General features: G+C 29.2%; 58 protein-coding genes and 2 tRNA genes (2 of these 60 running past the window's edge). 39 read left to right on the forward strand and 21 right to left on the reverse strand.

What is annotated here, in order from left to right:
• Window positions 1-718 carry the 3' portion of a dimethylarginine dimethylaminohydrolase family protein gene (locus ACWYN7_RS02000; protein WP_462858164.1) on the forward strand. The gene continues 197 nt to the left of window position 1, outside the view, so 718 of the gene's 915 nt are visible here — the last part of the coding sequence; the start codon falls outside the window, past its left edge; its stop codon occupies window positions 716-718.
• Window position 719: 1 nt separating this feature from the next.
• On the opposite strand, the gene ACWYN7_RS02005 is transcribed toward ACWYN7_RS02000, so the two are convergent.
• Entirely contained in the window at window positions 720-1,178 is a 459-nt protein-coding gene (locus tag ACWYN7_RS02005; protein ID WP_462858165.1) for a nuclear transport factor 2 family protein, read from the reverse strand.
• Window positions 1,179-1,319: 141 nt separating this feature from the next.
• Here ACWYN7_RS02005 and ctlX point away from each other — a divergent pair, with 141 nt between their 5' ends.
• Window positions 1,320-2,255 (forward strand): citrulline utilization hydrolase CtlX, encoded by a 936-nt coding sequence (gene ctlX, locus ACWYN7_RS02010; protein ID WP_462858166.1) that lies wholly within the window; start codon window positions 1,320-1,322, stop codon window positions 2,253-2,255.
• An 11-nt stretch (window positions 2,256-2,266) separates the two neighbouring features.
• Window positions 2,267-2,938: a PrsW family intramembrane metalloprotease gene (locus ACWYN7_RS02015; protein WP_462858167.1), complete on the forward strand. Its 672-nt coding sequence runs from the start codon at window positions 2,267-2,269 to the stop codon at window positions 2,936-2,938.
• A gap of 38 nt (window positions 2,939-2,976) precedes the next feature.
• On the opposite strand, the gene pafA is transcribed toward ACWYN7_RS02015, so the two are convergent.
• Complete coding sequence (gene pafA / locus ACWYN7_RS02020; protein WP_462858168.1) at window positions 2,977-4,620, reverse strand: alkaline phosphatase PafA; 1,644 nt, start codon at window positions 4,618-4,620, stop codon at window positions 2,977-2,979.
• 109 nt (window positions 4,621-4,729) lie between these two features.
• Between pafA and ACWYN7_RS02025 the strand changes: the two genes are divergently transcribed.
• From ACWYN7_RS02025 to ACWYN7_RS02045, 5 genes are all read left to right on the forward strand, one after another.
• Window positions 4,730-5,470 carry an MlaE family ABC transporter permease gene (locus tag ACWYN7_RS02025; protein WP_462858169.1) on the forward strand — a complete coding sequence of 247 codons (741 nt, stop codon included), beginning with the start codon at window positions 4,730-4,732 and terminating at the stop codon, window positions 5,468-5,470.
• Complete coding sequence (locus tag ACWYN7_RS02030) at window positions 5,471-6,238, forward strand: ABC transporter ATP-binding protein (RefSeq protein WP_462858170.1); 768 nt, start codon at window positions 5,471-5,473, stop codon at window positions 6,236-6,238.
• Window positions 6,239-6,301: 63 nt separating this feature from the next.
• A tRNA-Lys gene (locus ACWYN7_RS02035) sits at window positions 6,302-6,374 on the forward strand.
• A gap of 145 nt (window positions 6,375-6,519) precedes the next feature.
• Window positions 6,520-7,017 (forward strand): CIA30 family protein, encoded by a 498-nt coding sequence (locus ACWYN7_RS02040; RefSeq protein ID WP_462858171.1) that lies wholly within the window; start codon window positions 6,520-6,522, stop codon window positions 7,015-7,017.
• 57 nt (window positions 7,018-7,074) lie between these two features.
• Entirely contained in the window at window positions 7,075-8,565 is a 1,491-nt protein-coding gene (locus ACWYN7_RS02045; RefSeq protein WP_462858172.1) for a DUF389 domain-containing protein, read from the forward strand.
• Between the two features lie 2 nt (window positions 8,566-8,567).
• Here ACWYN7_RS02045 and ACWYN7_RS02050 read toward each other — a convergent pair whose 3' ends face one another.
• The 6 genes from ACWYN7_RS02050 to ACWYN7_RS02075 all read right to left on the reverse strand — a co-directional run bounded on the left by ACWYN7_RS02050 (window position 8,568) and on the right by ACWYN7_RS02075 (window position 13,282).
• Window positions 8,568-9,158 carry a SprT-like domain-containing protein gene (locus ACWYN7_RS02050; protein ID WP_462858173.1) on the reverse strand — a complete coding sequence of 197 codons (591 nt, stop codon included), beginning with the start codon at window positions 9,156-9,158 and terminating at the stop codon, window positions 8,568-8,570.
• A gap of 19 nt (window positions 9,159-9,177) precedes the next feature.
• Window positions 9,178-9,858, reverse strand: coding sequence for an SDR family NAD(P)-dependent oxidoreductase (locus ACWYN7_RS02055; protein ID WP_462858174.1), 681 nt, complete (start codon window positions 9,856-9,858; stop codon window positions 9,178-9,180).
• Window positions 9,859-10,149: 291 nt separating this feature from the next.
• The gene (locus tag ACWYN7_RS02060) at window positions 10,150-11,769 is read right to left on the reverse strand and encodes a glycoside hydrolase family 30 protein (protein ID WP_462858175.1); all 1,620 of its coding nucleotides are present in this window, start codon (window positions 11,767-11,769) and stop codon (window positions 10,150-10,152) included.
• A 243-nt stretch (window positions 11,770-12,012) separates the two neighbouring features.
• Window positions 12,013-12,246, reverse strand: a complete 234-nt coding sequence (locus ACWYN7_RS02065; protein WP_462858176.1) for a hypothetical protein — start codon at window positions 12,244-12,246, stop codon at window positions 12,013-12,015.
• Window positions 12,243-12,863, reverse strand: a complete 621-nt coding sequence (locus ACWYN7_RS02070; protein WP_462858177.1) for a thiamine diphosphokinase — start codon at window positions 12,861-12,863, stop codon at window positions 12,243-12,245. Before ACWYN7_RS02070 ends, ACWYN7_RS02065 begins: the two co-directional genes overlap by 4 nt.
• 80 nt (window positions 12,864-12,943) lie before the next feature.
• Entirely contained in the window at window positions 12,944-13,282 is a 339-nt protein-coding gene (locus tag ACWYN7_RS02075) for a MotA/TolQ/ExbB proton channel family protein (RefSeq protein ID WP_462858178.1), read from the reverse strand.
• 205 nt (window positions 13,283-13,487) lie between these two features.
• On the opposite strand from ACWYN7_RS02075, the gene ACWYN7_RS02080 reads away from it, so the two are divergent.
• From ACWYN7_RS02080 to ACWYN7_RS02115, 8 genes are all read left to right on the forward strand, one after another.
• Entirely contained in the window at window positions 13,488-14,543 is a 1,056-nt protein-coding gene (locus tag ACWYN7_RS02080; protein ID WP_462858179.1) for a sensor histidine kinase, read from the forward strand.
• Window positions 14,533-15,219, forward strand: a complete 687-nt coding sequence (locus tag ACWYN7_RS02085; protein ID WP_462858180.1) for a LytR/AlgR family response regulator transcription factor — start codon at window positions 14,533-14,535, stop codon at window positions 15,217-15,219. The genes ACWYN7_RS02080 and ACWYN7_RS02085 overlap by 11 nt, the downstream gene beginning before the upstream one ends.
• Before the next feature lie 34 nt (window positions 15,220-15,253).
• Window positions 15,254-16,336 (forward strand): diphosphomevalonate decarboxylase, encoded by a 1,083-nt coding sequence (locus ACWYN7_RS02090; RefSeq protein WP_462858181.1) that lies wholly within the window; start codon window positions 15,254-15,256, stop codon window positions 16,334-16,336.
• 28 nt (window positions 16,337-16,364) lie between these two features.
• Window positions 16,365-16,760: a toxin-antitoxin system YwqK family antitoxin gene (locus ACWYN7_RS02095; protein ID WP_462858182.1), complete on the forward strand. Its 396-nt coding sequence runs from the start codon at window positions 16,365-16,367 to the stop codon at window positions 16,758-16,760.
• Window positions 16,761-16,813: 53 nt separating this feature from the next.
• Window positions 16,814-17,740 (forward strand): mevalonate kinase family protein, encoded by a 927-nt coding sequence (locus ACWYN7_RS02100; protein ID WP_462858183.1) that lies wholly within the window; start codon window positions 16,814-16,816, stop codon window positions 17,738-17,740.
• Window positions 17,741-17,750: 10 nt separating this feature from the next.
• Window positions 17,751-18,668 carry a geranylgeranylglycerol-phosphate geranylgeranyltransferase gene (locus tag ACWYN7_RS02105; RefSeq protein WP_462858184.1) on the forward strand — a complete coding sequence of 306 codons (918 nt, stop codon included), beginning with the start codon at window positions 17,751-17,753 and terminating at the stop codon, window positions 18,666-18,668.
• A 90-nt stretch (window positions 18,669-18,758) separates the two neighbouring features.
• Window positions 18,759-19,592: a pseudouridine synthase gene (locus ACWYN7_RS02110; RefSeq protein ID WP_462858185.1), complete on the forward strand. Its 834-nt coding sequence runs from the start codon at window positions 18,759-18,761 to the stop codon at window positions 19,590-19,592.
• A gap of 63 nt (window positions 19,593-19,655) precedes the next feature.
• Window positions 19,656-20,108 carry a DUF1569 domain-containing protein gene (locus ACWYN7_RS02115; protein WP_462858186.1) on the forward strand — a complete coding sequence of 151 codons (453 nt, stop codon included), beginning with the start codon at window positions 19,656-19,658 and terminating at the stop codon, window positions 20,106-20,108.
• A gap of 46 nt (window positions 20,109-20,154) precedes the next feature.
• Here the strand turns inward: ACWYN7_RS02115 and ACWYN7_RS02120 are convergent.
• Window positions 20,155-20,227: transfer RNA gene (locus ACWYN7_RS02120), tRNA-Phe, on the reverse strand.
• 99 nt (window positions 20,228-20,326) lie between these two features.
• Here ACWYN7_RS02120 and ACWYN7_RS02125 point away from each other — a divergent pair.
• From ACWYN7_RS02125 to ACWYN7_RS02155, 7 genes are all read left to right on the forward strand, one after another.
• Window positions 20,327-21,055, forward strand: a complete 729-nt coding sequence (locus ACWYN7_RS02125) for a type III pantothenate kinase (RefSeq protein WP_462858187.1) — start codon at window positions 20,327-20,329, stop codon at window positions 21,053-21,055.
• Window positions 21,052-22,356 (forward strand): hypothetical protein, encoded by a 1,305-nt coding sequence (locus ACWYN7_RS02130; protein WP_462858188.1) that lies wholly within the window; start codon window positions 21,052-21,054, stop codon window positions 22,354-22,356. The genes ACWYN7_RS02125 and ACWYN7_RS02130 overlap by 4 nt, the downstream gene beginning before the upstream one ends.
• A gap of 15 nt (window positions 22,357-22,371) precedes the next feature.
• Window positions 22,372-23,730, forward strand: coding sequence for a tetratricopeptide repeat protein (locus tag ACWYN7_RS02135; protein ID WP_462858189.1), 1,359 nt, complete (start codon window positions 22,372-22,374; stop codon window positions 23,728-23,730).
• On the forward strand, window positions 23,730-24,293 hold the full coding sequence (gene lptC / locus ACWYN7_RS02140) for an LPS export ABC transporter periplasmic protein LptC (protein WP_462858190.1): 564 nt from the start codon (window positions 23,730-23,732) through the stop codon (window positions 24,291-24,293). Before ACWYN7_RS02135 ends, lptC begins: the two co-directional genes overlap by 1 nt.
• Window positions 24,294-24,296: 3 nt before the next feature.
• On the forward strand, window positions 24,297-24,500 hold the full coding sequence (locus tag ACWYN7_RS02145) for a hypothetical protein (protein ID WP_462858191.1): 204 nt from the start codon (window positions 24,297-24,299) through the stop codon (window positions 24,498-24,500).
• Between the two features lie 12 nt (window positions 24,501-24,512).
• On the forward strand, window positions 24,513-25,778 hold the full coding sequence (locus ACWYN7_RS02150; RefSeq protein ID WP_462858192.1) for a hemolysin family protein: 1,266 nt from the start codon (window positions 24,513-24,515) through the stop codon (window positions 25,776-25,778).
• Between the two features lie 121 nt (window positions 25,779-25,899).
• Window positions 25,900-27,987, forward strand: a complete 2,088-nt coding sequence (locus ACWYN7_RS02155; protein WP_462858193.1) for a peptidylprolyl isomerase — start codon at window positions 25,900-25,902, stop codon at window positions 27,985-27,987.
• Window positions 27,988-28,142: 155 nt separating this feature from the next.
• Here the strand turns inward: ACWYN7_RS02155 and rho are convergent, their stop codons facing one another.
• Window positions 28,143-29,801 (reverse strand): transcription termination factor Rho, encoded by a 1,659-nt coding sequence (gene rho / locus ACWYN7_RS02160; RefSeq protein WP_462858194.1) that lies wholly within the window; start codon window positions 29,799-29,801, stop codon window positions 28,143-28,145.
• 203 nt (window positions 29,802-30,004) lie between these two features.
• Here rho and ACWYN7_RS02165 point away from each other — a divergent pair, with 203 nt between their 5' ends.
• The 4 genes from ACWYN7_RS02165 (at window position 30,005) to ACWYN7_RS02180 (ending at window position 34,099) form a co-directional block, all read left to right on the forward strand.
• Window positions 30,005-30,436, forward strand: a complete 432-nt coding sequence (locus ACWYN7_RS02165; protein ID WP_462858195.1) for a DUF4293 domain-containing protein — start codon at window positions 30,005-30,007, stop codon at window positions 30,434-30,436.
• A gap of 267 nt (window positions 30,437-30,703) precedes the next feature.
• Entirely contained in the window at window positions 30,704-31,369 is a 666-nt protein-coding gene (locus ACWYN7_RS02170; protein WP_462858196.1) for a response regulator, read from the forward strand.
• Between the two features lie 175 nt (window positions 31,370-31,544).
• Window positions 31,545-32,228 carry a hypothetical protein gene (locus tag ACWYN7_RS02175; RefSeq protein WP_462858197.1) on the forward strand — a complete coding sequence of 228 codons (684 nt, stop codon included), beginning with the start codon at window positions 31,545-31,547 and terminating at the stop codon, window positions 32,226-32,228.
• 14 nt (window positions 32,229-32,242) lie between these two features.
• Window positions 32,243-34,099, forward strand: coding sequence for a sensor histidine kinase (locus ACWYN7_RS02180; protein ID WP_462858198.1), 1,857 nt, complete (start codon window positions 32,243-32,245; stop codon window positions 34,097-34,099).
• On the opposite strand, the gene ACWYN7_RS02185 is transcribed toward ACWYN7_RS02180, so the two are convergent.
• Window positions 34,086-34,583, reverse strand: coding sequence for a metallophosphoesterase family protein (locus tag ACWYN7_RS02185; protein WP_462858199.1), 498 nt, complete (start codon window positions 34,581-34,583; stop codon window positions 34,086-34,088). The genes ACWYN7_RS02180 and ACWYN7_RS02185 overlap by 14 nt on opposite strands.
• A gap of 63 nt (window positions 34,584-34,646) precedes the next feature.
• Here ACWYN7_RS02185 and truA point away from each other — a divergent pair, with 63 nt between their 5' ends.
• The 3 genes from truA to ACWYN7_RS02200 all read left to right on the forward strand — a co-directional run bounded on the left by truA (window position 34,647) and on the right by ACWYN7_RS02200 (window position 37,723).
• Window positions 34,647-35,372, forward strand: a complete 726-nt coding sequence (gene truA, locus ACWYN7_RS02190; RefSeq protein ID WP_462858200.1) for a tRNA pseudouridine(38-40) synthase TruA — start codon at window positions 34,647-34,649, stop codon at window positions 35,370-35,372.
• A gap of 3 nt (window positions 35,373-35,375) precedes the next feature.
• Window positions 35,376-37,142 carry an ABC transporter ATP-binding protein gene (locus tag ACWYN7_RS02195; protein WP_462858201.1) on the forward strand — a complete coding sequence of 589 codons (1,767 nt, stop codon included), beginning with the start codon at window positions 35,376-35,378 and terminating at the stop codon, window positions 37,140-37,142.
• A 140-nt stretch (window positions 37,143-37,282) separates the two neighbouring features.
• Window positions 37,283-37,723, forward strand: coding sequence for a hypothetical protein (locus ACWYN7_RS02200; protein WP_462858202.1), 441 nt, complete (start codon window positions 37,283-37,285; stop codon window positions 37,721-37,723).
• Between the two features lie 62 nt (window positions 37,724-37,785).
• On the opposite strand, the gene cdaA is transcribed toward ACWYN7_RS02200, so the two are convergent.
• The 3 genes from cdaA to ACWYN7_RS02215 all read right to left on the reverse strand — a co-directional run bounded on the left by cdaA (window position 37,786) and on the right by ACWYN7_RS02215 (window position 40,098).
• Window positions 37,786-38,562 carry a diadenylate cyclase CdaA gene (cdaA, locus tag ACWYN7_RS02205; protein ID WP_459483911.1) on the reverse strand — a complete coding sequence of 259 codons (777 nt, stop codon included), beginning with the start codon at window positions 38,560-38,562 and terminating at the stop codon, window positions 37,786-37,788.
• A gap of 51 nt (window positions 38,563-38,613) precedes the next feature.
• Window positions 38,614-39,219, reverse strand: a complete 606-nt coding sequence (locus tag ACWYN7_RS02210; RefSeq protein ID WP_462858203.1) for an ExbD/TolR family protein — start codon at window positions 39,217-39,219, stop codon at window positions 38,614-38,616.
• A 132-nt stretch (window positions 39,220-39,351) separates the two neighbouring features.
• Window positions 39,352-40,098 carry a DJ-1/PfpI family protein gene (locus ACWYN7_RS02215; protein ID WP_462858204.1) on the reverse strand — a complete coding sequence of 249 codons (747 nt, stop codon included), beginning with the start codon at window positions 40,096-40,098 and terminating at the stop codon, window positions 39,352-39,354.
• A 108-nt stretch (window positions 40,099-40,206) separates the two neighbouring features.
• Here ACWYN7_RS02215 and ACWYN7_RS02220 point away from each other — a divergent pair, with 108 nt between their 5' ends.
• The 6 genes from ACWYN7_RS02220 to ACWYN7_RS02245 all read left to right on the forward strand — a co-directional run bounded on the left by ACWYN7_RS02220 (window position 40,207) and on the right by ACWYN7_RS02245 (window position 45,217).
• Window positions 40,207-42,117 carry a CocE/NonD family hydrolase gene (locus ACWYN7_RS02220; protein ID WP_462858205.1) on the forward strand — a complete coding sequence of 637 codons (1,911 nt, stop codon included), beginning with the start codon at window positions 40,207-40,209 and terminating at the stop codon, window positions 42,115-42,117.
• Between the two features lies 1 nt (window position 42,118).
• Window positions 42,119-42,364, forward strand: coding sequence for a DUF4174 domain-containing protein (locus ACWYN7_RS02225; protein ID WP_462858206.1), 246 nt, complete (start codon window positions 42,119-42,121; stop codon window positions 42,362-42,364).
• An 11-nt stretch (window positions 42,365-42,375) separates the two neighbouring features.
• Entirely contained in the window at window positions 42,376-42,540 is a 165-nt protein-coding gene (locus tag ACWYN7_RS02230) for a DUF4174 domain-containing protein (RefSeq protein ID WP_462858299.1), read from the forward strand.
• A 38-nt stretch (window positions 42,541-42,578) separates the two neighbouring features.
• Complete coding sequence (locus ACWYN7_RS02235) at window positions 42,579-42,743, forward strand: DUF5522 domain-containing protein (RefSeq protein ID WP_462858207.1); 165 nt, start codon at window positions 42,579-42,581, stop codon at window positions 42,741-42,743.
• 57 nt (window positions 42,744-42,800) lie between these two features.
• Window positions 42,801-43,514, forward strand: a complete 714-nt coding sequence (locus tag ACWYN7_RS02240) for a DUF4197 domain-containing protein (protein WP_462858208.1) — start codon at window positions 42,801-42,803, stop codon at window positions 43,512-43,514.
• Between the two features lie 98 nt (window positions 43,515-43,612).
• On the forward strand, window positions 43,613-45,217 hold the full coding sequence (locus tag ACWYN7_RS02245; RefSeq protein WP_462858209.1) for a family 16 glycosylhydrolase: 1,605 nt from the start codon (window positions 43,613-43,615) through the stop codon (window positions 45,215-45,217).
• Between the two features lie 392 nt (window positions 45,218-45,609).
• On the opposite strand, the gene ACWYN7_RS02250 is transcribed toward ACWYN7_RS02245, so the two are convergent.
• Together ACWYN7_RS02250 and ACWYN7_RS02255 are read right to left on the reverse strand one after the other, a co-directional pair.
• The gene (locus tag ACWYN7_RS02250) at window positions 45,610-47,115 is read right to left on the reverse strand and encodes an FMN-binding glutamate synthase family protein (protein WP_462858210.1); all 1,506 of its coding nucleotides are present in this window, start codon (window positions 47,113-47,115) and stop codon (window positions 45,610-45,612) included.
• A 252-nt stretch (window positions 47,116-47,367) separates the two neighbouring features.
• A complete protein-coding gene (locus tag ACWYN7_RS02255; protein ID WP_068363688.1) occupies window positions 47,368-47,619 on the reverse strand; it encodes a type B 50S ribosomal protein L31 in 252 nt (83 codons plus the stop codon).
• A 241-nt stretch (window positions 47,620-47,860) separates the two neighbouring features.
• Between ACWYN7_RS02255 and ACWYN7_RS02260 the strand changes: the two genes are divergently transcribed.
• Window positions 47,861-48,898 carry a glutaminyl-peptide cyclotransferase gene (locus tag ACWYN7_RS02260; RefSeq protein WP_462858211.1) on the forward strand — a complete coding sequence of 346 codons (1,038 nt, stop codon included), beginning with the start codon at window positions 47,861-47,863 and terminating at the stop codon, window positions 48,896-48,898.
• A gap of 43 nt (window positions 48,899-48,941) precedes the next feature.
• Window positions 48,942-50,450: a hypothetical protein gene (locus ACWYN7_RS02265; protein ID WP_462858212.1), complete on the forward strand. Its 1,509-nt coding sequence runs from the start codon at window positions 48,942-48,944 to the stop codon at window positions 50,448-50,450.
• Between the two features lie 18 nt (window positions 50,451-50,468).
• Here the strand turns inward: ACWYN7_RS02265 and ACWYN7_RS02270 are convergent, their stop codons facing one another.
• From ACWYN7_RS02270 to ACWYN7_RS02280, 3 genes are all read right to left on the reverse strand, one after another.
• Entirely contained in the window at window positions 50,469-51,035 is a 567-nt protein-coding gene (locus tag ACWYN7_RS02270) for a thioredoxin family protein (protein WP_462858213.1), read from the reverse strand.
• A gap of 115 nt (window positions 51,036-51,150) precedes the next feature.
• Window positions 51,151-52,362 (reverse strand): BaiN/RdsA family NAD(P)/FAD-dependent oxidoreductase, encoded by a 1,212-nt coding sequence (locus tag ACWYN7_RS02275; RefSeq protein ID WP_462858214.1) that lies wholly within the window; start codon window positions 52,360-52,362, stop codon window positions 51,151-51,153.
• Complete coding sequence (locus ACWYN7_RS02280; protein WP_462858215.1) at window positions 52,359-53,288, reverse strand: GYDIA family GHMP kinase; 930 nt, start codon at window positions 53,286-53,288, stop codon at window positions 52,359-52,361. The genes ACWYN7_RS02275 and ACWYN7_RS02280 overlap by 4 nt, the downstream gene beginning before the upstream one ends.
• Window positions 53,289-53,461: 173 nt before the next feature.
• On the opposite strand from ACWYN7_RS02280, the gene ACWYN7_RS02285 reads away from it, so the two are divergent.
• Window positions 53,462-54,079, forward strand: a complete 618-nt coding sequence (locus ACWYN7_RS02285; protein ID WP_462858216.1) for a class I SAM-dependent methyltransferase — start codon at window positions 53,462-53,464, stop codon at window positions 54,077-54,079.
• A gap of 142 nt (window positions 54,080-54,221) precedes the next feature.
• Here the strand turns inward: ACWYN7_RS02285 and ACWYN7_RS02290 are convergent, their stop codons facing one another.
• On the reverse strand, window positions 54,222-54,926 hold the full coding sequence (locus ACWYN7_RS02290; protein WP_462858217.1) for a FadR/GntR family transcriptional regulator: 705 nt from the start codon (window positions 54,924-54,926) through the stop codon (window positions 54,222-54,224).
• 132 nt (window positions 54,927-55,058) lie between these two features.
• Window positions 55,059-57,671, reverse strand: partial view of an aminomethyl-transferring glycine dehydrogenase gene (gene gcvP, locus ACWYN7_RS02295; RefSeq protein WP_462858218.1) — the 3' portion only. Its footprint extends 273 nt past the window's final position; the window shows 2,613 of its 2,886 coding nt (coding positions 274-2,886); its start codon lies off the right edge, out of view — the gene reads right to left on this strand; the stop codon is at window positions 55,059-55,061.

The following is a 57,671-nucleotide window of genomic DNA, read 5'->3' on the forward strand; positions in this document are numbered from 1 at the left end:
ATACGATGTAAAAGTATTTAGACCAGAAGTTATAGAGAATTACAATCAAATATTTTCTAGAGATATCGCTTTTGTAATTGAAGATAAATTTATTGAGGCTAATATTTTACCAGATAGAGAAAGAGAATACAAAGCTATCGAAAACGTTATATCGCAAATAAATCCAGAAAATATAATTGTTTTACCAAAAGAATGCCATGTAGAAGGTGGTGATGTTATGCCTTGGAATGATTATATATTTGTTGGTACTTATACAGGTGATGATTATCCAGATTTTATTACTGCTCGTACCAACAAAGCAGCTGTTTTAGAACTTCAAAAATTATTTCCTCATAAAACTGTCAAATCATTTGAATTAAGAAAATCGAATACAATTGCTAAAGACAATGCACTTCATTTAGATTGCTGTTTTCAACCCATAGGAAAAAACAAAGCCATCATCCATAAAAATGGATTTTTAATAGAAGAAGAATACAACTGGTTAGTAAATTTTTTCGGAAAAGAAAATGTTTTTGAAATTACTAAAGACGAAATGTATAACATGAATAGTAATGTGTTTTCTATTTCTGAAGAAGTAATTATTTCTGAGAAAAATTTTACAAGATTAAATACCTGGTTAAGAGCACAAGGTTTTATTGTAGAAGAAGTACACTATGCTGAAATAGCCAAACAAGAAGGTTTATTGCGTTGTTCTACAATGCCTTTAATTAGAGATTAATTTACCATTTTGTTTTATCAACAGCCATGGTATGGTTTGCAACTAGAATACATTTTCCATCCTTTTCTGCATAGGTTCGCATAAAATGATAAATTACTGGTTTTGCATCTATGGTTTTTTGTACTACAGTAAACCCGGTAACAACACCAGTTTTATGATACACAATTGTAGAAACATCCTCAGTAGTTCTAGAATAAGAGTATTTTACTTTATTTTTTAAATACCTTTTTGCTCTATTAATTACAGCCTGTTTATCATCTATCGTTTTTGCGTTATTATGTATCCAAACAAAATCTTTAGCTAGGGTTGTTTTAAAAAAATCGACATTAGAATTCATCTGTGCTTTTTCCCAAGCCAAATCAATTTTTTTAAGTTGATTTGTTGATAAACAGTGTTCTTGAGCAATTATAGTATTCATAGAAATGCAAACAAACAAGACAAAAAGATTAAAAATTTTCATATCAATTTTTTTCAGATTAGATTGTTAAAATAAGATGATGTACAAGTTAATTTTTTATAAGTTTACACACAAATAAAATTTATTTTAAGCAATGAATTTGTATTGTAAAAAAGCCTAATTTTACTTTTTTAATTTCATAATATGCAACAAACTACAAATACCATTTTAATGGTTCGTCCTGTTAATTTTAGGATGAATGAGCAAACTGCTGTAAACAATTATTATCAAGAAGAACTCGATTTAAAGAATTCTGAAATCAATAAAAAAGCACAAAAAGAGTTTGATGATTATGTAAATACGTTAAAAAGTTATGGTGTAAATGTAGTTGTAGTTTCTGATACCAAAGATTTTGATACACCAGATTCTATTTTTCCAAACAATTGGATTTCTTTTCATGCAGATGGTACAGTTGCCATTTACCCAATGTTTGCAGAAAATAGACGTTTAGAAAGAAGAGAAGATGTTCTAGAAGAATTAGAAAATCAGGGTTTTTTAATAGATAATATTGTTGACTATACAAGTGCTGAAGAAGATAATATCTTTCTAGAAGGCACAGGAAGTATGATTTTAGATCGAGAAAATAAAAAAGCATATTGTGCTTTATCACCAAGAGCAGACGAAGAATTATTCATAGAATTTTGTGAAGATTTTGAATATACACCTATTATTTTTACAGCAAATCAAACTGTTAACAATAAAAGAGAAGCCATTTATCATACCAATGTTATGATGTGTGTAGCAGAAACTTTTGCAGTAGTTTGTTTGGCTTCTATAGATGATAAAAAAGAACGTAAAAATCTTTTAAAACACCTAAAAGAAGATAAAAAACAAGTCATAGATATTACTGAAGAACAAGTAACTCATTTTGCTGGCAATATGTTACAAGTAAGAGGTAAAAACAATGAACGCTTTTTAGTAATGAGTCAAGCTGCAAATGATTGCTTAACTGACAGCCAAAGAGCTAAAATTAACAATCATTGTAAAATTATATCGAGTTCTTTGCAAACTATAGAAACTTGTGGAGGAGGAAGTGCACGTTGTATGATGGCTGAAGTTTTTTTACCTAAAGCACAGTAAAATAGTATAAAATGAATTTGTTAATACTTGCTATTGCACCAGTAATGATTGTAATTGTTTTTATCTATATAAAAGATAAATTCGAAAAAGAACCCATTCTTTTTTTACTGAAAAACTTTTTATTAGGGGCAATTGTAAGTGTATTTGTAACGCTACTTTTAGGCGCAGTTGCCAATTCAATTTTTCCTGTCACAGACCCAACAAATCTAATACAACAATTTGTAAAAGCATTTTTTGTTGTAGCGTTAGTAGAAGAATTTTCTAAATATATAATTGTAAAATTTTATGCTCAAAAAAATGCTGAGTTTAACGAGCCTTTTGATGGTATTGTTTATGCTGTAATGGTTTCTATGGGTTTTGCAGCTTTAGAAAATGTTTTATACGTATATCAATATGGTTTTAATACAGGTTTATTAAGGGCTTTTACAGCTGTACCAGCGCATGCAACTTTTGGTATTTTGATGGGATATTTTATGGGAAAATCAAAATTTTCGAATCAAAAGATAAAGTACAATTTATTAGGTTTAGCAATTGCTACAATATTTCATGGAGCTTATGATTTCTTTCTGTTTATCAACTTTATACCAGGCATGATTGTTGGTGCAATAGCATCGTTAATTATAGGAATTATTTTGGCAAATAAGGCCATAAAAAAACATCAATTAAGTTCTCATTTTAGATAAACTTAATTGATGTTTAAGAGTTAAGTTTTACGGTATTTTTATTTTAAAGCTTCATCTACAATTTTACCAGAAGCAGAATTTGGTGCTTCAATTTTAAGCAAGTTGGCAATTGTTGGTGCAATATCTGTAATATGATAACGCTTTTTAGATACACCTTGTTTAATTCCATTTCCATAAAATAAAATAGGAACGTGCGTGTCATAAGAATAACCAGAACCATGAGAGGTTCCTGTTCTACCACTAGTTAAAGTTGCAGGAAAAGGAACCATCAGTACATCTCCAGAAAACTTTTGATTATAACCATTTTGTAGAGAATTCATAATACCTTCAGTAAATTGTGTTGTCTGTAAAGTTTTTGCAGTTACCGCTTTATAAATACCTTTAAAGCTTACAATTTCTTCGGCAATTTTATCAGCAACTTTATTTTTGTCTAAACCTAAAGATTCAATTTTCTTTTTATCTAAAAAGATTTGATAATTAGATACATTTTCTATCAATTCTTTAGAGTTAAAATACTTTTGAGTAATTGATAAAATATCATCTCTAAATTGCTTTGTGTCTAAATAATGCGCAGGAATTTTTAATGATTGCAAATAGGCAGGTACATTAACTACAGCATGATCTGCTGTAAGAAAAACAGTGTATTTGTCTGTTCCAATTTGTTGATCTAAAAAAGAAAATAAATCTGCCAAATCTTTGTCTAAACGTAAATAAGTATCTTCAATTTCTTTTGATGCTGGCCCAAATTGATGACCAACATAATCTGTAGATGAATAACTAACAGCTAAAAAGTCGGTATAATTACTTTTACCTAAATTTTCGCCAATAATTGCAGCTTTGGCAAAATCTGTTGTAAAAGAATTACCAGCTGGTATACCTTTTAAAATATCTAAATTTCCGTTTTTATCTTTAATGTTTGGTATGTCATGAGGAAAAGCTGTGGTTGTTTCGCCATTAAACTTTTTTTCATAAATATTATCATCAACAATACTATTTGTATATGTATTAATGTCATAAAGTGTGGTCCATGGAGTTTTTAAATACTCTTCTGCTTTATTCGTATTGTTAAAATCTACAACCCATTTTGGTAATGCATCCATATAGAAAGAAGACGAAATAAAATTACCTTTATCTTTACCATAATACCAATAAGCTGCATTTGCAGTATGGCCTGCAGGTAAAACAGCAGATCTGTCTTTTATGGCAATTCCAATGGTTTTACCGTTCATGTTTTGTGCAAGCTTCAATTGATCTGTAACAGTAGTAGTTTGCATTCTGTAAGGAGATTTTCTACCATCATTACTGTCATTGCCAATGGTTTTGTAATTGGCATCATCTACACAATAAATAGATTTTTTTAAAAACTTGTCGTACCAATTATTACCTATAATTCCATGGTTAGTTGGCGTTGTTCCTGTATAAATAGAAGTATGACCTACTGCTGTATATGTAGGTATTAAATTGTAATGTGCGTTCTCTAAAGAGAATCCTTGGTTTAAAAGTCTTTTAAAACCATTTTCTGAGTACCTGTCATAAAAACGGGTTAAATAGTCATAACGCATTTGGTCTACTACAATTCCTACAACTAGTTTTGGTTTTGCTTGCGTTTGTTCTGTTTTTCTTTGATTACATCCGATGATAAAAACAATCGAAAATAATAAAGGGATAATATTTTTTTTCATAAAAAAAGTTTACTTAATTAATTTTTCAAAATTAATTAATTTTTATTTTGAAAGACGTAATTTTATATTGTCTAAATGTTATTTGTTAATTTAGCATAAAATTTATTCTGTGAATTATATAGAGCATATTGGTAAATATTTTATAATGCTGAAGCAGGTATTTAAAAGACCGCAAAAAGCAAGGATTTTTTATGAATCTTTGTTAAAAGAAATAGAAGAGTTGGGTCTTAAATCTCTGGGTATTATTATGTTTATTTCTTTTTTTATTGGAGGGGTAATTGCATTACAAACAGCTTTAAATATAGACAGCGCTTTTATACCTAAATCTTTAATTGGTTTTGCCACTAAAAGATCTATTATTTTAGAATTTGCACCCACTTTTTGTTCTATAATTTTGGCAGGGAAAGTAGGGTCTTATATTACCTCTAGCATTGGTACAATGAGAGTTACAGAACAAATTGATGCCTTAGATGTTATGGGTATTAATTCTTTAAATCATTTAGTTTTACCAAAAGTAATTGCCACTGTTTTCTTTTACCCATTTTTAATTTTATTAGGAATGATGTTAGGCCTTTTTGGAGGGTGGATTGCAGGTGTATTATCAGATTTATTTAGTGGTGTAGATTATATAGAAGGCTTGCAAACAGAATTTAAACCTTTTTTAATTGCCTATGCAATTATTAAAACCTTAGTTTTTGCTTTTTTAATAGCTACAGTACCTTCTTATCATGGTTATTATGTAAAAGGAGGATCGATTGCAGTAGGTAAAGCAAGTACTCAATCTGTGGTTTGGACAACAATTTTAATCGTAATTGCAAATTATTTTTTAACTCAAATGTTACTTACATAAATGATAGAAGTTAAAAATTTACATAAAGGTTTTGGAGATGTAAAAGTTTTAAAGGGGATTTCTACCACTTTTGAAGCCGGAAAAACGAGTTTAATTATTGGCCAAAGTGGTTCAGGAAAAACGGTTTTTTTAAAATCTTTAATTGGGCTACACCAACCAGAACAAGGTACAATTGCTTTTGATGGTAGAATAAATACAGAATTTACCATTGAAGGGAAAAGACAATGGAGGCAAGAAATTGGAATGGTTTTTCAAGGAAGTGCTCTTTTCGATTCTCAAACAGTAGAAGAAAATGTAATGTTTCCTTTAAAAATGTTTACTCAACAGCCACTTTCAGAAATGTTAGACCGAGTAAATTTTGTTTTAAAAAGAGTAAACTTAGACAATTCTAATACTAAATTCCCTGGTGAATTATCTGGAGGTATGCAAAAAAGAGTTGCTATAGCAAGAGCAATTGTAATGAAGCCTAAATATTTATTTTGCGATGAACCAAATTCAGGTTTAGATCCACAAACGGCTATTGTAATTGATAATTTAATTCAAGAAATTACAGACGAATATAAAATTACAACCGTAATTAACACACATGATATGAATTCTGTAATGGAAATTGGAGAAAAAATTCTTTTTCTTAAAAATGGTACAAAAGCTTGGGAAGGCAGTAGTGAAGAGATTTTTAAAACTGATAATGAGGCTGTTGTAAACTTTGTGTATTCTTCTAATTTATTTAAGAAAGTTAGAGAAGCATATTTAAATGAAATAAATTAAAAATAGATTTGTTTTATTAAAAATAACTTATATATTTGCACCCGCTAAAAAGGAAAAATAATTGACCTGGTAGCTCAGTTGGTAGAGCATCTCCCTTTTAAGGAGAGGGTCCTGGGTTCGAGCCCCAGCCCGGTCACAACAAACAAGTAAAACTCTGCAAATTATTGCAGAGTTTTTTGTTTTTTAAAATGTGTTACTTTTTAAATAAATCATTTATTTTTAAATGTCTTAAAAAAGAATAAATGATGAAACCGATTTTCTATTTTCTTATACTTTTATTTATGCAAAACAACAATCATACAATTTTTAATTTTTCTAAAGATGCTGATATTTCTCTATGGAGGATTGTAGATGATGTTGTTATGGGAGGCATTTCTCAAGGAAATATTAAAATCGATTCCAATGGAAATGGAATTTATTTCGGAAAAGTTTCTTTAGAAAACAATGGCGGTTTTTCTTCATTGAGATATCGTTTTAATGAGATAAATGTTTCTAAATTTTCTAAAGTGATATTAAGAATAAAAGGTGATAGAAAAAATTATCAATTTAGAATAAAAGACAAGCTTGCAAATTTTTATTCTTACATCAAAGTTTTTGGAACTTCAGGAGAATGGGAGCTAATTGAAGTAAATTTAGCAGCAATGTATCCTGCATTTAGAGGAAGAAAATTAGATATCCCAAATTTTTCTTCAGATGTTATCGAAGAAATAGCTCTGCTAATTGGGAATAAAAAAGAGCAAAATTTTCAGTTAGAAATTGATAAGATTTATCTTGAATAATTTCATATCAACAAAACTACCTTTTTTTGTATCTTTCCAACATTGTTAATATTATATATGGAAGAAGACATTCACAAAAACAATATTCAGCCAACTGAAAAACCTGAAAACGATTCAGAAAGCTCAAAGCAAAATGTTCAGAAAGATGCTTTAGGTCTTTTTGAAAGTATTAAAAAGTTTTTAATCGAACTTTTTGATTTTAGACACGATACAGATCACGAAGCTACTATAGAAGCCATAAAAGCAGATATTCCTTTTAAAGGGGCAACAGCATGGATTCTTATTTTTGCAGTCTTTGTGGCTTCTATAGGTTTAAATGCAGATTCTACAGCAGTTGTAATTGGAGCCATGTTGATATCACCATTAATGGGGCCAATTTTAGGTATTGGAATGTCGTTTGCCTTAAATGATATCATCACCTTTAAAAAGTCGTTAATTAATTTAGGAACGATGATTGGGCTGAGTTTATTTGCCTCTTTCTTATTCTTTTATTTTTTTCCATTAAGTGAAGATAATTCTGAACTTTTAGGTAGAGTAAGTCCAGATATTCGCGATGTTTTAATTGCTTTTTTTGGTGGATTAGCGTTAATGGTAGCCAGAACAAAAAAAGGTACAATTGCCTCAGTAATTTTTGGTGTTGCCATTGCAACAGCCTTAATGCCTCCTTTATGTACAGCTGGTTATGGTTTGGCAAAAGGTAATTTTGCTTACTTTTTTGGTGCGATGTATTTGTTTACGATCAACACTATTTTTATTGCTTTAGCTACTTTTTTAGTGTTAAAGTTATTGCGTTTTCCAATGCACAAATACGCAAACGCAGCAAAAAGAAAACGTTATGCAACTATTGCAACTGTAGTTGGTTTTGCAGTAATGATTCCTGCAATTTTTACTTTTATTAAAGTTTTTAACGAAAGTCAGATAGATTTACAGGTTACTAATTTTATCAATAGCGAAATAAAAGAAATCGAAAGTTTTCAATTAATTGGAGATCCTGAAGTTGATATAGCAAAAAAAGAAATAAAATTGAGTTTCTTTAACGAGGTTACTGATGGAGAACGCAACTTATTAAGCAATCAATTAAAAAATCAACAATACCATAAAATAAAAGATTTTCAGCTAAAAATTAAAGGTAGCGATACCAAAAGTTTTGAGTTAATTACAACCGCTTATAAAGAGAAAAGAGAAGAGTTGCAGCAAAGTAAAAATATTATTGCTGGTTTACAAAAGCAAATTGCAGAATTACAACAGACAATTTCTACATTAAATAATAGAATTGAACAAGACGCTTTAAATAAAAATCAAAATGTAATTACTTTTAGCACTATTGCCAAAGATGCAAAAATTAGGTATTCTGATATTGAATCTATTGGTTTTGCAAATGTTTTGTCTTCTAAAGATTTTATAAAAGTAGATACCATTCCTGTTGCTACAATTAAATGGAATGTAAGTTTAACAGACAGTATCATATCACCTAAAGAAAGAGAGTTAAGAGATTGGTTGCAAAAAGAAATGAATCTAGATACGTTGTTTATTAAAAGAGAAAAATAAACTTATTTGTAGCGTTCTATTTCTACATTCTGATTGAATAAATATACCTTTTTGTTGTGCATATTTAAGCATTCTATTCTTGTTCTTCGTTTATTTCCGCGTTTATAAACTGTGTTTTTAAATGAAAATAAACTGCCAACAGGAATTTCGAAAATAAAATGTTTACCAGTTTCAGCTTGATGCTCTCTTAAGGCTAGCGATAAATTTACATCAGAATCTGTGCTTGCTTTGGGGTTTTTTAAATAGTTTGCCAAATGCGATAACATGGTTGCAGGATAAATTTCTGGTCGTAAAAAAGGCAACATTAAATGCTGAAAAACAGTTTTCCATTCTTTTCCATGAGGCTGAACTCTCCCAAATTTTTGATGCGTAACATGATGTGCAATTTCATGCACGAGCGTTAATAAAAATTGATATTTGTTTAAATTATTATTAACCGTAATTTGAAATTTACCATTAGGTAATTTTCTAAAATCTCCATGTTTTGTTTGACGTTGTTCTACGATTTTTAAATCAAAAGAATGTTTGTCAATTAAAAATTGTACAAAAGGAATTGCTTTTTGCGGTATGTAATTTTGATAGCTGTTCTTCAATGTGATATCAAAAAAAAAATTAAGGTGTAGAATTAGACACTTGTAACACTTTACCATTATAAAATTGATTTCCGGTTAAAGAAAAATCAAAAATATAATTCGCCATTTCTTTTGCAGAAAGTGGTGCTTTATAATCTGGAAAAGCTTCTGCCAACATTTCTGTTTGTACAGCGCCTAAGGCCAAAACATTAAACGCAATTTGTTGTTCTTTGTATTCTTCTGCTAACAATTCAGATAAGGTAATTACAGCGCCTTTTGCAGAAGAATAAGCTGCTAAACCTGCAAATTTCATACTGCCTTGTATGCCACCCATAGAACTTATGGTAACTACATGACTTCCTTTTTGTAAAAAAGGAATTAAATTTTTGGTTAAGGCTGCTACTCCAAAAACATTTACTTTGTAAACTTCTAAAAAATCATCAGAAGTTAATTCTGTAAAAGGTTTGTTGATTAATTTCCCTGCATTATTGATTAAAATATCTACTTTTTTCCAATTGTTTTTAATAAAATCTGATACTTTCTCTACATCATTATCATCAGAAATATCCACAGAAAGTATTTTTATGTTTTTATGATTTACTTCTTCTAATGGTTTGCTATTTCTAGAAAGCGCCAAAACATTGTGATTGTTATTGGCAAATAATTGTGCAAGCTCAAAACCAATTCCTCTACTTGTACCAGTAATTACTACGTTTTTCATATAAAATTGAAATATTTAAAGGAGCAATCTACTTAAATTTCCATATATTTAAGAATTAATATCAAACAAATTAAGAAAACCATTTTGTTTTTGACTGCATTTATTTGCAAAATATAATCGGATGATCTACTTATATTTAACTTGATATATATTATTGATATGAAGTCTGGTAAGTTTATTGATAAAAAAAAGTAGTAATCGAAAATAAATTGTTGATTTTAAACAAGTTTGCAAAATACTAAAAATCTGAAATTTAATAGATTTTCATTTATATATAGAACAAGAATGTATTTATTTTGTATTTGGTTTCTTTTTTAATTCAATAGTTTGCATCGCTTTTTTTGCTATTGTAAAAGTGTATGTTTCATCCTTAATTTTAAAAGATAATTCAGTTTCTTCATCATTATTATTGAAAACTACAATTGCAATAGAACCATCTGTATTTTTTGCAGCCGTATAAATTAATCCCTCTATGGGATCTCCATTTAAGTCAATTCTTACGGCATCAGGACGAATAAATTTACTAAAGTGACTTAATAAATAATACAAAGGCGTATATGTTACTTCATCTGTTTCTGGGTTTATTAAAATTGGAGCACTATTAAAATTATCATAAGGATTTGGTTGTCCTTTATGGCTTAAAATACTACACCATTCTACATATCCTTGTGTACCATGATTTAAATCGCTAATAATATCATACGCATACGTTTCAAAAGGAACAAAAGTACCTGCATAATCTGTACTTTCTCTAAAATATTGACCAATTGGGTTTTTGCTATCAATGTCTATGCTAGATTCAGAATGAATCATAGCTTTGTTTGGCCATTTCTTTTGTAATTCTTCTAATTCTTCTGCGTAGTAATTATTGTCTTTTAATTCAGAATTTGCATACCAATGGAAAGCAGTTCCCCAAGCATATTTTGCTGCTTCAGGATCATTGAAGGTTGTATTTACATAATTATTCATGGTAGATTTGTTATGATCGTAAATAAGTATTTTAATTCCTGCATCTAAATCATCAATATTAAGAAGACCATCTTTAACAAGTTGAGGTCCTAAATGGTCTCTTAAAAAATCACGACCTTGGTCTGGTGTAAACCCATTACTATCCCATCTTGCGTCATGATAATGTAAAGGTTCATTTTGAGGTGTTATTGCCCAAATATCAATTCCTTTTTCTGCATAGGCACTAATATATTTTGATAAATATTTTGCCCAAACAGGATAGTATTTAGGTAATAAACTACCATTTGTCATTAGGTTTGTTTCACCAGATTTCATCCAAGAAGGAGGGCTCCATGGAGATGCAATTATTTTAAAATCTGCTCCAGGAATTTTAGAAGCTTCTAAAATCATAGGAATAAGATCGTAAGTAGCATCAACTAACTCAATGTTTTTAACTTGTTCGTTTTCATCTCCCGAAAACCCTTTTAAATCTTCGTTTAAACTAAACGTAGATAAATCTTCATCACCTTGTTCTATGTAAGTGTAATGAGTGTTAGAATAATCGCTACTGTTTATATGCGTTCTGGTTAAAGAAAAACCGGCGCCTTCTGTTGGACTAAACATTTTGGTAAGTACCTCTTTACGCAAATTAACAGGGATTACAGCTAAATTCCAAGCAGAAGATTCTGTAAATGAAGCTCCGAAACCATAATATTTTTGAAATTCTTTATTTGGAAATAATTCTAAGGTTACTTTTTTTATTTCTTTATCAGTTGTCTTAAGTTTGTTAGTGTTTATTAATTTTAGATTATCACCAGCATAAGAGGTTTGATATACTTGTGAGGTGTACTTATATTCTTGATTGTTTTGTTTAGAAAAACATCCAACCAAAACAAGAATCAATATTAAAAATGATAAACTTACAATTTTAGAAAAATTAGTTTTACTAAGTTTTGATTGCATTTTAATTGTTTTAGGATAGTAGTTTAAATTTTTAGGATTACCCTTTTTTGTTTTGTGTAATTTGCTAGTATTTAAAGCTTAGTTTTTTGCTAAATTTACCTAGCTAAAATAGCTCTTTAAATTTTAATTTTAAACAAAATAGGTTTTGTGATTGCTGTAAATTTCAATTAAAACCGAAATGATAAGACTTAATTTTTTATTTTAAGTTGTGTTGTTTTAACGAAATTTTAAAATAGTTTTATTTTATCCAATTTCTCCTCTATGAGGTTTTAAGGCGTCTCTGTAAATTTTCATGTCTTTTTCATGAACAGTAATAAACGCAGAAAACAACATCGGATTTTTTTCTAGAATATCAATTTCATGAAAATCTAAATTTTCTAAAGTTGCAAATTCTTTTAAATGAATGGTATGATGTTTAGCAGTTTCCTGGGCATCTGGTCCTCTAAAATCCCACAATAATTTTATTTTTCTACTCAATTTTCTTGATTTTTATGGTTGATAAAAATAAACAGATTACCACTGTTAAAAGTAATGGTTACATTATTAGTAATGGCTTTATTTCTTGTGCCTATTCTTTTTCCGAATTCTAAATTTTCGTTATTTAATGGATATTGCAAACCTTTAGTGGTAATATTTTTTGCAATGGGTAATGGAAGTAAAGAAATAATTTTCTGATGACAATCTGTAATTTCTGTAACTGTATCAGCTAAAAAATAGTAACCATACTCATCAAAAAAAGTAAGATTTAACTCATTTTTCCATTGAATGGCCGTGTGTAAATTTCCTAAAAAATGATCTTGTTCTTTGCCACTTGCACCATAAACATCAATCTGAGTATAACCTTTATCAAACAAAATATTTAAAATTTTATCAAAATCTGTAAAATCTTGATTGGGTGTATGAATTATTTCTACATCAGTAGGTAAATGGTCTAAAGAATCAAAATCGCCACTAATAAAATTAGGTTGAATCTTTTTTTCTTTTAAATATTGATAAGCGCCATCTGTGGCACAAATAAGATCGTATTTTGTTAAATCAGGAATTTTTTTTGGAGCTTCTCCATTTAACAATAAAAAGGCTTTTTTAGTGTACATAAGTTGCAAAAATACAAACAAAAAAGCATCAACTCTAATGAAGAGAGAAGATGCTTTCAACAAATTTACAAGAAAAATTTTTAAGCTTTTTTCCAAGTCAGTATAATTGAAAATAGTTTTCCAATTAAAAATATAACCATTCCAAATGCTGGAGATATTAAACTAACTTTTAAACCACCTGCTAAAATTTGAGGAGAAATAGGTACTGTATTTGCTGAAATTGCTTCCAACGCTCCTAAAAGTCCAACAACAAAACCTAAAACACCAAAAACAAAAGTAAATAGGGCTAAAGCGTTTAATAGTTTTAAGTTTTTTTCAGAATTATCTTTTAAACCTTTAAAAAATAAGACGATTATAACGATCAAGAGCAGTAATAAAGGAACCATAAAAATTGGTCCACCTTCAAAAATAAAATTCATAATAAAGTTTTTTAAATTATGCTGCTAAAGTATTTGTTAAAGCTAAGCAATATTTTATAATGCGACCAGTAACGGATTTTTAAAAGGATTTAGCAGAAATTCTATAGAAATACAAAAACAGCTTTAATTTGGTAGAATAGGGGTTTAAATCTAAAATTCATCTATATTTAAAGTGTATAGAAATTAATAATAGTTACTTTGTAAGATGAAGCACCACTTAAAACGATTATTAAAAAAGATTCCTTTACACCTGTTGTTTTGGTTGGTGGTTTGGTTTTTTTTCTTTGTGTTTTTTAGTGTGGGTTCAGAGAATAAAAATTTTATTTTTTGGTTTTCTACAATTTTAAGCGTCATTACCATAGTTGCATCTTATGTGGTAGTGTATTACTTAATTCCCGATTTTTTACTTACAAAAAAATACAAATCATTTGTGTTATATGTTTTTTATGCACTTGTATTTATAGTCTGTGCAGTGTTAATGACAGTGGTTTTTGGCTTTGTGTTTTTCTACAATTTAGAGTTTCAGAAAATGCCAGGTTTAACTAAAAATTCAGGAGTAATTATAGTTTGTAGCTTGCTCAATATTGCGCTTGCAGGCGGATTTAAAATTCTAAAACACAATTATCAATCTATTGAAGAAAAAAAAGCATTAGAAAACAGATTTCTTCAAACACAACTCGAACTAAAAGAACAAGAGTTGAGGTTTTTAAAGATGCAAATTCACCCGCATTTTTTATTCAACACCTTAAATACTTTGTATGGTTTTGCTTTAAAAAAATCGGATCAAGCTCCAGAAATGATTTTAAAATTATCGAGTCTGTTAGATTATATTTTATATCAAGTAGAAAAGCCTTTTGTATTTTTAAAGGATGAAATCAGCCATATAGAAGATTACATCATGCTAGAAAAAAGTAGATTTCAAGATAGTGTAGAGGTTGCTATTATTAAAGATAATTTTGATGATGCTTTGCAGGTTCCACCTATGTTATTATTACCATTTGTAGAAAATGCGTTTAAACACGGATGGCAAATTGATGGCACATTAAAAGTGAATATTAGTTTACAGGTTGATAATAAATTTATAAGTTTTAATGTCGAAAATACAGCCAAGCAAAAAGTCCGTTCAAAAAAAGGAATTGGTTTGCAAAACATTAAAAAAAGATTAGACATGTTGTATGGTAAAGATGGTTTTTTAAAGATTACTGAAGATGAAAACTTGTTTACCATCGATTTAAAAATACCCATAAAAAATGAAGCATAAAATGCGATGTGTTATTGTTGATGATGAACCAATGGCAAGAGAAATCTTAGCTTCTTACATAGATAAAACTGCTAATTTACAATTAATAAAAAGTTGTAAAAATGCTTCAGAAGCCTTGGTTTTTATGCAAGAAAACGAAGTTGATGTCTATTTTTTAGACATTAATATGCCAGAAATATCTGGGTTAAGCTTGGCAAAAATCATCAATAAAAAAGCACAAATTATTTTTACAACAGCTTACAGAGATTATGCTGTAGATGGTTTCGATTTAATGGCGGCAGATTATTTGTTAAAACCCATTTCTTATGATCGTTTTTTGGCAGCTGTAGAGAAAGTAAATCCTATAAAAGATTCAAAAAACAACAACCATTTTATGTTTGTAAGAGCAGACAGAAAAATGGTAAAGATTGATTTTGAATCCATTTTATACATCGAAAGTTTAAGCGATTATGTAAAAATATTTACATCAAAAAAGAGTATTATAACCAGAGAAACCATTTCTAATTTAGAGCAAAAATTAGAGGGGAAATCGTTTATTAGAATTCATAGATCTTTTATTGTTTCTTTTGATAAAATTACTTCTTACACCAACGAATTTATTGAAATTGATAAAAAAGCCCTGCCCATAAGTAGGAGTTATAAAGAAAGCGTTTTGCAAAAATTAGCAGAAGTGTAGTTGAAACTTTATCTTTGTCATAAATTTTCAGACCTTGAATACAGATCAATTTTTAGTAAAATCCGATTTAAAATTTATTGACAAAACTAGTTTTACTTGGCAAACCCCAAGCAACATTGCTTTGGTAAAATATTGGGGAAAAAGCAACCCACAAATCCCAAAAAATGCATCCATTAGTTTTACGCTAAACAATTGCCATACCATAACAACCATAGCATTTGAACGTAAACTAACCAAAGACAAACGTGTTATTTTTGATTTGTTTTTCGAGGGCAAAGAAAAAGAAGAATTTAAACCTAAAATTGCAGCATTTTTTAAAAGAATTCAAACTTATTGTCCTTATATTTTTGATTATAAAATGACAATTAATTCAGAGAATTCTTTTCCGCATTCAAGTGGAATTGCTTCTTCTGCAAGCGGTTTATCTGCTATTGCAAGATGTTTATTAAGTTTAGAAAATGAAATTATTTCTGGATTGTCTGAGGAATATATCAACAAAAAAGCATCTTTTTTAGCAAGATTAGGTTCTGGATCTGCAAGCAGAAGTATAGAAGGGCCTTTAGTGGTTTGGGGAAAACATCCAGAAATTGAAGGAAGTTCAGATTTATTTGGAGTGCAATTTCCATATCAAGTGCATTCAATTTTTGAGAATTATCAAGATGCCATTTTATTGGTTGATAAAGGTGAAAAACAAGTATCTAGTACTGTTGGTCATAACTTAATGCACAATCATCCTTATGCAGAAAGTCGTTTTGTACAAGCCAATGAAAATTTGGGTAAGATGTCTAAAATCCTTCAAGAAGGAAACCTAAAAGAGTTTATCAATTTAGTAGAAAGTGAAGCTCTAACATTGCATGCAATGATGTTAACCAGCAATCCGTATTTTATTTTAATGAAACCTAATACTTTAGAAATTATCAATAAAATTTGGGAATATCGAAAAGAACAAAACAGTAATATTTGTTTTACCTTAGATGCAGGAGCTAATGTGCATGTTTTATATCCTTTTAAAGAAAAAGAAAGCGTGAATCAATTTATTGAAAATGAGCTTTCTAAATTCTGTCAGAAAAATCATTATATTTGTGATGCTGTTGGTTTTGGAGCAAAAATGATCTAAAATTGAAGTAGTAAAAACATAGCATATTATGAGAGGTTCAGCTTTAATTTTAGGGTTTATAGTTATTTTTTTAACATCATCTTTTACGGTTCAAGAAACAGTTTGGCTAGATCAAAACTTAAAAGAAACAAGCAAAGCAAAAGCAGTTTATTACAAAATAGGTAAAAAGCTAAATGGCGATGTTACTTATTTTTATAAAAACAAAACTGTTTACAGAAAAACGTATGTTGTTGATGGAAAATTGGATGGCAAATTCAATGAATATTATGCTTCTGGAAACTTAAAAGTTGACGGAAAGTACAAAAACGGAACAAAAGACGGCAATTGGAAAACGTACTATAAAAATGGAAAAATAAAATCTAAAGGAAGATATAAAGATGGAGAAAAAGTGGGGATTTGGAAATTTTTCTACAAAAATGATTGATAATCTTACTTTTAGATATTAATTCGTATTTTTGTACTTTAATCGAAAAAGAAATGAAAGGACCCTTATTTTATGCTAAAATTCTACTTTTTGGAGAATATGGAATTATAAAAGATTCTAAAGGTTTGGCAATTCCTTACAATACCTACAGAGGTGCTTTAAAAACTTCAGAAAATTTAGAAGGTATTTCTAAAACATCGAATCAAAATTTATACAAATTTTACAATTACATTTCTAATTTAAAATCAGAATTGGTATCATTTAATGTCAATGAATTTAAAGCGGATTTAGAAAATGGTATGTATTTCGATTCTTCAATTCCACAAGGTTATGGAGTTGGTAGTTCTGGTGCTTTAGTAGCTTCTATTTACGATAAATACGCACAAGATAAAATTACGGTTTTAGAGAATTTAACCCGAGAAAAACTATTAAAATTAAAAGCAATTTTTTCTTTAATGGAATCTTTTTTTCACGGAAACAGTTCTGGTTTAGATCCTTTAAACTCTTATTTAAGTTTACCAATTTTAATCAATTCTAAAGAAAATATAGAGCCAGCAGGTATTCCGTCTCAAAAAGAAGGTAAAGGTGCTGTTTTTCTATTAGATTCTGAACAAGCAGGAGAAACTGAGCCAATGGTTAACATTTTTATGAATAAGATGAAAAACGAAGGGTTTAGAAAAATGTTAAGCGAAGAATTTGCCATTCATACAGATGCATGTATAGAAGATTTTTTACAAGGCAATGTAAAATCTTTATTTAGCAATGTTAAAAGTTTATCTAAAGTAGTACTTAAGAACTTTAAACCAATGATTCCTGATGCTTTTCATAAAGTATGGGCCAAAGGAATTAGCACAAATGACTATTATTTAAAACTTTGTGGTTCTGGTGGTGGAGGTTATATTTTAGGATTTACTCAAGATTATGAAAAAGCACAAAAAAGTTTAGAAAACTACAAATTAGAATTGGTATATAGATTCTAAAAAAGCATTTATGAGTGCTTCAAAAACGAAGACTTTTTTTAAAAAAATATTCAGCTTATTATCTGTTGTAAGAGGTTACAATATTTTAGTACTGATTTTTGCCCAATATTTAGCTTCTATATTTATTTTTTCTTCGCAAAATTCGGCGGCTTCCGTTGTTTTTGATGTACACCTTTTTTATATTGTAATTGCCACTGTTTGTGTTGTAGCTTCTGGCTATATTATCAATAATTTTTACGACAGTCAAGTAGATAGAATTAACAGACCATTTAAATCGGGGTTGGATAATTACATAAAACAAGAAACCAAATTATCGCTTTATTTTACGTTAAATTTTATAGGGTTTATCTTCGGATTTTTAGTTTCTTGGAAAGCTGCGTTATTTTTTGCTATTTATATTTTTGCCATTTGGTTTTATTCTCACAATTTAAAAAAGCACCCTTTTAGGGGCCTATTGTCTGCAACAATATTAACAATTTTACCATTTTTTGCCATTTTTGTGTATTACAAAAACTTCTCGAAAATTATTTTTGTTCACGCTGTTTTTCTGTTTTTGGTGATTATGCTTAGAGAATTAGTAAAAGAATTAGAAAATTTAACAGGTGCAATTGCCAATAATTACAAGACGTTTACAGTATCTTATGGAGAAAAAAACACTAAAAAATTATGTTTTGCACTCCTTTTTCTAACTATTTTTCCAGTCGTAATTTTATTTAGCTATCCTGAATTAAGCTACATGAAATACTATTTTTATCTGGCTTTAATCACGTTAATTTTTGTAGGATTCTACTTGTCAAAATCCACAAAAAGAAGTCAGTATCGATTTTTACACAACATTTTAAAGCTATTACTTCTAGTTGGTGTTTTTAGTTTGGTTTTTATTGATACCTCTTTAATTATTGATAAAGTTATCGATAAATTAAATTAATAATCAAAGTGTAAAAATTGGTTTTCGCTTTATTATTAGGATTTTAGGTTTCGAGAAATTCTTTATCTACCTTTGCAAAAATTTTAAAAAATGAATTCAAATAAAAACTCGTCGCGAAGACGACAAGAAGGTAAAAAAAGCACACCTCTAAACAGAAAAAGTGTTAAAAAGGAGTTTAAAAAAATGAAACCAGCTCAAAAATCTGATGAAACATCTGGAGTTCGTTTAAACAAATACATTGCAAACTCAGGTATTTGTTCACGTAGAGAAGCAGATACTTATATAGAGCATGGAAGTGTAGAGGTAAATGGAAAATTAGTAACAGAAATGGGCTATAAAGTACAGCTTAATGATGTTGTTCGTTTTGATGGAACTGCAATTTCTCCTGAGCAAAAAAGATATGTTTTGCTTAATAAACCTAAGAATTATATTACTACTATGGATGATGATCGTGGTCGTAAAACTGTAATGGAATTGATAGCAAATGCATCTAAAGAAAGAATTTATCCTGTAGGTAGATTAGATAGAAATACAACTGGTTTATTGTTGTTTACTAATGATGGTGATTTGGCAAAAAAATTAACGCATCCAAAACACAATGTACGTAAGTTATACCATGCTTCTTTAGATAGAAAATTAGAGTTAAAAGACTTAGAAAAACTAAGAGGAGAAGTAATTATTGAAGGTAGAAAAGTGTTTATTGATGCAGTTTCTTATGTAAATGGAGAGCCAAAAACAGAAATTGGTATCGAAATTCACTCAGGTAGAAATAGAATTGTGCGTAAAATATTTGAGCATGTTGGTTATAAAGTAAATAAATTAGATCGAGTAATTTTTGCTGAATTAACAAAGAAAAATTTACCAAGAGGTAGATGGAGAGAGCTTACAAATTTAGAGATTAATAATCTTAAAATGATGAAATAACAATAAGAATCCAGCTGTTTAGCTGGATTTTTTTTGTAAATTAGAAACTATAAATCAATGTATATGTTATTATCTAAAGAATTCAATTTTATTAAAGAACATTTAAATGCCATAGATGTTTCTAATAAAAAAGTTTCTAAATCAAATGTTGGTTGGCATTTTGATCATTCTTTAAAAGTAATTCTTGGGGTTACAAATTTTTTAATAAAATCAGATCCAAAAGAATATCAAAAATCATTTCATTTAATAAGAACAATAACATTTGCTGTAGGAGCTTTTCCTAGAGGTAAAGTACAAGCACCTAAAAGGGTTTTGCCTCCAGAAACTGTTTTAAAGCAAGATTTAGAAGCGCAATTAAATTTGGCAAACGAAAATTTAAAATTGATAAAAGATTTGGATGATAATAGTTATTTTGAGCATCCAATATTTAAACATCTAAATAAAAAACAGACGGTTAAATTTTTAAAACTGCATACCAATCATCATATAAAAATTGTAAAAGATATTTTAAAATAAATTATAAGTACAAAAAAAGCCCAAACAAATTGTTTGGGCTTTTAAGTGGTACCTCCAGGAATCGAACCAGGGACACAAGGATTTTCAGTCCTTTGCTCTACCAACTGAGCTAAGGTACCATTGCCTTAGCGGATGCAAATATAATATGTTTTTTTATATCTCCTATAAAAAAATTAAAAAAAATCTATTGTATTTTTGAAATCCTATAAAAAACAAGAATGAACCTAATAATTGATGTTGGTAATACAAGAGTAAAAGTAGCTGTTTTTGAGCAAGGTATAATTGTTGATTTGCAAATTTTTGATAAAAACAGAATTTTATCCGAAGTAAAAAAAATATTAAAAAAATATCAAATAACTGGTGCAATTATGTCTTCTGTTGCTTCAATCTCATTAAATAAGATTAAAAAAATAGAAGAAATTGTTCCGTTAATACTTGTTTCATCAAAAATAAAAACTCCTTTTCAGAATTTATATAGTTCCCCAAAAACCTTAGGTGTAGATAGAATTGCTTTGGTTTTTGGTGCTGTAATTAAATATCCAAACCAAAATACTTTAATTATTGACGCTGGTACATGCATAACTTTCGATTTTGTAAATAAAGAAAAAGAATATTTAGGAGGTGCAATTTCTCCAGGAATAGAAATGAGATATAAATCGCTACATCAACTTACAGCAAAATTACCTTTATTAGAAAAAAATGTACCGAAAAATTTTATTGGAAACAGCACAAAAGAGAGTATTAATTCTGGGGTTGTAAATGGTGTAATTCAAGAAATTGAAGGTGTAATTAATCAATATAAAAAGAAATATTTAGATTTAACAGTGGTTTTAACAGGTGGCGACACAAATTTCTTGTCAAAACAATTAAAAAGTAGCATATTTGCCAATCAAAATTTTCTCCTAGAAGGATTAAATGAAATATTGATATTTAACAAAAACAAATGATTAGAAACATTGTAATAATTGTTTTACTTTTTACTTCATTAACTTTTATGGGGCAAAGAACAAGTTCTTCCCCTTATTCATATTTTGGTATTGGAGACGAATTTAGTGCTAATACAGTAGAGCAAAGTTCAATGGGAGGCATTGGTGTTGCTTTTAGCCATTACAAGTATTTAAACTTTACAAATCCTGCAGCTTACGCAAATTTAAGATATACCACTTATGGTGTTGGTCTGCTAAATAACGATTTAACTATTAAAACTGTAGATGACAAACAAAGCAGTACATCAACAAGTTTGTCTTACATAGCTTTGGCTTTTCCAATTGGTAAAAATGCAGGTTTTTCTTTTGGTTTGCAACCAGTATCTTCTGTAGGATATTCATTATCTAATTTTACGACAGATGCTGATGGGAATACTACTGAAATTTCTTTGTTTGAAGGAAATGGAGGAGTAAATAGTTTTCATGGAGCATTTGGTATAAAAATATACAAAGGTTTATCTTTAGGTATCGAAGGAGCTTATAATTTTGGGAATGTAGAAAATAGCATTACTAAACAAATTGCAAATGTTTCTTTGGCTACAAAATATAGAGAAGAGTCAGAAATTAAAGGAGCTTCAGTAAAGCTTGGCGCTCAATATGAACACAAATTAAAAAATAATTTAATTGTAAGTGCGGGGGCTAGCGTAAGCTTAGGAAATGATATTGATGTAACTGGAGAAAGCTTAACATATAGTTTAACGCTTACAAATACTGGTGGTGAGTTTGTTAGAGATACGCTTGCAGATCAAAATGGCGATAAAATAATTCCTATTGATGGTAGTTTTAACTTGCCCGTAAAATCTATAGTTGGTGTAGGTGTTGGAGAGTTGGATAAATGGTATGCTGGTATAGAGTATGAAAATCAAGATGCAATTTCTACTACTGGCTTACTAGCAAATGTAACAGGAGCTTACAGGTATGGAAAATCGAACAGAATTGCTTTAGGTGGTTTTTATTTACCAAAAATAAATTCGATTTCTAGTTATTGGAATCGTGTTACTTATAGAGCAGGTGTAAGTTATAAAAATACAGGTTTATTGGTTGATGGTTCTGGTAATAATTCAAATTTTACAGAAATTAAAGACTTTGGCATATCTTTTGGTTTAGGTATACCACTGAAACAATTATCAACTGTAAACTTAGGTTTTGAGTATGGTAAAAGAGGAACAACTGAAAATAATTTAATACAAGAAAATTATTTTAATTTTAGATTAAGTTTATCTTTGACAGACAATTGGTTCGTAAAAAGGAAAATAGATTAATAAAAATTAACAAAAATGAAGAAAATTACGTTTTTAATAGCTGTTACAGTACTTCTAGTTACAGCAAAAACAAATGGACAAGAAGACACAAGCAGAGAGTGCCAAATTAAGTACAACCTTTTTAAAGGTGATTTTAAATCTAAAAAATACGATGAAGCCTTTGCAAATTGGAATTATTTAATGGACAATTGCCAAGATTTATCTGTAAATATTTATAAATATGGTTCTACTTTGGCAGAGGATGTTAAAAAAGATCCTGCACTTGCTAAAAAAGTATATGAGCAAAGACTTAAATATTTTCCTGAGCACCATGATACTAAAAATAATCTTGCAAAAGCACATAGTGATTATGCAACGTATTTAGCTAAAAACAAATTAGCTTCAGATTCTGAGATTTTTAATATTTTAGAAACTGCCTACAAAATATCTCCTAAAGATATGAGTGTAACAAACATTTACAAATATTTTCAAGGAGTAACAGATAAATATAAAGATGTAGAGCCACAAAAGGTTTTCGATACTTATGATGATGTAATTGAATCTGTAGGTGTAAAACTAGATGATTACACTAAGAAAATTATCAAACTTACAGCAGATTCAACAAAAGTTTTAAGCGCAAAAGAAAAAAGATATTTAAGAGCTTATACTATTAACTCTAAAGCATTAGGTCAAATAGAAAGTGGTTTAGATAATATTATTTCAGAGATTGCAACTTGCGAAAGATTAATCCCTATTTATCAGAGAGATTTTGAAGCAAACAAAACAAATGCAGTTTGGTTAAGAAGAGCGGTATCTAGAATGTTTAACAAAGGTTGTCAAGAAGATCCTTTATTCGAAACTTTAGCAAAAGCTTATGCAGAGGCAACTCCATCTCCAGATTCATATTCTTTTTATGCTGGTATTTTAGAGAAAAATGGAGACACAAGTGGAGCTGCTGAAATGAGACAAAAAGCATTTGATTTAGAAACAGACCCTTTAAAGAAAGCGAAAACTAAATTAAAATTTGCTCAAGCAGCTTTAGCTAGAGGTCAAAAATCTAAAGCAAGAAGTTTAGCAAGAGAAGCTTTAAAGTTTAACCCTAATTACGGTAAAGCATATTTATTAATTGGTAGAGCATATCAATCTAGTGTTAATGGGTGTGGTTCTGATGAGTTCGAAAAAAGAATGGTATATGCTGCTGCATTAAGACAAGCTCTAAGAGCTTCTGCAGTAGATCCAAGTATCTCTTCTACAGCAAGAAAATACATTGCAACTTATAGAGCTAACTTACCAAGTAAAAAAGTAATCTTTACAAAAGGGGCTACAGTTGGTGAGTCTTATACGATTAAATGTTGGATTGGAGAAACTGTTAAGGTTGCTTCTAGTGGCAAATAATGAGAATTAAAAATAAAATATTATTACAAAGCACTGCTGTTATTTTAACAGTAGTGTTTTTTTCTTGCTCTAAAGATACCCAAAAAGCAAGAGATTTCTTAGCGGATAAAAATTTGCCTATTGGTACATCTAAAGATGCTTATCATGTTTATAAAGATTCTGGTAGAGTAACATCTAAATTGATTACACCTTTAATGCTCGATTATAGCAATAGACAAGATCATCCTTATAGAGAATTTCCTTCTGGAATTAAAATTATAAATTTCGAAAACAAAGGTTTAGACTCTGTAACAATAATTGGCGATTATGCTCTTTCTTATGCAACAACATCTATTTCAGAAATTAAAGGGAATGTTGTGGTTGTAAATCATACAGATAAATCTAGATTAGAAACTGAACAACTCTTTTGGGACCAAAAAACAAAATATTTTGTTTCGGAAAAAGCATTTAAACTCACCAAAGAAAGTGATACTATTTTTGGAGTTGGTTTTGAGTCTAGAGACGACTTAACAAAACATCTCGCAAAAAAAACAACAGGAAAATTAGAAACTTCAGAAGAATAAATTATGAATAAAATTTGGAAATTTTTTCAATACGGATATTTAATGGTAGCTTTTATTTGTTTGATAGAAGGTATAGTTCGCTGGAATTCAGAGAGAACAAGAGCTTATTTTTTTCTTGGTTTTGCAATTTTTATTACATTAGTGTTTTTCTTTAAAAGACATTTTAGAAAAAAAGTTCAAGAAAGAAACAATCAAAACAAGCAATAATTTAAGTTCTTAATGGAGGTTGAACTCATAATTATCATTATATCAATCTTGCTATCTGCATTCTTTTCAGGTATGGAAATTGCATTTGTATCCGCCAACAAAATGCATATCGAATTAGAAAAGAAAAGAGAAGGTTTTATACCTAAAATACTTACTAAAATAACTCAAAAATCATCAAAGTTTATTACTACAATGTTAGTGGGTAATAACATTTCTTTGGTAATTTACAGTTATTATATGGGCGAATTTCTTATCAGATTTATCTCAACAGAATCGTTTAACGAGTTTTCTTTGTTATTAATTCAAACTGTAATTTCTACCATTATAATTCTAATTACAGCAGAGTTTTTACCCAAGGCTATTTTTAGAATTTATGCTAACGAAGTTTTAAAAATCTTTGCTTTTCCTGCCTATATTTTTTATAATTTATTCCATTTCTTTTCAGAGTTTATTACAATGATTTCAGACTTTTTTCTGCGCGTTTTTTTTAAAACTAATGCAGATGAGCAACAGACTGAATTTAGTAAAGAAGAGCTTGGTATTTACATTAATGAACAACTAGAAACTGGTAATGATGATGATGAAATGGATTCCGAAATCCAAATTTTTCAAAATGCATTGGTTTTTCAAAATGTAAAAGCAAGAGAAGTTATGGTGCCAAGAACAGAAATTATTTCTGTAGAAATGCACGAAACCGTAACCAATTTAAAAAACCTTTTTATAGAAACAGGTTTGTCTAAAATTTTGGTTTACAAAACTTCTTTAGATGATGTTGTTGGCTATGTAAATGCTTTCGAGTTATTTAAAAAACCAAAAACAATTAAATCTATCTTATTGCCTTTAGAAATTGTACCAGAATCTATGATGATTAACGATATTCTAAATACTTTAATGAAAAAGCGCAAAAGTGTTGCAGTAGTTGTAGATGAATATGGAGGTACTTCTGGAATAATTACAGTAGAAGATATTGTAGAAGAGTTGTTTGGAGAAATTGAAGATGAACACGATTCTCAAGAGTTTTTAGAAGAAAAAATAAACGAAAACACTTTTAAGTTTTCTGCAAGATTAGAGGTTGATTATTTAAATGAAGAATACGATTTAAATATACCAAAATCTGAAGCTTACGAAACTTTAGGAGGTTTTATAATAGAGCACACAGAAAACATTCCTGAAGAAAATGAACTAATTGATATTGAAGGTTTTAGTTTGAAAATATTAAAAATGAGTGGAGCAAAAATAAATGAAGTTTCTATCAAAATCTCTAACACCGAAGATTAAAATCTACAGTTCAATTCGAGTTAAAAAAAACAACACTTTTTAAGCTACTGATTTAGTACAAAATGGTTTGCGAAATTAAAACCAAAAATCGTATATTCGCCCACTGAAAATAAATAAAAGTATGGCAATTTTATCAAAAATTAGAGAACGTTCAATGTTCTTACTTATCATTATTGGATTAGCACTTTTTGCTTTTGTATTAGATCCATCAACACTTGGTGATTTTTTCAACTCAAGCAAAGTAAATGAAATTGGAGAAGTAGATGGAGAAGCAATTTCTAGACAAGAATTTGCAAATGAATTAGAAGCTTACAAACAACAAACTGGTAATAGAGTTTCAGAAATGCAAGCTGCAAAAACAGTTTGGGATAATATTGTAAGAAAAAAAATATATGCCAATCAATTAGATGAAGCAGGAATTACAATAGGAGAAGCTGATGTTTGGAACCAAGTTATAAGTGCTCAATTTGTACAAAGTAATCCTCAATATCAAAACGAAGCTGGTTTATTTGATGAAAATAAATTCAAACAATTTCTAGCAGATACTAAAGAGAATAATAAGGAATTATGGGGTCAATGGTCTGCATATATGGGGCAGATTAAAGACAACTCACAAAGAGATACTTATAATAATTTAGTTACTGCAGGTTTAGGAGCTTCTTTAAAAGAAGGCGAGCAAGAGTATATGATAGAAAACACTAAACTAAATGCACAATTTGTTTATGTACCTTACTCTTCAGTAGCAGATAGTTTAGTAAAAATTAAAAAATCTGAGGTAGAAGCTTATATTAAAAGTCATGCAGACGAATTTAAGGTAGAAGCCTCTAGAGATCTTTCTTATGTTAAGTTTGATATTGTTGCTACACCAGAAGATGAGCAGGTTATAAAAAATGAAGTGGCTTCTTTAATCGAAGATTTTAAAGCAGCAGAAAATGATGCAGTATTTTTAACAGAAAATGATTCTGATGATAGTATCAATCCTAATTATCAGTTTAAAAGTTCTGTAAATCAAGAAGTAGCAAATCTTATTTTTGAAGGTAATAAAGGTGATGTTGTTGGTCCTTATAAAGACAAAGGATATTTTAAAATTTCTAAAGTAACTGAAGTTGCACAAATGCCAGATTCAGTTAAAGCAAGTCATATTTTAATTCCTTATGTAGGTTCTCAAAGAGTAGCTCCAGATGTTACAAGAACAGAAGAAGAAGCTAAAGAATTAGCAGATAGTATTTACAATGTTGTAAAAAGAAGAAAAAGTAAATTTGGTAGTTTGGCAAAAGAATTTTCTTCTGATTTAGGATCTGCTGCAAAAGAAGGAGATTTAGATTGGTTTAACTACACAAGAATGACTCCTCAGTTTAGAGATTATACTTTTGAAGGTAAAAAAGGAGATATTGGTGTTGTGAAATCGCCATTTGGTTTTCATATTATTAAAATTGATGATCAAAAGAACAAACAAAAAGTTTTAAAATTAGCTACTTTTAGTAGAAGAATAGAAGCTTCTGAAGCAACAGAAAATGAAGTTTTTAGAAGCGCAAAAGAATTTGAATTAGAACTTTCTAAAGGAAACGATTTTTCTGAATTAGCTAAAGAAAAAAACTATGTAGCTAAGCCAGCTGTTGGTTTAAAGTCTTTAGATGAAAATGTTCCTGGAATTGGTAACCAAAGACAAATTGTAAGTTGGGCGTTTAATAGCGATTCAGAAATTGGTAGTTTTAAAAGCTTCGATTTAGAAGGTAGTCACGTTGTAGCTGTAATAACTGCATCAGAATCTAAAGGATTAATGTCTGTAACTAAAGCTGCAGGTAGAGTAAAACCAATTTTAATCAATCAAAAGAAGGCAGCATTATTAAAAGAAAAATTAGAAGGTTCAGATTTATCAGAAATAGCTAAAGCGAATAATGTAAGTGTTAGAACTGCAAGTAATGTAACATTAAAAAGTCCTACACTTTCTGGAGTAGGAGTAGAGCCTAAAATTGTAGGTGCAATGTACAATGCCGAGCCAAATAAGATTTACAATTCTATAGAAGGTGCAAGAGGTGTGTATACTTTTAAATTAACAAGTAAAGAATTGCCAACTGCTTTGCCAAATTACGATGCAAATAGAAAAAGAATTGCTGAATCTAGAAAAAGGTTAACTTATAAAATTTACGAAGCAATTAAAGAAGCTTCAGATGTAGTAGACAATAGAGAGAGTATGTATACAAATTAATACACTCTTAATTTATCATATAAAAAATCCGTTCTAATTTAGAACGGATTTTTTTTGCTTTATAAAGTTTCTAAGCATCAGAAATTATTAGATATAAAAACACCTTTTAGAATAATGCTAAAAGGTGCTTTTAATTAGTGTAAAGAATTATATTCCTATCCGTTCATAGAAATTAAAAACTCATCGTTGTTTTTAGAAAATTTAATTCTATCATTAATAAATTCCATTGCTTCTATAGGGTTCATATCTGCCAAATATTTACGTAAAACCCACATTCTTTGTACGGTTTTATCATCTAACAATAAGTCATCACGTCTTGTAGAAGATTTAATTAAATCGATAGCAGGATAAATACGTCTATTAGAAATATTACGATCTAACTGTAGTTCCATATTACCAGTTCCTTTAAACTCCTCAAAAATAACTTCATCCATTTTAGAACCAGTTTCTGTAAGTGCAGTGGCAATAATTGTTAAAGAGCCACCACCTTCTATATTTCTTGCAGCACCAAAGAAACGTTTTGGTTTGTGTAATGCATTAGCATCTATACCCCCAGAAAGTATTTTTCCAGAAGCAGGAGCAACAGTATTGTAAGCTCTTGCTAAACGTGTAATAGAATCTAAAAGAATTACCACATCATGCCCACATTCTACCAAACGTTTTGCTTTTTCTAAAACAATATTTGCTACACGAACGTGTTTGTCTGCTGGTTCATCAAAAGTAGAAGCAACTACTTCTCCACGCACACTTCTTTGCATATCTGTAACCTCTTCAGGTCTTTCATCAATCAACAAAACAATTTGATAAACTTCTGGATGATTCTTAGCAATTGCATTTGCAACATCCTTTAAAAGCATTGTTTTACCCGTTTTTGGTTGGGCAACAATCATACCTCTTTGTCCTTTTCCTATTGGCGAAAATAAATCGATAATTCTTGTAGATAAAGAACTACCTCTTTCTGCTAAATTGAATTTTTCTTGTGGAAATAAAGGCGTTAAATGCTCAAAAGAAACACGATCTCTAACAATGTTAGGGTTTAATCCGTTAATTTTTGAAACTCTAATTAAAGGGAAATATTTTTCGCCTTCTTTTGGCGGACGAACATTACCTCTAACAGTATCTCCAGTTTTTAAACCAAATAATTTAATTTGAGATTGAGACACGTAAATATCATCTGGTGATGATAAATAATTATAATCAGAAGAACGTAAAAAACCATAACCATCAGGCATCATTTCTAAAACACCTTCACTTTCTATAATGCCATCAAACTCAAAATCTGGGTCTCTGTATCTATTTCCAGATTTATGTCTGTTAGAATTATTTTTAGCATTGTTTTGGTTGTTATTTTTGTTTTTGTTATTCTGTTGATTGTTGTTTCTTGGCTGGTTTTTAGGAGCTCTTGGTGGGTTGTTTTGCGCAGGTTTTTGTTCTTTTGTTTCTTTAACTTCTGGCTTTTTTACAACTTCGGTTTTATTTTCTTTAGAAGCCTCTTTTTTAACAGTTCGCTTAACTGGTGCTTTCTTTTCTTGAACAGGAGCTTTTACTTCAGCTTTTTCTTCTACAACAGCTTCTTTAGTTGCAGTAGCAGGTGCTTTTTTAGCAACTCTCTTTCTTTTTGGTTTTTCAGTTTTTGGCTTTTCTATTTCAGCAGGAGTGGTTTGTGCTGAAGCAGGATTAGAAGCTTGAGTATCTAATATTTGATAAACTAGATCTAATTTTTTTAATTGACTCGTTTTTTTAAGTCCAATTGATTTAGCAATTACCTGCAAATCAGCAATCGTTTTTGCTTTTAGTTCAGAAATTTCGAACATTTATGTATATATTAAGTTATGATAAATCTTAAGCTGTTAAGATATTTAAAAATTGTTTATTTGATTTTTTTTAAATTATTGTATATAGTACTATACAATACTTTTTGTGCGGCTTTTATAAAGCAAATATATACTTTTTTTTTTACTTCCAAGTTTTCTTTTTTTAAAAAAGAAATTCTACTTTTGTATTGCAATAATTTATTATGATACAAAGAATACAATCTATTTACTTATTACTAGCCTCGATAGTTTCTGGAGGCTTAATTTTTGTATTTAATTTATGGAATACAATTAAAGAAAAAATTTTTGTTGTAGATTTGTTTTCTAGAGAAACTATTACACTTAAAATAGTTCCTTTAATGTTCATTTTGTCTGCTGTATTATCTTTAGTAACCATTTTTTTGTTTAAAAACAGAAAGTTACAGTTTGTAGTAGGCCGAATTATAATTTTGATAAATCTTTTTTTATTAGGTTTATTGATTTATTTGTCTCTAAATTTATCTGGAGAAACAAATGTTTCAGAGAAAGGTATTGGGATGTTCTTACCAATTTTAGCTATTTTGCTTGTTGTTTTGGCAAATAAAGCGATTAAAAAGGATGAAGATCTTGTAAAATCTGTAGACAGATTGCGATAAAACTAACAAATAGTATATTTAGTGCGAAAAAAACCGAGAAAATTTCTCGGTTTTTTGCATTTTAAAGAATATTAAATAGTTTATTTTTATAAAATTATTAAAAATCATATAAATCCACCTTAATTATAAGTATTTGGTTATTAGTTTTTTAAAAACATTTTCTCCCCATTTATAGGGAGAAGACTCCCTATAAATGGGGAGTGTGAAATTTCACCATTTATGGGGATTGTATAATGCCAATAACTAGTTTAAATTTGTAGAGTAACAATGAAAAATAAGATATACGTTCATGTAGCTGACGACCATAAAATTGTAATCGATGGTATAATAGCTGTATTAAATACTGATAAAGATATAGAAATAAGAGGATATTCTCTTACAGGAAAAGAAGTAACAACCTGGTTCGAAAATGATCAAAACCAAGCAGATGTTTTAATTCTCGATATTACAATGCCAATTTTAGATGGTATAGGAGTTTTAAGATATTTCAGAAAAAATAGAATCAGACAAAAAGTTATTATTTTATCTAGCTATGATGATATTAAAATTGTTCAAGAAATGTTAAGCCTTGGTTGTAAAGGTTACATTACAAAAAACAATGCAGGAGAACACATTATAGAAGCTATTAAAACTGTAGCAAATGGAGAGCAATATTTTAGTCCTAACATTCAAAGGCAATTATTAAAAACTTTAGCAGGGCAACAAGTAGAAGAAGGCGCATTACCAGAAGATTATCTAATAGAAACCTTAACTGATAGAGAATTAGATGTATTAAAGTTAATTACAAAACAGTATAATACATCAGAAATTGCAGATAAGTTAAATTTAGGAATCAGTACAGTAGATACGTATAGAAAAAGTTTATTAAAAAAATTAAAAGTAAAAAATGCAGTAGGCTTAGCAATGTATGCGGTAAAAAACAAAATAGTATAATTTCCCTCAATGGTTTTATGTAATTATGCTCGAATCTTTAACTATTTTTTCATGGTTAATCCCTAAAAGATTTGACGATTTTTTCCCCAATATTTAACATTTATTGTGTGCATTGTAAAACCTACTTATTTTATAAATCCAAACAAAGTATTACATATTATTAAAATTTTTAACCATGAAAAAAATTAGTTTATTATTATTAGCTGCATTATCAATTGTATTTACATCTTGTAATAACGAAGAATCCCTACCAATTGAAAGTCAAAGTGAAAATCTATTAAAAACATTTGAAATTAAGAGAGATGCTACAGGTGCATATTCTGTTAATTTTGATGTATCAAACAATACTAAAATTGATAAATTTACAGATCTAACAGAAAACAAAAGTGAATTTCATTTAACATCATCAGATTTATTTACTCAAAAAAGTGTTTCAGAAGAACTATTAATAGACAACAATAATTTAAAAGTTGGTTTTGTTGATGCAAATGCTGGTCAAAGTAAATTAATTTCTATTACAGACGACAATATTTCTTTCTTAAGTAAATCATCAGATGAATATATAAAATTATCAAGTTATAGTGTAATAGCAAATGAAGGCGGTACTTATGATTTAGTTTTTAGCGTAAAAGATAATGTAGAAGTATCTTTTGTCTATAATGAAGAGATTGCTACATATGAGGTACATTTAGAAGATGGTAAAACTGGAGATTTAGATTTTACTAGAACTCTAGAGAAAGAAGAAGGTATGCCTTTAAAAATTGATTTTGTTAACCATATTAATAATACTATGGCTAAATCTTCTGAATCATTAGAGGTTAGAAAGCCAAAGGTTATTATATCAGAGGTTGGAGATTAAAATTATTTTAGTAATTGAGAAATATACTTTTAATATTATTTATTTGTTTTAAAACGTTTGGAGTAAAAGCAATAAATTTTAAAGCTAATAAAGAAGAGGTTTATAATAAAGCTTCTTCTTTATTAGTTAATAAAAATGATTCATTAAATAAATTAAATTTTGATAAAGTATTTAAACTTTATCAAAAAGAAGATTATGTTAATGCATTAAGAAACGCTTTGTTTCTTTTAGAGGAATGTCAAAAAAACAAGAATAGTTATTGGACATTTAAATACAATTACTTAATAGGAGATATTTATAGAAAAACTAATAAATTAAATAAATCACTAAAATATTATAGACAATCTTTAGCAATTGTAAACTCATCACTTTTAGATAATGAAGATTCAAGGTTTTCAGATTTAGAAAATGTACAAACTCTGTTAAGGCTCGGTACTATTTATCACAATCTATATGTTTCTGTCGATATCAAAAAAGAACATACTACTCTGGATAGTGTTAGACTAAATAAAGAAAAAAAAATATTTTTAGATAGTGCAAAAATATTCTATCACAAAGTAGAACAAACACCTTCATTAAATAATGAAATTGAAAATTTAAAGGGTACTGCATTTAGCAATATTTCAGGAATTTATGAAGAAGATTCTTTATTCACTAAAGCAGAATATTATATAAACAAGGCAATTAAAATTCATAGAAAGAATAGTAACAATTTAAAGACAGCAAATTCATTAAATAATTTAGCAAATATTTCATTATCGAAAAAAAAATATCAAAAATCTAAGAAGTTATATATAGAAGCAATTAATTTATTAAAAAACGACAATAATTCTAGTGCAATTAGAACTAAAGCTAAATTGTATTATAATTTGGCTTGGGCAATGCGTAATCTTGAAGAATTTGAGGCGTATGATTATCAAGAAAAATCTTATCAATATGAAAATGATATTCGAGATAAGGAATTTAGAGAGATTATCGAAGAAATAAGCGCAGAACACGATGTAAATGTTGCTAAAAAAATTGTTAGGCAAGAAGAAGAAAATAAAAGATTAAAAACGCAAAGAGCTTTTTCAATTTTTGGTATTATTGGTTTAATTGTTATTATATCACTGGGCTATTGGCTGGTAATTAATAATCTTAGGCAAAAAAACTTAGCATTAAGTTTATCTCAAACAAAATTAATTCAGAATCAAAAAATTGAAAAAATAAAATCTGAATCACAAGTAAGAATTTTAAATGCAACCATAGATGGTAAAGAATCTGAAAGAAAACAAATTGCAGAAACTTTACACGATAATGTAAGTGCATTATTATCATCTGCAAACCTCCATTTACAAGCCACTAAAAAGCAATTCAATGGTTCTACGCCAATTGAAATAGATAAAACACGAGAAATTATTTTAGAAGCTTCACAAAAAATAAGAGATTTATCTCATACTTTGGTGTCGTCAGTATTGTTAAAATTCGGACTTACTTTTGCCATTAAAGATATGGCAGAAAAATACTCAAACTCTGAATTAAACATAGAAACCGAAATTAATAATGTAAACAGGTATCATCAGAGTTTTGAAATTAAAGTCTATAATATTATACAAGAATTTGTAAATAATATTTTAAAACATAGTAAAGCAGATAAAGCGCTTATTGAATTAGAACAGAGACAAGATAAATTATATATTATTATTTCTGATGATGGTATTGGTTTCGATAAAACTAAAATAAGGTCTAAAGATGGCTTAGGATTGAATCAAATAGATGCAAGAATACAAATGATGAAAGGTGTTATTAAAATTGATTCTGGCGCAAATAATGGAACACAAATATCAGTTGAACTTCCTGTTTTAGAAATCGAAGAATTTAACCACGTTTAGCCAATTCTATAATTTCTAAATTTTTTATTTCTCCTTTTTGCAGTTCAAAACGAAGCATAGTTCTTATTTTATGAAAACCATGATTGCCTGCAGCTCCAGGATTTAAGTGTAATACATTTAGTTTTTTATCAAATTGTACTTTTAAAATATGAGAATGTCCAGCAATAAATATTTTTGGAGGATTTTTACTGAGCTCTTCACGAATTCTTAAATTATATTTATTAGGATATCCACCTATATGAGTCATCCAAACAGAAACATTTTCAACATTAAATTTGTTGTCTAAAGGAAATTCAGCCCTAGCATCTTTATCATCAATATTGCCATAAACTGCACGTAAAGGTTTTATTTTTTTTATAGCATCAGTAACCTTTAAATTCCCAATATCGCCTGCATGCCAAACTTCATCCACTTGTTTTACAAACTTTAAAATTTGATCATCAATATAACTATGTGTGTCAGATAATAATAAGATTTTTTTCACATTTCAAAAGTAATCATAACAAAATAAATTATGTAATTTTGGTCTCTTCAAAATCACATTTTCTTGAGATATTTTATAGAGCTTTCTTACAATGGAAAAAATTATCATGGTTGGCAAATTCAGCCAGATGTTATTTCTGTACAAGAAAAATTAAATAATGCGCTAAGTACAATTTATCAAGAAAAAATAGAAGTTGTGGGTGCTGGAAGAACAGATACAGGAGTGCATGCAACACAAATGTTTGCTCATTTTAATATTGATAAACCATTAAAAGATAAAATTGTATTTAAATTGAATTCAATTTTACCAAACGATATTTCTGTACAGCAGGTTTTTTTGGTTGATGATGAAAAACACGCAAGGTTCGATGCTAAATCTAGAAGTTACGAATACAAAATTTGGTTGGGTAGAAATCCGTTTTTATTAGATTTTTCTTGGCAGATTCATTCTCAAAAACCAAATGTAACTTTAATGAATGAAGCCGCAAAATTACTTTTAGAATACACAAATTTCCAAACTTTTTCTAAAGTAAAAACTGAAGTGTACACTTTTAATTGCGATGTTACAGAGGCTTTTTGGCAACAAAAAGGAGACGAACTAACGTTCCATATTTCTGCAAATCGTTTTTTAAGAAATATGGTAAGAGCAATTGTTGGTACTTTAATTGATGTTGGTTTAGGTAAATTATCTGTAGATGATTTTAGAAAAATTATAGAAAGTAGAAATAGAGGAAATGCAGGATTGTCAGTTCCTGCAAAAGGATTATTTTTAACAAAAATAAAATATTAAGTTTTGGCAGAAAAAACAGGGAATGCTTTTGATATGCAAATTTTTTCGAGACTAATGTCTTTTGCAAAACGCTATCGTTTGTATTTTTTTATTGCATCTTCATCAACTATATTATTAGCCTTATTTTCGGTTTTATCACCTTTGGTTTTAATAAATACGGTAAACGATTATATTTTATCTAATGATAAAGTTGGTTTGCGTAATTATGCCTTAATCATGTTGGTTATTTTGTTGATAGAAGTTTCGCTTCAGTTTTCATTTATATATTTTGCAAATTGGGTTGGTCAGCACATTATTAGAGATATAAGAGCAAAAATATTCAGACATATTTTACAGTTTAAGATGTCTTATTTCGATAATAATTCTGTGGGTAAATTAGTTACAAGAGTTGTTTCTGATATCGAAACCATAGCCGCTTTTTTTAGTAATGGTGTGTTTACAATTGTAAGTGATATTCTAAAAATGTTAGCAGTAACAGTAGTTATGTTAGTGTTAAATTGGAAATTGGCATTAATCACTTTATCAATTTTACCCATTTTAATTTATGCTACAAAATTGTTTCAAGTGGCAATAAAAGCTACTTTTCAAGAAGTTAGAAATCAAGTTGCCAATTTAAACGGATTTGTTCAAGAGCGAGTAACTGGTATGAAAATTGTACAATTGTTTAATCGTGAAAACATTGAATATCAGAATTTTAAAGAAATTAACGATAAGCACAAAAAAGCAAATATTAAAACCATTTGGTATTTTTCAATCTTTTTTCCAATTGCAGAAATTTTATCATCCATAGGTATTGGATTAATTGTTTGGTTTGGTGGTGGACAAGTTGTACAAGATTCTGGTATTTCTATTGGTATGATTATGGGTTTTATACAATTTGCACAAATGTTATTTAGACCTTTACGTCAAATTGCAGATAAATTTAATCAATTACAAATGGGTATTGTTGCTGGAGAACGTGTTTTTAAAGTGATAGATACTGATAGCAGCATCACCAAAAACGGAACAATTCAAGCTGAAAAATTAAAAGGTGATATCAGTTTAGATGATGTTAAATTTAGTTATGTTAAAGATGAACTTGTTCTAAAAGGGGTTTCTTTAGAAGTTAAATCTGGACAAACAATTGCCATTGTTGGTGCAACTGGAGCAGGAAAATCGACCATTATTAATTTGATAAATCGTTTTTACGAAATAGATGGTGGTAGTATAAAAATAGACGGAATTTCTGTAGACGATTATACTTTAGAAAGTTTAAGAAATCAAGTTGCCATTGTATTACAAGATGTTTTTTTATTTTCAGATTCTATCTTAAATAACATCACTTTAAAAGATGAAAACATCACTTTAAAAGAAGTAGAAAAAGCAGCAAAACAAATTGGTATTCACGATTTTATAATGACACTTCCTGGAGGTTATCATTATAATGTAAAAGAACGTGGTGCAATGTTATCTTCAGGACAAAGACAATTAATTGCTTTTTTAAGAGCTTATGTTAGCAAACCAAGTATCTTAATTTTAGACGAAGCTACTTCTTCTGTAGATGCTCATGCAGAACAAATGATTCAATTTGCAACAGAAACCATTACTAAAGGCAGAACATCAATTGTAATTGCGCATAGATTAGCAACCATACAAAAAGCAGATCAAATTGTTGTAATGGATAAAGGATTGATCGTAGAACAAGGTTCGCATCAAGAATTGTTAGAAAAAGAAAATGGCTACTATAAAAATCTGTACGACAAGCAGTTTAGTTTAGATGTAGCTTCTTAAAATACTTCGCAAAACCATCAATTTAAACACAATTACTTTTTAAACGAGTTAAAAAAAGATTTTTTAGAGATAAAAAACAGTTTATCATACCTCTATTTTTGTATCGTAATAAATTATTAATCAATACAAAAACATAAATTATGAAAAAACTAGGAATATCAATATTGGTAATTGCAGCTTTAGTAATCACATCTTGTAAAAACGAAACCAAAAAAGAAATTAATGAAGAGACTACTGAAATAGGAAACGAAATTAATGAAGGATTAGAAGAAGCTGGAGATGAGTTAAATGAATTTGGAAATGATGTAAAATCTGCTTTCGATGATATAACAATACCTGAATTTGATGATGAAAAAGCAGAAGCGCATTTAAAATCTTACGCTGCTTATGTAAAGACGCAAATAGATAAAGGCGCAGAAAATATTAAAAACTCTGAGTTTGCAAAAGAAACTGAAGAGTTTGCTGAGAAAAGTGAAATGTACATGAAAAATTTAAGTGCAGAAGCCAAAGCCTCTTATAAAGCTACAATGGATAAAATTGATGCAAAAGTAGAAGAAATTGAAAATGATATGGAATCCTAATTGGATATCATTAAAAAAATATAGAATTAAAAAGCTCTCAAATTTTGAGAGCTTTTACTATTTTAAATACTGTCTTTTTTAATTTTTTCTATCAATTCATCTTGGGTGGTGTACAAAACAAATTCACCATCTTTAATGTAAGAAATTTCGCCTGTTTCTTCAGAAACCAACAAACAAATAGCATCTGTTTTTTCGGTTACGCCAATTGCAGCTCTGTGTCTTAAACCAAATCTAGCAGGTATTTTTGTGCTATCAGAAATAGGTAAAACCACTCTTGTAGCCACAACATAATTATCTCTAATAATGGTGGCACCATCGTGCAAAGGACTGTTTTTAAAAAAAATACTTTCTAAGATCACCTCATTTACTAAAGCATTCATTTGGTCTCCAGTATTTACTAAAAAGTCTAAACTATTGGTACGTTCTATAACAATTAAAGCACCAGTTTTGTTTTTAGACATGTTGTTGCAAGCTCTTACAATTTTTTCAGCTTCAATTTCAGAACCAATTTCGGTTTGTAAAAACTTAAGTTGCTTTAAAAAACTTTTTTTGTTAGAGAAGTTTGTAGTACCAATCATCAGCAAAAATTTACGTATTTCTTGCTGAAAAACTATAATTAAAGCAATAACACCACCAGAAAGTAAGTAGCCTAAAATACCACTTAGCATTTCCATTTTTAAGGCTTGTGTTATTTTCCAGATTAAGAAAATTAATGCAATACCAATAAAAATATTAATGGCAACAGTACCTTTTAATAATTTATAAATATAGTAGAGTAGTATTGCTACTAGCAAAATATCTAAGATATCTAAAAAAGAAAATTCAATAAAATCTAACACGTAAAAGATACATTTTAGGTAAAAGTACTAATAAATTCTGTGAGTACCATATCAGTTTTTTATATCTGCATCAGATAATAAAAGCGGATATTTTTCTCGAATTAATTTAATTTTCGATTCAAGTAATTTATCTTGATGATTCGTTTTTTTATAATCTTCTAATAAGCTTACATAATTTCTGTTGTACAATTTTACCGCCAATTTATTTCTTAAATGTGTGTAAGCCGCATTTAAATGGTCTAGTGTTAAAATATAAGTTTCGTAATTGGTGTTTCTATCTGTTTTTACAGAAATAAAAGCTTTTGTTGGATGATCTGATGAGGTTGATAATTGTTGTCCTTGGCACCAATCACAGGGTTTGTTTTGGGTATCTAAACCACCACCATTATCTATAAAGTCGATAGCAATTTGTTTTAAAGTTTTTGGTGATACAATTTCACCTTCTATAAAAATTTCGTTTTTAAGGTTGATGTTTACCTCTAAAATGTTCTTGTCTTTAATGGTTAATGCTGCTGCTGATGGATCTTTTTTAGGAATTCTTCTGTTAATTCCTGCATCAACATTCATAGTTGTTGTTACCAAAAAGAAGATTAATAATAAAAATGCGATGTCTGCCATAGACCCTGCATTAATTTCTGGAGATTCTTTTCTACTCATAATACCTAGTTTTTAAAAGTTAATAAATTTGATTTTTTTCCTCTTGATAAATTCAAGAAGCTTATTAAAGTTTAGGTAAGTTGAGTTAACATTTTTTTAACAAAAAAGATGCCAAAACAGAAGTAGAAAAAATTATTCGATAATTAAATGTGGTACGTTGTCTAAATTCCAGTCAATTACCAAACCACCAGCTAAAGATTGCGCAATTTCTTTACCATATAAATATTCGCATAAATACAAAGCAGCTTCAAAAGATTTTGCGCCACCAGCAGAAGTAATATATTTGTCATCATGCACAAACAAAACCTCTTTTCTGATGTCTAAATCAGGAAACATAGTTCTCATTTTATCAATATCCGAAGGAAAAGTTGTAGACACTGTATTTGTTAATAATCCAGCTTTAGCTAAAACAAAAGCACCATCACAATGAGATGTTACGTAAATCGCTTCTTTGTCAACTTGCTTTACAAAATTAATTAAAGCTTCATTTTCTAAATCAGAATCTAAATGATGTTCTGCAGAAGGCACCACTAAAATGTCAATTTTTGGCAACGAATCTTTAAGGTAATTAAAGTCGGGTAACATTCTAATTCCTTCGAAAGTTGTAATAGGTTTATCAGTATTTGCAACTGTAAACACATTCATAGCTTTTATGTTTTTTCTGTAAATGGTATGCTGAAAAATATCGAAAGGTGCTGTAAGTTCTGTATTGTAAGTGCCATCCATAATTAAAAAAGCGACATTATATCTGTTCTTTTCTAGTTTAGGGAATATTTTATGCAATTTTTCTCCTTTTATTAATTTGTTGTTTTTATTGTTTTCTTCTGATTTACAGGATGATAAAATAATCAACAATAAAATAAGGTAGAAATTTTTCATATTTCGATATTTAGGAATTATAAAAGTAACCAAAATTCATTTTAACAATGGTTTCTTTTCCAAACTCTTTTTGTTTTGTAAATTTATAACAACAAATCAAACACCATTATGAAAACAAAATTACTAGTATTCTTTTGCAGCATTTTTATTTTTATTTCTTGTAATTCATCCTTAGAAAAGGAAGAGAAAAAAGAGAATTATGTAGCAGACAATTACACCAAAAAAGAAGTAGATATTACAATGCGAGATGGCATAAAACTGCATACTACAATCTATTCGCCTAAAGATACTTCTAAAAAATATCCAATTTTAATGCAAAGAACGCCTTATAGTTCTAAACCTTATGGAGATGGAATGAAAACTAAAATTGGACCAAATATTCATTTAATGAAAGAAGGTAATATTATTGTTTATCAGGATGTTAGAGGGAGATGGATGAGTGAAGGCGTTTACGATAATATGCGAGCGTACAAACCAAATAAAAAAGAAAATGAATCTGATGAGGTTTCTGATACTTATGATACCATTGATTGGTTAGTGAAAAACGTAGAAAATAATAACGGAAATGTGGGTACTTGGGGAATTTCTTATCCTGGGCATTATGCAACAGTTTCTGCAATAGATGCACATCCTGCATTAAAAGCGGCTTCTCCACAAGCTTGTATTGGCGATTTTTTCTTTGACGATTTTCATCATAATGGAGCTTTTTTATTAAGTTATTTTAGAGCCATTTCTTTGTTTGGTACTTATAAAGATACTCCAACAGACACTTCTTGGTATTCTTTTCCAAAGATGAATTCGCAAGATCAATATCAATTTTTCTTAGATAAAGGACCATTAAAAAATTTAAATGAGTTTTTTCAGTATGATAAATTAGACGTTAACGCAACAGCTTCTAAAGATAGAATTGATGATTTTTTCTGGAAAGAAATTGTAGAGCATCCAAATTACGATGAAAATTGGAAAAGTAAAGGAATAATTCAACACATGGATAAAGTACCAAGTACTGTAGCAACTATGATTGTTGGGGGGTGGTTTGATGCTGAAGATTTATACGGACCTTTAGAAACCTATAAAGGCATAGAAAAAAACGGAAAAGATAATTACAATACTTTGGTTTTCGGGCCTTGGGATCATGGGAAATGGGCAAGAAATACCGTAAAAAATACAGTTGGTAATTATTATTTTGGCGATTCAATTTCTTTAAAATTTCAATCAGAAATAGAAACAAAATTTTTTAACCATTTCTTAAAAGGTAAAGGTGATAAAAATTCAGGTTTACCAGAAGCTTATGTTTTTGATTCAGGTAAAAAAGAATGGAAATCTTACGATTCTTGGCCACCAAAAAATGTTGAGAAACAAGATTGGTTTTTGTCTGAAAATCAAGAATTAACTTCGGATAAAAAATCAACATCAAAAATTAATTTTATTAGTGATGTAAAACGCCCTGTACCTTATTCTGAAGATATTAAAACCGTTTTTACACCTCGAAAATACATGACAGACGATCAGCGTTTTGCAGCGAGAAGACCTGATGTTTTGGTTTTTGAAACGGATGTTTTAACTGAAGACTTTACATTAGCTGGAGATATTTTAGCGAAACTAAAAGTAGCAACTACAGGAACTGCAGCAGATTGGATTGTAAAGGTGATTGATGTTCATCCATCAGATACAAAAGAAGATAATGAAGGCTTACAAGATCATTTAAAAATGAGTAATTATCATTTAATGGTTAGGAGTGAAGTTTTAAGAGGGCGTTTTAGAAACAGTTTCGAAAAACCAGAACCTTTTACACCTAACAAAAAGACAGCTGTAAATATTAAATTGCAAGATGTTTTTCATACGTTTAAGAAAGGACACAAATTACAGATTCAAGTGCAAAGTACTTGGTTTCCTTTAATCGATTTAAATCCGCAAACGTATGTAGATAATATTTACAAAGCAGATGAGGCAGACTTTAAAACACAAACGCATACTGTTTTTACAGATTCTAGTATCGAGTTTTCTGTATTAAAATAAGATGAAAAAAATTACCATTATTTGTTTTTTAATTTTTGTAAATTCTAATTACGGTCAAGAGTTTAATCAACATCAATGGAAAAATAGAGTTGTTTTAATTTTAACCAACAATATAAAGTCTGAAGTTTTTAAGCAACAGCTGGAAGCTTTTCATAAACCAACAAAGGAATTTAAAGAACGTAAGATTGTTTCTTACGTTCTTTTACCTGCTAATTATCAGCTTGGCATCCATCTAAAAACTGGATAATTAATCAAGAAATATTTAACGAGTTCAAGAAAACCGACAAAGAATTCGAAGTGATTTTAATTGGTTTAGATGGAGATGTAAAATTACGAGAAACAGAATTTTTATCAACAGAAAGGTTATTTACGATTATAGACACAATGCCAATGAGAAAAAGAGAAATCAGAAATAAGAATTAGGTAATTTATAAGTGAGTTTAAAGCCCTATTTTTGCAACATGTTTAATCCAAGAATAGAATTCGATAAAGACGATTTTTACTTTAACGAACAAGGTTATAGAGTTTTTACAGAAAAATATCACCTAAAACGTGGTTATTGCTGTAAAAGTGGTTGCAAACATTGTCCTTTTGGCTATGATAAAAAAACAGATAGTTTTAAATAATTCGAGTGACTTTTCATAAAAAAAGTGTCTTATTACAATAGAAATAAATCAAGAATAATGATAAAAAGAATTTTAGTTTTAGTAGTTGCAATTCAGTTTGCAGGTTGTGCAGAATTACAAAAAGTTGTTAGTCAATTACCAAGTGGAGGTGGAGTTTTAACCCAAGAACAAATTGGTAATGGTTTAAGACAAGCTTTAGATCATGGAATAGAAAATCAAGTTACCAAATTAACGGCTGTAGATGGTTTTTATAGAAATGATTTGGTTAAAATTTTATTGCCACAAGAATTACAAGCTGTAGATAATGGTTTAAGAAAAATTGGTTTGGGTAATTTAGCTGATGAAGGAATTAAAGCATTAAATAGAGCTGCAGAAGATGCTGTAAAAACGGCTACTCCTATTTTTGTAAATGCTGTAAAAGAAATTACTTTTGCAGATGCAAAAAATATTTTATTAGGCGATAATAATGCAGCAACTACTTATTTACAATCTAAAACAAATCAAAGTTTATATAATAGTTTTAGTCCTGTAATTAATCAGTCTTTCTCTAAAGTAGGTGCAGATAAAATTTGGAGTAACTTAATTACCAAATACAATTCTATCCCTTTTGTAAATAAAGTAGATCCAGATTTAACAGCTTATGTAACTAACGAAGCTTTAAAAGGAGTTTTTACAATGATAGAAGTAGAAGAAAAAGGAATTAGAGAAAAAGTAGGTTTAAGAGACACTGCATTATTAAAGCAAGTTTTTGCTTTACAAGACAATAAATAAAACAAGTTTTTATTATCAGTATGGTATTTGTATAGGTGTTTTTTTACGAAACACCTGTATTTAAAGATATATTTGTAGAAATACATTAAAATCTAAAAATGCGAAATTTATTCATACTGATTGCCCTAGTTTTCATTAATTCTATTTTTGCTCAACAAAAAGTCGAAGACGATTTTGAGGGAAATGGAACAATTTCTTCTTGGTTTGGAGACGATTGTGGAATGGACAATGCATTTTTAAATCCCTTTAAAACCTATATAAATACATCAGATACCGTTTTAAAATACACCGATAATGGAGGGCAATATGCAAATGTTCGTTTTGATGTTCCAATAAATTTTAACTTAGCTACAAACAGTACGTTTTCAGTTAAAATTTATGTTCCATCTTCTGGTATTACTGGTAACCAAACAAACCAGGTATCTTTAAAGTTACAAGATGGAACAATTGGTAGTCCTTGGGCTACACAATCCGAAATTATTAAACCATTAGATTTAGATCAATGGCAAACAGTTACTTTTGATTTTAGTAGCGATAACTTTATCAATTTAGATCCAAATTCCGAAAATCCAACAAGCAGAACTGATTTTAATAGGATATTAATTCAGATAAATGGCGAAAACAATAACAGTTTTGTTACAGCTTATATTGATGATTTTAGTTATGATGGAACACTAAATTTAGGAACAAATCCTGTTTTTAATCATTTGGTTTGGTCTGATGAATTTGATGGAACAGGAGCCATTGATAGTGATAAATGGTTTCATCAAACACAATTACCAAATGGCGGAAGTTGGTATAATGGAGAAATTCAGCATTATACAAATCGAGTTGAAAACTCTTCAGTAAATGACGGAATTTTGAGTATTACTGCACAAAAAGAAATCTTTACAGATCAAGGTTACACCAAAAATTATACTTCAGCTAGGTTAAATTCTAAATTTGCTTTTAAATATGGTAAAATAGAAATTAAAGCAAAATTGCCAACTGGTGTAGGTACTTGGCCAGCCATTTGGATGTTGGGTAAAAACATTATTGAAACTGGTGGTTTTTGGACAGATACTTATGGCACAGAATATTGGCCTGCTTGCGGAGAAATAGATATTATGGAACATTGGGGCCGTAATCAAAATTATGTGCAAAGTGCTATGCATACACCTTCTAGTTTTGGAGGAACTGTAAATCATGGAGGTAGAAGCATTGCTACAGTTTCTAGCGAATTTCACATATATTCTTTAGAATGGTCTTCTGAAAAAATGGTTTTTAAAGTCGATGATGTAGAACATTATACCTACAATCCTAGTGTAAAAAATGAAAATACTTGGCCTTTTGATAAAGAGCAATATCTCTTATTAAATATTGCCATAGAACCAGGTATTGCTTCATCTTTTACAAAAAGTACTATGGAAATCGATTATGTAAGAGTGTATCAAGAAGCTGTGGCTTCTGTAAAAAATGTAGATGACTTACCTAAAGTAAAATTTTACCCAAACCCTGTACAAAATAATTTAAACATTCAATTGACGTCTGATATAGAAGGGTTTAAGGTGGAGATTTATAATGTATCTGGTCAAAGAATACTTTCATTTAATCAGAATTCTAATCATAAAACAATCAATCTTTCACATTTATCAAAAGGGATTTACTTTTTAAAATATGAAACCGAAACCGGAATTAAAACACAAAAAATTGTAAAAAACTAATTAGATGTCTAAACAGATACAAAAGTTTAAAAGACGATGTATTTTTTTTAGAAGATTTTATGATATAATATTGATTGTCAGGTGATAAATTTTTATTAGATTTGAGAATACAATTAAAATCCCCAATTATAATGCACTATACAATTCAGCTATCCAATTTTAAAAAGCAATTACAAAAACGTTACGAAAGACTTGTTGAAAAATCTAATAGTTATAGATATATCAACGAATCAGTAAGTGATTTAGCAGCCTTTAAGGCAATGAAAGTTTTAGAAAAACTAAATAGATTTCGTTATTTGAACAGAGAAGTAATCGGCTAAACCTTATTTTGTAACATTTTAAAATCCTAAAAGTTTTTAGATTAGAAACATAAAGATTTGTTTAAAGAAATATTAGTAATATATTTCTTCTAAACTCACAATTTCTTCATCTTTTCTACGTCTAAAAACTTGGTTGGGTTGTAAATCTTGTATAGAGTCTAAACCAATAACAGAAACCATTTCTTTTACAGAGGTTATTGTTTTATGATGATAGTTTTTTACACGTACATTTTTTTGTGCTACAACCAAAGCTTCTACCAAATCTTCATCTTGTGTAGCCACACCAACTGGGCATGTATCTAAATTACATTCTCTTGCCTGTATGCAGCCTAAACTAAGCATAAAACTTCTTGCCATTCCAATGGCATCTGCACCAAGCGCTAAGTATTTTACAATATCAAAAGCATCTACAGCTTTACCAGAAGCTATTATTTTAATTTGATGTTTTAAATTGTATTGCTTTAAAAGTTTATTCATAAAAACTAAACCTTCTACTAACGGACTACCAATATAATTTGTAAATTCTAAAGGAGCAGCTCCAGTACCACCTTCACCACCATCAACAGCAATAAAATCGGGATAATTGTTAGCAGTAGCAAAAGCTTTAATCATTTCTTCAATTTCAGCATTATTTCCTACACATAATTTAATACCTACTGGTTTTCCTTGTGATAAATCTCTAACTTTTTGAATAAATGTTATCATTTCATCAAAATTAGAAAATGCAGAATGACCTGGAGGAGAATCTACTTGAGTACCAGCTTCTACAGAACGAATTTCTGCAATTTCTGGAGTGTTTTTTTTAGCGGGTAAAATACCTCCATGACCTGGTTTTGCACCTTGAGAAAATTTAATTTCAATCATTTTTACCTCAGGAAGGATGGCGTTTTTCTTGAAAACTTCATCATCAAAAACACGTTTACCATCCACAGATTTTCCTGCACCAAAATACCCAGTACCTACTTGAAAAATTAAATCACCACCTTGCAAATGGTAAGGAGATATTCCACCTTCTCCAGTATTGTGAGCAAAGTTTCCCATTTTTGCACCCTGATTTAATGCCATAATTGCATGGCTACTTAATGAGCCAAAAGACATTGCAGAAATGTTAATGATAGAACCACTATATTTTTGACTGCATTTATCAGATCCAAAAATTACACGATCTCCTTTTGTATGATGATGGTTTTTAGGAAATAATGAGTGTTTAACAAACTCATATCCTTTTGCATATACATTGTGTTGTGTGCCAAAAGGGATGGTATCTTTTGCTAATTTTGCTCTCTGATAAACAACACTTCTTTTTTCTCTATTTATAGGCGTTCCATTTAAATTATCTTCTATAAAATATTGTTGAATTTTATCTCTTTCTTCTTCAAAAAGCCAACGTAAACGAGCAACTAAAGGAAAAGCTCTTAACAACGAGTGTTTGGTTTGTAAACTATCGTTAATGGCAATTAAAGTTAATATTCCTGATAAGGACAAAAGAATTATGTTTCCAGTATGTGGTAAAAAATACACTAAAACTCCACTTAAAACAGTCGAGGTTATTAAAACAGAAAGTATGGTATTTCTCATTTTTAATTTTCGATTTTAAAGAAGATTAAAAGTAATCTATTTGTTTTAAAATAATTAAAAAAGTTGGCAAATAATTGCGTTAGGGGTTGCAGTGGAAATCCTTTTTTTAGCTGTTTTTTTCAGCTAAAAAAAGATTGCAACGTAAAACCCGACCTGAAAGGAAACGCCCAAATAATTATTTCTTAATTTTATTGAAAAGAAAAAGCCTCAACAATTGTTGAGGCTTTTAATATTGTTAAAATTCTAAGAAAATTATTTCTTGAATTTTGCGTATTTGTTTTTGAACTTGTCAATACGTCCTGCAGCATCAATAAGTTTAGATTTACCAGTGTAAAATGGATGAGAAGTTCTAGAAATCTCTAATTTTACTAAAGGATACTCAACACCATCAACTTCTAAAGTTTCTTTAGTGTCTACAGTAGAACGAGTTAAAAAAACATCTTCGTTAGACATGTCTTTAAAAGCTACCATTCTATAATTTTCTGGATGAATTCCTTTTTTCATTTTATAATATTTTAATTCTTTAATGTTATGTTTGCAAAGTAAAGTTGGTAAGGCTTTACTAAATTCTCTAAATAGCTATATATTACTATTTTGAGGATGCAAATTTAAGGATATTTTTTAATTTACAAATAAATAAATTACTTTTATTTGTACTTCTAGTAAATATCTGGTTTAAAATATAAAATATTAGTGGTTAAAGCCTCATTTTAACTGCGTTAAAACTTTAAAAATAAAAATCATAATGAAGAAAATTGCTTTATTTACATTGCTATTGTCGTTCTTTTTTTTAACAAGTTGCGATAAAAGTTACAAGTTTACATTAAATGTTACTAAAAAAAACACACTTAATGATAAAGTAAACATCACTTTAAAAGAAGAAAATAATCAGCAAATTAATAACGTACAATTTTTTGTAAACGGAAAAGAAATTTCTTCGGATGGAAACTCGTTAAAGCTTAATGCAAAAGACTTTGGAGTAGGTAAACATGTAGTTTCTGCTTTGGCTTTTTATCCTGGTAAAACAAAAAAAATAAACAATTCTTTTGAAGTTTTTGCTGACAAAAAACCAGCTATTTATACTTATGAGATTGTAAATTCTTTTCCTCACGATACCAAAGCTTACACCCAAGGATTAGAATATTATAATGGTTTTTTGTATGAAACTACAGGTAGAAGAGGGCAATCTACACTGAGAAAAGTGGATATTAAATCAGGGAAAGTGCTACAAAAAATAGACTTAGACAAGCAATATTTTGGTGAAGGTATGACCATTTTAAATGATAAAATCTATTGGTTGACTTGGGAAGCAAAAAAAGGTTTTGTATATGATTTGAAAACTTTTGAATTTGAAAAAGAATTCGATTACAAAAACAGTAAAGAAGGTTGGGGATTAACCAATGATGGTGAAGAATTGATTAAATCTGATGGAACAAATAAAATTTGGTTTTTAGACCCAGAAACTTTAAAAGAAAAGCGTTCTATTCAAGTATATTCTAATGATAGAGCCGTTGATAATATTAACGAGCTGGAACTAATTAATGGAAAATTATACTCTAACAAATATCAAAAAAACACAATTGTAATTATTGATATAAAAACTGGTGCTGTAATTGGTTTAGCAGATTTAAGACCTTTAGAAAAAGAAATGGCAAAAACTCAAAAATTGGTGGATCAAGATGAAGTTTTAAACGGAATTGCTTACGATAAAGAAAACGACAGACTTTTTGTTACCGGTAAAAACTGGGGAAAACTTTTTGAAATCAAATTGGTAAAAAAGTAATAATCAGTTCATTTTAAAGTTCTATTTTTATAAAAATTGATTTATGCGTTATTTTATTTCTTTCTTAATTTGTGTTGCTCTTGTTTCTATGAGTTCTTGTAGAAAAGATTTTTCTACCATACCTAATTTTGGAAGCTTAGAGTTTTCTAAAGACACCGTTTTTTTAGATACTATTTTTACAAATATTGGCTCTGCAACTTATAATTTAAAAGTATACAACAGAAGTAATTCAGCAATTACAATTCCTGAAATTTCTTTAGAAAATGGAACAACTTCTAATTATAGATTAAATATTGATGGCATACCTGGTAAAGAATTTAATAATATAGATATTTTAGCAAAAGACAGTATTTATGTTTTTGTTGAAACCACTATCGATAATGCTACAATTTCAGATCCTTTATATACAGATCGTATTTTGTTTGATACTGGAGCAAATCAGCAAGATGTAGACTTGGTGACTTTAGTACAAGATGCTAATTTTATTTTTCCAGGTCAAGACCCTATCACAATGAAAATTGATAGTTTAACCATAGATGGACAAGCAACTACCATAAAAGGAAGGTATTTAACAGATGCAGAACTTACCATTACCAACGCAAAACCTACAGTATTTTATGGCTATGCAGCTGTACCTGCTAATAAAACTTTAACCATAGAAGCTGGAGCAAAACTCCATTTTCACAACAATTCTGGTTTAATAATCGATGATAAAGCTACTTTAAAAGTAAACGGAACTTTATCTGAAAAAGTAGTTTTTGAAGGCGATCGTTTAGAGTATAGATTTAGCCAAACTCCAGGTCAATGGGGTACTATTTGGATGCGAGCAGGAAGCAAAGACAACGAAATTTATCACGCACAAATTAAAAACGGAATTATTGGTATTTTAATAGATAGTATTGGTTCTGATACCAACCCAACTTTAAAATTACAAAATACAGAAATCTACAACCATTCTAATTTTGGAATTTTAGCAAGAGAAACCAATATAGAAGCACATAATGTTGTAATTGGTTCTGCAGGCGAAGCTTCTTTAGCAGCAACCATAGGTGGTACGTATAATTTTACACACAGTACTTTTGCTAATTTTTGGAACAATGGAATTAGACAATTACCAGCAGTTTTAGTAAATAATTTCTTTGTTTATAATGATGAAAATGGGCAAGAAATTATAGAAACTAGAGACTTGAAAGCGGCTAATTTTACCAATTGTATTTTTGATGGAAATAATAATATCGAATTTGTTTTAGATAAAGTTGAAGGTAGCTTATTCAACTATAACATTAGTAATTCTATGATTCAATTTAACGATGTAAGTGATTCTTACACAGATTTTGCTGAATTAGATTTTACCAACAATACCAATTATCAAAATATAATTTTAAATGGTTTTGCAAATTTTAGAGATTCTCAAAATGAAGATTTTATTATTGGTCAAGAATCGGATGCCATAAATAATGCAAAAATTACTGCTTTTACTTTAGATATTTTAGGAGTAGATAGATCTACAAATCCTGATATTGGGGCCTATCAAAACATTACTTTCGAATAATTTTTGAAGACTTTTATTTTAGTAAATAATTTTTTTCCATTTAATACCACAACCTACACTTGGTTTTTGGTTTTCTATCGGATTTTTATTTTCTAGCAAGTGGTTTAACGAAGTTCGTAAATCAATTCCAGTAACTGGTTTTCCATTTCCAGGTCTAGAATCATCCAATTGTCCATGATATACAGATTTTAAATCAGCATCAAAAACATAAAAATCTGGAGTACAAGCAGCATCATAAGCTTTAGCAATTGCCTGCGTTTCATCATATAAATAAGGAAAAGGATATTTTTCTTCTGATGCCAATTTTTTCATTAAATGAGGTGCATCTTGTGGATAATTCTCAACATCATTAGCACTTATAGCTATAAAATTGATGCATTTTTGCTGATATTCATTAGCCATTTTAACCAATTCTTCGTTAACATGAATTACAAAAGGACAATGATTGCAAATAAACATAATAACAGTTCCTTTATCACCTTTTAAATCATTTAACGTGTAATATTTATCATCAATAGTATTGATTAAGTTAAAGTCTGGTGCTTTTTTGCCTATTTTAAATTCGTTAGATTCTGTTCTTGCCATTACGATTTAGTTTTTTTTGTTAGTTTGTCATTTCAATTTTTTGGAGAAATCTCAAATATGTATATCTCAAGCAGTCTCACTTTTGTTTCACTTTATTTAAAATAACAAAAAAGGATTAATTTTCAGCTAATGCTTTAGCACAAATATAACCACCTGTCCAAGCATTTTGAAAGTTAAATCCGCCAGTTACTGCATCAATATTTAAAATTTCACCCACAAAAAATAAATTTTTATGCTGTTTACTTTCAAAACGTTTAAAGTTAATTTCTTTTAAATCTACACCACCAGCTGTTACAAATTCATCTTTAAAAGTAGTTCTGCCATTGGCATTGTAAATTCCTTTTGTAAGTTGATTTGCTAAATTTTCTAATTTCGAGTTTTTTAAATCTGCCCAATTTTGGTTAGATTTAATATCAGCAGCAATTACAAAACGTTCCCATAATCTTTTTGAAATTTCAGAAAAAGGTGATTTTAAGATTACAGTTTTTCGTGGTTCTTTCTTTTTTAGGTTCAATAAAACGTTTAAAACTTTATCAGTTGGTCTAGACAACCAATTAACACTTACATTATATTGATAATTTTTATCCGCTAAAATTCTTGCACCAAAGGCTGATAATTTTAAAATAGCTGGGCCACTCATGCCCCAATGTGTAATTAATAATGGGCCAGAAGCTTCTAATTTTGTGCCCACAATATTTACTGTTGCATTGGGTACAGAAGTTCCTAATAAATCTACCAATCTTTTATCGTTAATGTTAAACGTAAATAAAGAAGGTACTGGCTCAACAATTGAATGATTTAAACTTTTGCATAAATCCCAAACTTTTTTAGAACTACCAGCAGCAAAAACAACTTTATCTGCTTTAAAAGTTTCTTTTTTTGTGTTGATAACCCACTCATTTTCTTGTTGATAAACTTCATTTACACCACAGTTTGTTAACACTTTAATTTGTAGCTTATCAACAGCATTCTGAAAACAATCTATAATTGCTTGACTTGTATTTGCTTCTGGAAAAACACGATTATCATCTTCAATTTTTAACGGAACACCTCTTTCTTCAAACCACTCAAAAGTATCTCCTGTCATAAATTGATGAAAAGGTCCTAAGAGTTCTTTTTTTCCTCTTGGGTAGAACTGCACCAAATCTTTGGGTATAAAGCAAGCGTGAGTTACATTGCAACGTCCACCACCAGAAATTTTAACTTTTTGTAAAACATCTTTTCCTTTTTCTAGAATGGTGATGTCTAACTCAGGATTGTTTTCTTTGGCATTTATGGCTGTAAAATATCCTGCTGCACCACCTCCAATTATAATTATTTTAGTCATAAAATCATTTCTTGATATGTAAGAATTGTATCAAATCCTTTGTTGTTAAAATATGCTTTTGTTTTTTCGTTTCCTGTTGCCATTACAAAATCTCCACCCCAAGCTCCTAAACTTTTAATTTCTCCAAAATAATCAGAAAATAACCGTTCTTTTACGGGTTTTAGTTTGATGATTGAGCTGATAATCTGTTCGTGTTCTACAATTAATTTATTAAATTCAATAATTGAATTCACTTTTAAAAAAGCATCAGAAATCTCAGAAATACGCGCTATTTCTGCATCAAAATTAAGGTTACTTTCTCTAAATTTTGCAATCCCTTTTTTAGAATCTTGTTTCTGATTTAAATACACAAAAAAGATATTTTCTTTAAAACTAGGATTAAAATTAACTTGTTTTACAACTGGTTTCTTATCCTGAATTTCATAAAAAATAGGAGAATTATTCTGTGCACAAGCAATGTCATATCCACTACCTTTAAAGGAATTCCACAGCAATTGAAAAGCATCAACTTTTGCCCAAGTTGCAATAGAATTTATTAAAGTTGATGAACTCCCTAATCCCCAATTTCTTGGGAAAGAAAGTTTAGTTTTTACGATAAATCCATTTTCTGAAGACAAAAATTTGGGATTCATTCTTTTGGCTTCCTGTAAAATTTCTAACAAAGTTTCTGCAATAAACTCTGCACTTCCTTCTTTATCAGAATTAAAAGTACAGTTTGCCAAACGTAATTTTGGAAGATCAAAAACGGCTTCAAACCAACATTCACCTGTAGTTGTAAAACTTCCCCAAATAATTTGAGGTTCTTTAATTTTTTCAACAATTAAATCTTGCCCAAATTTTGTAGGTATTGCCAATGATTTTGCACCATCTAATACAAGATATTCTCCAGTTAACAATAGTTTTCCATTAGAGTAATAGTTTGTCATTTGGTAATAAGGATTTTTCTTTTTTTATTTAGAAACACACAAAGATAGTTATCTTCGTTTACTAAATAAGTAAAATAGTTGCATCTAATTGATGTTTATATTTTGTTGGTTTTATGGATAAGTTAAAAAACAAAATCAAAAAAAATAAAAAACCTTGGCCAACTCAAAAGGCAATGGAGCAGATCTATGACTTGAATCTTTGGGGAGGAAAAAAAACTGAATTTTATTCTGGTTTTGGCTCTCATCATCCAGAATTGGTGCAACCATATATAAATAAGGTAAAATCTTTTTTCACTTCTTTTGATGTTTCTCTAACAGTGTTAGATTTGGGTTGTGGCGATTTTAATATTGGTAAAGAGCTCTACACATACTCTAAAAATTATATTGCTATTGATATTGTTGAAGATTTAATCAATTTTAATACAGAAAAATATAAAGCGGATAATTTAGAATTTAGATGTTTGGATATTGCAAAAGACAATTTACCAAAGGCAGATTGTGTTGTAATTAGGCAGGTTTTACAACATTTATCGAATGTGGAAGTTGAAAATATTCTAAACAAATTAATCAATTATAAATATATTGTACTCACAGAACATATTCCAAAAGGGGATTTTGAGCCCAATAAAGATATTATTTCAGGGCAGGGAATCAGACTAAAAAAACAAAGCGGATTGGATGTTTTAAAACCTCCTTTTAACTTTAAAGTGAAATCAAAAAAAGAACTTTTATCAATAGATTTAACGAATAAAAAAGAGAAAATAGTTACTTGGTGTTTTGAGGTTTATTAATGATAAAAAAAATCCGTCTAAATTATTTTAAACGGATTAATTCTAAAAATCAAATAAACTATTTTAGTTATAAATAATAAGTAAAACTAAAAGGTAAATTTGATTGATTTAAATGTTAGTTTATCAGTAACATAAGCCTGTTTTAAGCTTTATTGTTTTCTATAAATTTACATAATTTAAAGAAATGTTTTTGCATCATTTCTTCAGCTTTTTTAGTGTCTTTTGCTTTTATGGCTAAATAAATATCTTTATGTTTATTTATTTCTGTAATTACTTGATCGCCATCGCAGACGGCATCTCTTTCATAAGTATCTAAAATTGGTGGTATTATTAAAAGCATAACAGAAAGCATTGTACTGTTTTTACTTGCTTTAGCAATTGCCAAATGAAACAATAAATCTTCTTCTAAATAATCTTGTCCGTTAGTAATTTTTAATTCAAATGCTTTAAGTGTTTCTTCTATTCTAATTAAATCTTCTTCTGTTCTTCTTTGAGAAGCCAACGCAACAGTTTTTAATTCTAGAGAAATTCTAGTTTCTGCCAGTTCTACAAAAGAAGGAGAATCTATTGTTAATATTTCTTCTACAATTCCGTTAAACCCTGTTAAGCCAATAGTTAAAAAAGTACCACTTTGCGATATTGATTTTACAACACCATAAAACTCTAACCTTTTAATTGCCTCTTTAATATGATTTCTTTTGACATTAATTTTTTCAGAAATAACACGTTCAGAAGGTAGCTTTTCTCCACGTTCTAAATTTTTAGAGTTTATTAAATCTCTAATTTTTCTAATGATATCATTCTGTAAAATTCTATTTTCATTAGAATCTATTAAGCTAATCTTCATCTAAATAATCAATCAATTAATGATACGTTTTCTTTTGTATGTCTATAACAATTCATAAAACTATCAAATTTATTTATTTATCAATGATAATTTAATAGTTATTTATGTAATTTTTTTAAGACATAATTTCTTCTACATATAATCTTCAATTGGATTACAAGAACAGATTAAATTTCTATCTCCAAAAGCATCATCTACTCTTCTTACGGTTGGCCAAAATTTATTTTCAGCAATATACGCTAAAGGAAAAGCGGCTTGTTTTCTGCTGTATGGAAAACTCCATTCATCTGCAGTTAGCATTTCTTGAGTGTGAGGTGCATTTTTTAAAGGATTATTTGCATCCTCTTTCGTTGCATTTGTAATTTCTTCACGGATGGAAATCATAGCATCACAAAAACGATCAAGTTCAGCAATAGATTCAGATTCTGTAGGTTCAATCATCATGGTTCCACCTACAGGAAAAGAAACTGTTGGAGCATGGAAGCCAAAATCCATTAAACGTTTGGCAATATCTACAACTTCAATCCCTTTTTGTTTAAAATCTCTACAATCAATAATCATTTCGTGAGCTGCACGTCCTTTTTCCCCTGTATATAAAGTCTCATAATGTCCTTGCAAACGTTCTTTAATATAGTTTGCATTTAAAATGGCATTTTTTGTTGAGTTGGTTAATCCTCTAAAACCAAGCATGGTTATGTATCCATAAGAAATTAAACACACTAAAGCAGAACCCCAAGGAGCTGATGAAATGGCTGTAATTGCATTTTCTCCACCAGTTTCAATAACAGGATTTGTAGGTAAAAAAGGTACTAGTTGAGGTGCAACACAAATTGGCCCAACTCCAGGACCTCCTCCTCCATGAGGAATGGCAAAAGTTTTGTGTAAGTTTAAATGACAAACATCTGCGCCAATTGTTGCAGGATTTGTTAAACCAACTTGAGCATTCATATTTGCACCATCCATATACACTTGCCCTCCATGATCGTGAATAATTTTGGTGATTTCTTTAATTTCACTTTCAAAAACTCCATGAGTAGAAGGATAAGTAACCATTAACGCAGCCAAATTATCGGAATGCAATTCTGCTTTTTCACGTAAATCAGCAACATCAATATTTCCATTTTCGGCAGTTTTGGTTACAATCACTTTCATACCAGCCATAACAGCAGAAGCAGGGTTTGTACCATGAGCAGAAGCAGGAATAATACAAATATTTCTATGTGATTCGTTTCTAGATTGATGGTAAGCTCTAATTGTCATTAACCCAGCAAACTCACCTTGAGCACCAGAATTTGGCTGTAAAGAAGTACCTGCAAAACCCGTAATAATATTTAGTTGATGTTCTAATTTTTTAAGAACTTCTTGATATCCTTGCGCTTGGTTTAAAGGTACAAAAGGATGAATATTTCCCCAATTAGGATTGCTTAAAGGCAACATTTCTGAGGCAGCATTCAATTTCATGGTACAAGAACCTAAAGAAATCATAGAATGATTTAAAGCCAAATCTTTACGTTCTAGTTTTTTTATGTAACGCATCATATCTGTTTCTGAATGATACGTGTTAAAAATCTCGCTTTCTAAAAATGATGTATTTCTAGCAACAGCACCTTCAATAACTTCAAAATCCGAATGAAAAGGTTCTTGAGTTAAAATTTGAGAAAAGGTATCGTAATTTTCTTCTTTTACAGGATTTGGACGTTTTTTTAATTGTCCAAAAATGGTAAACAAAGTCATTAAATCTTTTTGAGTAGTTGCTTCGTTTAAAGAAACAGAAATCAAATTATCAGAAACATAATTAAAGTTTACCTCAAAAGATTCTGCAATTGGTTTTAATCTGATGGCGTCAATTTCTACTAAAAGTGTATCAAAATAAGAAGAGTTTAGTTGTTTAAAACCAGCCTTTTCTAAAAAATCTGCAACTAATTTTGTTTTATTGTGCACTGTATCAGCAATATATTGCAAACCGTCTTTTCCATGATAAACAGCATACATACCAGCCATAACAGCCAATAAAACTTGCGCAGTACAAATATTACTAGTAGCTCTTTCTCTTTTAATATGTTGTTCTCTAGTTTGTAATGCCATACGCAAAGCGCGTTTACCATTCATGTCTTTGGTTACTCCAATTATACGTCCAGGAATACTTCTTTTGTATTTTTCTTTGGTAGCAAAATACGCTGCATGAGGCCCTCCATAACCTAAAGGAATTCCAAAACGTTGGGTGGTTCCTACAACTACAGAAGCACCAAATTCACCAGGAGCTTTTAATTTTACAAGTGATAATATATCAGCAGCCACTGCTACTTTAATATCATTATCATTGGCTTTGGCAACAAAGTTTTCATAATCAAAAATTTGACCAAATTTACCTGGATATTGTAAAATTGCACCAAAAAAATCATCATCAAAATTAAATGCTTCGTGGTTACCAATTACTAACTCAATACCAATAGGAGTAGCGCGTGTTTGTAATAAAGATAAGGTTTGTGGCAGAATTTCATCAGAAACAAAAAACTTATTGGCACCCGCTTTTTTCTTAGCACGTTCTCTAACATCAAACAACAAAGCCATGGCTTCTGCAGCAGCTGTAGATTCGTCTAATAAAGAAGCATTTGCTAGTTCCATTCCTGTTAAATCACAAACCATAGTTTGGAAATTTAACAAGGCTTCTAGACGACCTTGAGCAATTTCTGCTTGGTAAGGTGTGTATGCTGTATACCAACCTGAATTTTCTAAAATATTACG

It is taken from the genome of Polaribacter sp. M10 (assembly GCF_054968445.1).

Bases quoted from the DNA above. Each gene is read 5' to 3' on its own strand.
- ACWYN7_RS02005 (WP_462858165.1), bottom strand. From the start codon at position 1,178: ATGAAAATTTTTAATCTTTTTGTCTTGTTTGTTTGCATTTCTATGAAT.
- ctlX (WP_462858166.1), top strand. From the start codon at position 1,320: ATGCAACAAACTACAAATACCATTTTAATGGTTCGTCCTGTTAATTTT.
- ACWYN7_RS02015 (WP_462858167.1), top strand. From the start codon at position 2,267: ATGAATTTGTTAATACTTGCTATTGCACCAGTAATGATTGTAATTGTT.
- pafA (WP_462858168.1), bottom strand. From the start codon at position 4,620: ATGAAAAAAAATATTATCCCTTTATTATTTTCGATTGTTTTTATCATC.
- ACWYN7_RS02030 (WP_462858170.1), top strand. From the start codon at position 5,471: ATGATAGAAGTTAAAAATTTACATAAAGGTTTTGGAGATGTAAAAGTT.
- ACWYN7_RS02040 (WP_462858171.1), top strand. From the start codon at position 6,520: ATGCAAAACAACAATCATACAATTTTTAATTTTTCTAAAGATGCTGAT.
- ACWYN7_RS02045 (WP_462858172.1), top strand. From the start codon at position 7,075: ATGGAAGAAGACATTCACAAAAACAATATTCAGCCAACTGAAAAACCT.
- ACWYN7_RS02055 (WP_462858174.1), bottom strand. From the start codon at position 9,858: ATGAAAAACGTAGTAATTACTGGTACAAGTAGAGGAATTGGTTTTGAG.
- ACWYN7_RS02060 (WP_462858175.1), bottom strand. From the start codon at position 11,769: ATGCAATCAAAACTTAGTAAAACTAATTTTTCTAAAATTGTAAGTTTA.
- ACWYN7_RS02070 (WP_462858177.1), bottom strand. From the start codon at position 12,863: ATGTACACTAAAAAAGCCTTTTTATTGTTAAATGGAGAAGCTCCAAAA.
- ACWYN7_RS02075 (WP_462858178.1), bottom strand. From the start codon at position 13,282: ATGAATTTTATTTTTGAAGGTGGACCAATTTTTATGGTTCCTTTATTA.
- ACWYN7_RS02080 (WP_462858179.1), top strand. From the start codon at position 13,488: ATGAAGCACCACTTAAAACGATTATTAAAAAAGATTCCTTTACACCTG.
- ACWYN7_RS02085 (WP_462858180.1), top strand. From the start codon at position 14,533: ATGAAGCATAAAATGCGATGTGTTATTGTTGATGATGAACCAATGGCA.
- ACWYN7_RS02095 (WP_462858182.1), top strand. From the start codon at position 16,365: ATGAGAGGTTCAGCTTTAATTTTAGGGTTTATAGTTATTTTTTTAACA.
- ACWYN7_RS02100 (WP_462858183.1), top strand. From the start codon at position 16,814: ATGAAAGGACCCTTATTTTATGCTAAAATTCTACTTTTTGGAGAATAT.
- ACWYN7_RS02105 (WP_462858184.1), top strand. From the start codon at position 17,751: ATGAGTGCTTCAAAAACGAAGACTTTTTTTAAAAAAATATTCAGCTTA.
- ACWYN7_RS02110 (WP_462858185.1), top strand. From the start codon at position 18,759: ATGAATTCAAATAAAAACTCGTCGCGAAGACGACAAGAAGGTAAAAAA.
- ACWYN7_RS02115 (WP_462858186.1), top strand. From the start codon at position 19,656: ATGTTATTATCTAAAGAATTCAATTTTATTAAAGAACATTTAAATGCC.
- ACWYN7_RS02125 (WP_462858187.1), top strand. From the start codon at position 20,327: ATGAACCTAATAATTGATGTTGGTAATACAAGAGTAAAAGTAGCTGTT.
- ACWYN7_RS02130 (WP_462858188.1), top strand. From the start codon at position 21,052: ATGATTAGAAACATTGTAATAATTGTTTTACTTTTTACTTCATTAACT.
- ACWYN7_RS02135 (WP_462858189.1), top strand. From the start codon at position 22,372: ATGAAGAAAATTACGTTTTTAATAGCTGTTACAGTACTTCTAGTTACA.
- lptC (WP_462858190.1), top strand. From the start codon at position 23,730: ATGAGAATTAAAAATAAAATATTATTACAAAGCACTGCTGTTATTTTA.
- ACWYN7_RS02145 (WP_462858191.1), top strand. From the start codon at position 24,297: ATGAATAAAATTTGGAAATTTTTTCAATACGGATATTTAATGGTAGCT.
- ACWYN7_RS02150 (WP_462858192.1), top strand. From the start codon at position 24,513: ATGGAGGTTGAACTCATAATTATCATTATATCAATCTTGCTATCTGCA.
- ACWYN7_RS02155 (WP_462858193.1), top strand. From the start codon at position 25,900: ATGGCAATTTTATCAAAAATTAGAGAACGTTCAATGTTCTTACTTATC.
- rho (WP_462858194.1), bottom strand. From the start codon at position 29,801: ATGTTCGAAATTTCTGAACTAAAAGCAAAAACGATTGCTGATTTGCAG.
- ACWYN7_RS02165 (WP_462858195.1), top strand. From the start codon at position 30,005: ATGATACAAAGAATACAATCTATTTACTTATTACTAGCCTCGATAGTT.
- ACWYN7_RS02170 (WP_462858196.1), top strand. From the start codon at position 30,704: ATGAAAAATAAGATATACGTTCATGTAGCTGACGACCATAAAATTGTA.
- ACWYN7_RS02175 (WP_462858197.1), top strand. From the start codon at position 31,545: ATGAAAAAAATTAGTTTATTATTATTAGCTGCATTATCAATTGTATTT.
- ACWYN7_RS02200 (WP_462858202.1), top strand. From the start codon at position 37,283: ATGAAAAAACTAGGAATATCAATATTGGTAATTGCAGCTTTAGTAATC.
- ACWYN7_RS02210 (WP_462858203.1), bottom strand. From the start codon at position 39,219: ATGAGTAGAAAAGAATCTCCAGAAATTAATGCAGGGTCTATGGCAGAC.
- ACWYN7_RS02215 (WP_462858204.1), bottom strand. From the start codon at position 40,098: ATGAAAAATTTCTACCTTATTTTATTGTTGATTATTTTATCATCCTGT.
- ACWYN7_RS02220 (WP_462858205.1), top strand. From the start codon at position 40,207: ATGAAAACAAAATTACTAGTATTCTTTTGCAGCATTTTTATTTTTATT.
- ACWYN7_RS02225 (WP_462858206.1), top strand. From the start codon at position 42,119: ATGAAAAAAATTACCATTATTTGTTTTTTAATTTTTGTAAATTCTAAT.
- ACWYN7_RS02235 (WP_462858207.1), top strand. From the start codon at position 42,579: ATGTTTAATCCAAGAATAGAATTCGATAAAGACGATTTTTACTTTAAC.
- ACWYN7_RS02240 (WP_462858208.1), top strand. From the start codon at position 42,801: ATGATAAAAAGAATTTTAGTTTTAGTAGTTGCAATTCAGTTTGCAGGT.
- ACWYN7_RS02245 (WP_462858209.1), top strand. From the start codon at position 43,613: ATGCGAAATTTATTCATACTGATTGCCCTAGTTTTCATTAATTCTATT.
- ACWYN7_RS02250 (WP_462858210.1), bottom strand. From the start codon at position 47,115: ATGAGAAATACCATACTTTCTGTTTTAATAACCTCGACTGTTTTAAGT.
- ACWYN7_RS02255 (WP_068363688.1), bottom strand. From the start codon at position 47,619: ATGAAAAAAGGAATTCATCCAGAAAATTATAGAATGGTAGCTTTTAAA.
- ACWYN7_RS02260 (WP_462858211.1), top strand. From the start codon at position 47,861: ATGAAGAAAATTGCTTTATTTACATTGCTATTGTCGTTCTTTTTTTTA.
- ACWYN7_RS02265 (WP_462858212.1), top strand. From the start codon at position 48,942: ATGCGTTATTTTATTTCTTTCTTAATTTGTGTTGCTCTTGTTTCTATG.
- ACWYN7_RS02270 (WP_462858213.1), bottom strand. From the start codon at position 51,035: ATGGCAAGAACAGAATCTAACGAATTTAAAATAGGCAAAAAAGCACCA.
- ACWYN7_RS02275 (WP_462858214.1), bottom strand. From the start codon at position 52,362: ATGACTAAAATAATTATAATTGGAGGTGGTGCAGCAGGATATTTTACA.
- ACWYN7_RS02280 (WP_462858215.1), bottom strand. From the start codon at position 53,288: ATGACAAACTATTACTCTAATGGAAAACTATTGTTAACTGGAGAATAT.
- ACWYN7_RS02285 (WP_462858216.1), top strand. From the start codon at position 53,462: ATGGAGCAGATCTATGACTTGAATCTTTGGGGAGGAAAAAAAACTGAA.
- ACWYN7_RS02290 (WP_462858217.1), bottom strand. From the start codon at position 54,926: ATGAAGATTAGCTTAATAGATTCTAATGAAAATAGAATTTTACAGAAT.